Below are 55305 nucleotides of genomic sequence, written 5' to 3'. Positions count from 1 at the left end.
TCCGTTAACAATAACAAGGCTTCCGCGTCCCTTGCAGCCCCTATAGCATTGTCCGCGTATTCTATATCCTTTAGAACTTGCCTAGCATTATCCATCCCCATTGGGTCATATGCAGTAATTTTAGCCTTGTTATTCACTAACAATTGTGCAATATCTATAGCTGGGCTATTTCTTACATCATCAGTACCAGACTTAAAAGTTAGCCCCCATATTGCTATTTTTTTATTTTGGACTCCATTTAATACATATTCTACCTTTTTAGCAATGTTTGTTATATGATTATAGTTAGATTCCTTAACTGAATTTAAAATTTGTAGCTTGACATTGTGATCTTCAGCAAGCCTTATTAAAGCTGACAAATCTTTAGGAAAACATGATCCTCCAAATCCTGGACCAGCTTTGAGAAATTCCTTACCTATTCTATGGTCCATTCCCATACTGTTAGCTAAAAGGTCAATGTCTGCTCCTAATAGCTCACATAAACCTGCCATCTCATTGATAAAAGCAACCTTTGTTGCTAGAAAAGCATTAGAAGCATATTTAATCATTTCAGCAGTAACTGTATCAGTGACTATTAACGGAATATTCTTATCTATAAATGATCTATATATAACTTCTAGTTTTGCTCTAGCTAGCTTAGTTTTTACTCCTATTATTATCCTATCTGGGTATAAAAAATCTGATACTGCAGAGCCTTGCTTGAGAAACTCTGGATTAACCCCCAAATCAAAGTTATAGCCCTTATTAGATAAATAATTATATATATTTTCTGCAGTACCAGGAGGAACAGTTGACTTTATCACTATTAAGCAATCTTGATTAACTCTCTCAGAAACTTCACTTACTGCATTATATACATTCTTTAAATTTGCATTTCCTAGGGAGTCTGATGGAGTATCTACAGTTATAAATACTACTTCTGTATTGGGATTTATTTGAAAATACGAATCGAAAAATCTTATCCTTTGTGACTTTATATTATTCTCTAAATAATCTGCTAATCCAGGTTCATATAGAGGAATGTTCCCTGATTTCAAAAGTTCAATCTTCTCAGTATTTATGTCAATGCAATCAACTTTATGGCCCTGCTCAGATAACATTGTACCAGATACTAAGCCTACATACCCTACTCCTATAATAGTTATGTGCATTTTATTATCACCTTAAAAATATAGCTTAGCATCTAAAATAAATACCATTAACAATTATAAACTTTTGTTGTTACATTATTTTTCTTAATTGCCTTACCTTCCGAATAAGCTATAAATAAGGTTGATGGTATTAATATCAAAGTACCATATAAAGCACTTTCATCAGGTAATTCATTAAATATAACGTATGTTACTATTGCAGAAATTATTAGCTCTATGTATCTATACGGTGCAAGTGCAGTAGCATCAGTAAGAGCAAAAGCTTTTAACATGAAGAACAGAATTAGGTTTGAACTTATTCCTAAAATCAGCAGTAATACTAACTCCAACAAGGAAGGCATATGCCAATAAAATAACAAAGGTGGAGTAGAAAAAATAGTTGTCGTTAGAGCTGAATAAAATAACATACTTATTACTGACTCTTTTATTACAAGTTTCTTATTAAGTATATCTAATATAGCAAAGATCAATGCAGATACAATAAAAATAAGAATTTTAGGATTAAAATCTTCACTATGAGCTTTGGTAGTAATAGCAATACCAACAAAGCCAATAACAGTTACTATCCATCTTTGCCAAATTACATTTTCGTTTAGCAAAGGGATTGCAAGAAGTATAACAAATAATGGTATAGAAAAACTTATAATCGTTGCAGTTACTATGGGGAAAACAGTCAACCCGTAAGTCCATAAGGTCATTCCACAAAACAACAACCCACCCCTGGTTATTTGAGTAGATATTTGACTTGTTTTAAAAGTTTCTATTCCATAGTAAAACATAAAAGGTACAAGGGTAATAGTGGTAAACAGAAAGCGGAAAAAAATTATTTCAAAACTCTGAAGATGTAAACTTAGATATTTTGATATAGTATCATTAGCTACACTACTAAGTAAGCTAAGTATAAACCAGATAACCCCAAACAAATAAGCTCTCAATCTGTAATCCATAAAGCTTCTGATTTAATAGATACGATGTACTCATATAATTTTACTACAAAACTAATAATATAAAAGTTTTCTGATGTACGTCCCCAGAATGTGATCGTAAGGGTTAATTATAAATAATTCGGGAAATTTCGTCTCTTTAGACATATTAAGAGCTATGTAACGAACGTTTATATTTGTGAGTAATAGTAAGGCTCAAGGTAAGGAAAATGCTAGTGAGGTAAAGTAGAATAACGTTAATTTGATAATTTAAGCTCATTCCCTCTTGCTACATCTCTCTTTAATATCTCCTCTTTTGCAGCAGGTCTATAATTACTGCTTAAATTTAGGTGCACACTAATTTTTCGATTTATATATTATTCTAATGCTTGTATAATACCTTCATTGAATATTTGATTTTGAGGTAATTAGATGCCAAAAAGTAAAACTAAACGTGGAACGGAAGATTTGAAGGGTAATGCAGGCCCAAGCAAAAGATCTCGTCTCAGTTCTGATCCTAAAAAAAATAAAGAGATTATCTCTAGCAAAGTAATAAGTAAGCTGAAGGATGTTGTTAAAGGTGATAGAACTTCAGCTATTGAGGAATGGGTCAAGGCTCACCCTGTAACAGTAGAGGGTCTAACCGTTGAGCAATCGGACCTCTTATGTAATGCGTTTCGTGATGAATCTTGTTGGTCAGGTGCGACACTAGATGTTGCTAAATTGGTAGGAGAATTAGCTAAATCAGGTGTGTTGAATCCATTTGCTATATATAAAATAGCATGTATTGAGTGTGTAGAGAGTGAAATTAAGCAATTATTTGACAAGGCGTTAGAGTCTTTTAGATCTGACTTATCTCATAAAGGTGCATGTGAGGAAGATAAGAATTTAGCTTGCAGTGATAAGCTTGCAAGAGTTGAATTGTTAAGTTCCATGGGAAGACGTGATCCTGTTTTCAATTTCTGGATTGATCAAGAATCAGGTAACCTTAGAGAAAATATAGAAGCAGAAGATGGATTTAATAAGGCTGTAGATTTCAAGTGGAGTAAGGGAGTGGAACACTTCTATAATCGTCTGTGTTCTGAAGAAAAATTAGTGAAAGAAGAGAGAGAAAAATTGCTAGTTTCTGCTATTGCAAAATTATCTCCATTGCAATCTAGCTATAAACTTGCTTCTACCTTAAGTTCCCTTCTAGGTAAAGTCATAAGCGCAAAAGTAGATCATAAGTCACTACTTGGGCTACCGAATAAGAAAGATAGGGGTGTGATCTATCGTCCTCTTAGTTACTTAGTAGAGCACGGTTTTCTTTGCACAACTAAGTATGTTATCCAGTACTTGAGCGAGGGATGTTCAAGATCTGAAGTAGAGAAAATGCTTTCACCTAGAGGATATGCACATCTTCTCTCATCGCTTTCATTTGTTGTAGTTTCTAAAGATTATGACTTGGATAACAGGAATGAAGCAAGGTCAGCTATTAGCAGTCTTTGGGAATCTAGTGTATTTAACCAAAATAAAATAAATGTTGTTGATCCTTTTAAAGATAGGATTGCTTTTGTTGCAATGGAAAATGCAATTTCAAATTTGATTGTAGATCAGGAGAACAGCAAGGATACTCAAAGTGCTGGCGATGGTGAAAAAGTTGATTTGGTCTTGAGTATTTTAAAGTTTGCTAAAGATTGTTGTTCAGACAAAAGCTTTAAATCATTAAAAGAGAGGATAGCAAATAGTTTAGATAAAACAAGGAATTCTAAGATGATAGATGCAACTAGCTCCTGCAATTTAATAGAAGAGTTGTGTAAGTCAGCGAGAAATTTGAATTTATTCTCTGCTAGCACTGAAGGTCCTCAATCTACGTTAGTGGGTACTAATGTTAGTATTTCGCCTGCTGCAGTTGTTAACAAATAGGAGTATTTATGCATGGTAATAATGAAGATCGTGAATTAGTTAGGGCTTTATTAAGTGGAGGTTGTGATGAGTTTAGTAGACAATTTGTAGGTTTTTTAAACAACTGTCCATCTTTTTTGCATTCGGCTAATAAGCCTGGCTTTTTTCCTACATTCTTTTTTGGTATGTTTTCTACTGCACATGATGCAGGTATATTAGTTGAAGATGAAAGAGTCTATTTTCGTTTTGACAATTATGGAAATCTAAAAGTTGCTGTTCTCACTAATAAAGAAAATAGAAGAATAGTCAGGTGTTATACTGTTGCTGATAATGAGAACAGCCCTGGGTCAAGGTTTAGTGCAGAAGAGAAGCAGCAGGTAGAAGAGAATCTTCCACAAGAATTACAGGAAGATGAGGATCTGGATTGGGAAGAGTATAAAATATTTCGGTTTGGAGAAGAATGTAGGTTTATTCATGAAATAGATAGATTTCCTCAACGTGATGAACCTGGAGCTCCAATTTTTCATGAAATTAACCCAATCAGAGAACAAGGTGAATTGTTAGACCTGATGAGTGAGTTGGCAAATGATGATACAGGAGAAGTGCGTACTAATGTTAAAAGAATTTTGGAATATGTTATTGATATCCATGATGAACATGAAGATAGCTTAGTGTTTCGTGCAGAGTCTGATTACCACGGTTTTCTGTGTGGGTTTTTAGTAAATTTTAGATACCGAGCTGTGGCTGATTTCTACCCAGAGCTACTTATAGGAAAAGGTTATGCAGATGTTGTTTTGCTTGTTCGTGGTGTTGATCAGACAAATGATTCGGTTCCAATTATAATTGAGTTGAAGGTTGGTGATGAGGAAGGATTAGAGCAAGCTAAAGATTATGCTAAAAGTTGTTCTGTTTCGTCTTTGCCTATTCATACCTCATCACCAAGTGCTGTTTGTGTAGCGTTAAATTTTCAATTACGTGGAGGTGCTGGTCTCCGAACTTCTGTGCAGGCCTTTTCAGAAGGTGGTCTTTCCTTAATACCGGGTTTACTACATCCTCATGGAAATGGAGTTAGGGGAAATGTAAAACGTTTTTTACAACCCATAGCATCAGAGTTCACTCAATCGCCTCATTGTAACACTTTTTCCTGTACGTCATCGTTTGTTTTTGGAAATGTTTTATCTACAAGGAGGGACTTAGAAACAAATGATGGGCGGGAGGTAAGGGTTACCAAGTATCTATTTAACCACTCTCAGGGAGAGAAAATGAAACGTACAGGTGGTAGGGGAGATGCAGCAGATATTGTAAGCCATGCGTTAACTTTAGCTCTATTTTTATCAAATATTGGTTTTGTTGTGCTTCACATTTTTCGTCGTTTAAAGTGGCAGACTTTACCAGACAAGGCATTGAACCTGTCGTTACTGCCTCAAGCCACAGATGATGCTAAGGTGCGTCAAGTACTTTGTGAAGTAGATGTCCAGGGTCATCTGGAAGTGGCTTCTGCAAAGAAATTCGAATCACTACGTGCTTACTCACGTTCTCATAGTGAAGGTTATTTCGAGGGAAGGTTTTCAGAACAAATGGGTAATGTTAGGAATTTACATCAACTTGCAGATCAGTTGATGAGTGCTGAGCCTAATTTTGGTAATGATGGTAATGTTAATGGTGAGTACAGGGCTAGGTATGAAGTTTTATTTAATGAGATTTCTCGTCTGTTGTCTCCGTTATTAAATGAAACCCGTCTACTCGTGAACAATGAAGCTAAATTTCAGGCTTTGTTGCGTGGGATATTTCAAAGTTGCGATAATCCTGCCAAGGTAATTATTGAGTTCCAGCTACAGAGAGGAAGGAAAATAGACCTAGTATTATCAAAATCTGCGGAAAATGATGATACTCATCCAATTGGAATAGAGTTGAAGTATGCTAACACCGCAGAACAAGTTGAACGAAAAAGGGTGGAGGCAAATCGACAGTTAAGTGAATACGAATTTTGTGGAGGATGCAAGCGTATTACTGGGGGAGATGCGATGGTTTTGTTATACGCTATATTAAATGCTGTAGGACAAGAGCAGGATCTGATATTGATTGGTGGGCTTCGTAGAGCATCTGGGTTTTCTAGATGACTTGTAACTAATAAAAGTACCAAAGATAAGGTTGTTTATGGGTAAAATTATGCATTAAGCTAGAGTACGTTTGAGTAAGGTTGGAGAAAAAGCAAGGTCTTTGAGCAAGAAAATTTGATTTATGTTTTCTTAAGTTACAGTTAACCTGATGAAGTTTGTATAATTTATTGTTGGAGTTTTTTTGTTCTATCACCCTGAATACACCTTTTTCCCTTACTAAAACCACTATCTCGATTAAAAGGTGCAACTCCGGAAAGGCTGGATATTTCTTTATGTTGGAGAGTTCCAAGCTCGGGTAGATAACAAATAAAAGTAATAGCTGTTATTGCACCTACACCAGGTATACTATAGTATTTTCTAAAATGGATGATAAAGTTCCATTATGGTATTACCAACCAAAAGCTGTAAGTCTGTATATTTATACATGAGAGGTCTGAGGCGGCTTTTGATGGTATGCCAACAGTATTCTATAGGATTCAAATCTGGTGAATATGTTGGAAGATACAGCAAATGACAGCCAAAAGACTCTATTAATGATTTTGTTTTAGTGGTCTTATGAAATGTAGCATTATCCATAACTATAGTTGTGCCAAGTGGCAATTTAGGTAATAACATCTTCTCCAACCATGTATTGAATACCTCTTTGTCACACCCACCTTTGAAAGTCATTGGTGCAATAAATCTCTTTCCAATCCACCCGGCTACTATACTGATTCTCTCTCGAGTTCTCCCTGGAATATCTGCATAAATTTTCTTTCCTCTTGGAGCGCGTCCATATTCTCGGTATAACTTATTATCAACTCCTGCTTCATCTATATATAAGATGCTGGAATGGTCTATTTTTGAGATTTTATCAATAAATTGCTCCCTATCTTCTTGATTGCGCTCTTGATATAGTGTGACTTTTTTTTAAAGTAATTTTTAGCTGTTTTAGTCTATACCAAATTGAGTTTATTCCAAATCCAAGATTTTGTTTCATCTCTGCCAGAGTATGATCTGGATTCTTTGTAACATATTCTTCGAGTATTTTGGGGTCTATTTTTCGAATAAAGCTACCGTTTTAGATGGCTTGAGGCTTTCACCAGCAGCTTTCTTTTTTAACCAACGGTACAGAGTTGCTATTCCTATCTCCATAAGCTCTGCTACCTCAACCTTTGTCTTACCTTTTTCTATCATCAATACTGCCTTTTCCCTTAAATCCACACTATATGCCATTATAACTCAAATACTTTATTATACCTTTATCATTTACTTTAGGAAATACTATAGTTGGCTGACCAATCTCAATTTCACTAGGATTTACATTTAAACTAATAAAGCAGTTAACAGAATTACCTTTCTCATCTTCTGCACTCCACCTAATTTTCATATCGCATGTTGCATCTTTTGCAAAGCGGTAATTTCTTTGTTGCTTATCATTCTTTTCAATCGTTACAATTAGTTTACCATCGCTGTATATTTTTGCTCTTTTTACCTCATTTTTATTTCTTTCCATCCTTTCAATTTTGTTAGTGAAAAGATGGCTTGTTTCTAAACTCTTTTCAGGTTTAATAATATTTACACTAAGATTATCATAATGATTAACTTCTGCATTTTCGCCTGGCCAATAACATCCATCAAAAAAGCCTACTAGACCATCTTCTTTTAGAAATTCTTTTGCATCATTCATCCCTTCTTCAATTCGAATAAGATATCTACCTAACCTATTTTCAAAATTCTTTTTCTGATTTTCATTAGTAAACTTCTTATCTAATATATTCATTATTTCGTTTTGCTGACTCAATATCGCATAGTTAAAAAGAAAAATATCCCTTTTTCTTCGATAATAATTTGCTATTTTATCAAATGGATCTGCCGGCCGGCCGCTATTATAATTTACATAATCATTAGGGTCTTCACATTTATTATCCTTAAAATCGAATCTCAAATTTTTAAAATCTGATAATACTTCTTCTGCCTTACCTTTAAGAAACTGAGGTGTACTTTGGAGCTTTTCTCCATAACTCATTCCATCTTTAATCCTAGAATAAATATACTCACCCAATCTTTTTCTAAACTCTTCTTGTCTTTTGAGATCAGGAAGCTTATTATCTAATATATTGATTATCTCCTTTTGCTTGCTTAACACTGTATCCGTTCAGAGGTGTGGCAAGGATAAAAAACAATTGACATAATATATTAAAGTAGTAATAACACAAAATGTTGATAGTAAAGTAAGGCTAGATGCTTCAATTGTTGATCAGTATTGTAGAGTTATGTAAAAACTTAGAGCAGAAAGTAGCAAAGATTGAAGAAAAAAATAAAATCTTAGAAATAGAGAATGCTGAACTAAGAGAGAGACTCGGCTTAAACTCAAGGAATTCATCTTTACCAAGTTCAAAAGAGCTGTACAAAATAAAAAAAGACACACCAGAAGATAAGTCAGAGGGCGGCAGGAAGATAGGTGGTCAAGTTGGACATAAGGGGAATTGCCGAGCTAAAATGGAAGCAGATGAGGTGGTGAAGGTAGAGTTACCAAATAGATGCGAGTGTGGTGAAGAAATCGCAATATCGGAAAAACCATATGTCTATCAAAAAGTTGATTTACCAGAAATTAAGCCTTACGTAGTTGAGTATCAATTAGAACATGGTCGCTGTCGTAAATGCGGAAAAAGAAGGAGTAGCAAATTACCAGAAGGAGTTACACCGGATACCTTTGGTCCTAGAGTTAAGTCAGTAGTTGCATCACTAAGTGGGTTTTATAAGAATTCAAAGCGAGAAATAGCGAATATTATGAAAGACATCTTTAACATGAGTATAAGTGTTGGTAGTGTGTCCAATAGTGAAGCAAGGGTTTCGTCAAAATGTAAAGAAGCCTATGAACAAATAGAGGAAGAAATAAAAGCAAGCGAAATTTTGCATATTGATGAAACCAGTCACTACAACAAAGGCAAATTGGGATGGTGCTGGATGTTTGCCAACAATAAAGCAAGTCTTATGAAGTTAGCAGATACAAGAGGAATGAAATTTTTAAAGAATAGTGCATTTTGTGATTACAAAAACCTGGTAATTACTGACAGATATGCAGTTTACAACCACTTCAGTGATGAAAAACGACAAATTTGTTGGGCTCACTTATTGAGAAATTTCGAGAGGTTATCTCATAGTTGGAATAGTGAAGTAATGAGACTTGGCCATTGTTTAAAAGACGCAGCTAATGGATTGTTTGTATTAAAAAACGCTTTGTCAGAAAATGAAATTAGTATTTCAAAGTTCACTAAGCAAGCTAAAGAATTACGAAGATACATACAGTACTGCATGATAAAAATATCTTATATACTTGAAGCAAAAGGAGCTTCACGAACGGTAAAGGGTATTATAAAATCCGAGTCAATGATGTGGACATTTTTGGATGACCCAGAGAATATTCCATTAACGAATAACCATGTTGAGCGACAGATACGGCATTATGTTGTCTATCGTAAGAATTCATATTTTGCACAGTCAGAGCGAGGGAATAGATTTCTTGAGCGGATAATTTCGTTGTATCTGACTTGGAAACAAAAGGAATTAAACCCTTTTCAAAACCTGCTAGCTGTTGTTTCTTAAACCACACCTCTGAACGGATACTTAACACTACATAGTCAAAAAGGCCTCTCTCTTTTTTATACTTCTCTGCTATTTTGTTAAAACACTTACTATCATTATAATCCAATTTTTCGAAGCCTTGGAGCACGTTTTTACATCATCCTCACTAAATTGAAGATTTATTTGAGGAGACGCGTCAGTTCTACTTTGATCATCAAGTTGAGGATTTTTTTTAGTAGATTGGACTAATAAACTTTCTGTGCTGTTAGAGAAAGAATTATTATTTTTTTCAGGCGGTGAATTTTTCTCCTCACTATTTAACAAATTAGAAACCCAGTCAAATATTTCACACCTCTCATACTTAAATAAGCTTAATTATAACTTAATGCCAAATGTTGTAAAGCTAAAATTAACATGTAAATTCATTTTTTTAAGACAATTATAAGTATCTTCCTTCTATAAAAATTTTATAATCAGCATATGACAAATGTTTAAGATATTGATTTTGTTTGTATTTTTATTACTTTACCAGGCAATATTATTAATGAATTAGTCAGACAAATATCTTGGCCAAACTTTACTCCATCCACAAACTCTCCATTTGTTACTCCAGTTGCAATGAACACTGATTCACTTTTTGCCATGTCTTTCACGGTGTAGATTTTTTCTGGGTCAGTGATATTCAAATTTTTTGCTCTTTCTTTTAATTGATCCGTGTCAAATATTAATCTTCCTTCTATCTGCCCACCGATTGAGCTTAGCGCTGCTGCTGCAAGCACTCCTTCTGGAGCTCCACCTGTTCCAATATACATATCGTGATTGCCATTTATTAGCGAAACTATGGCTGCAACATCACCATCATCTATTAATTTCACTTTTGCTCCTAGCTTCCTAATTTTTGCTATTAATTCATCATGTCTTTCACGTTTAAGTACAGTTACTATAAGATCACTTGCTTTACATCCTTTTGCCTTGGCTAAATTGTCCAGATTCTTCTCAATCCTATTTTTTAGTGAGACTACACCCTCTGGGAGATTTTTTCCCACTGCTATCTTTTCCATATAAACATCAGGTGCATGTAAAAAATTACCTTTTTTTGTTGCAGCAAGAACAGACATTGCCCCTTGTTTATAGTGAGCGCAAATTGTAGTGCCCTCAAGTGGATCAACAGCGATGTCAATGTCAGGGCCACTTCCTGTGCCAACTTTTTCTCCGATATATAGCATCGGTGCTTCGTCCCTCTCCCCTTCCCCAATCACAATTGTACCATTTATTTCCATTGAGTTTAGCACCGTACGCATTGCATCAACTGCAACCTGATCGGCCTTTTTTTCATCACCAAGGCCTGCCAATTTATATGCAGCAAGTGCTGCAGCTTCGGTTACTTTCACTAACTTATAAGCTAAATCTTCCATCATTTACTCGAGAATCATAAATCAATATATATCATGCCATTTGAGACTGCAAGATTACTTGACTGATCATGAAAAAGTTGATATAACAAGCATATAGCAATAATGATAGGTTTTGAATATGGTCAGTAACTTAGCTTATGACAATGTAAAGGAATTTGTAACTAATAATCCTGATATAACTGCTCATGAATTTTGTGAGAAGCTAAAACAAAGTGGAGCAACAGATGCAAATATTTGTGATTTATTTATGGATATTCTCCGCCCAGGGAGGAATGATATTGTAAATGATCATGATACATTCCTCAAAACTATCGAGTTGCTTGCTAAGTCAAACATTAAAATTGATATTGGAGATACTACTTCTAAAACTGTATTAGATTACGCTGTGTCAGGTGGAAAACCTAACGTTATAAAGATATTTTTGGATAGCGGTAAATTTGATCAAGAAAGAAAATCGAATGCTTTGTTGACCGCCGTTAATGAAGGTAAAGTTCAAGAGTTTGAGATATTTTTAGATTACATAGATCATACGAAAATACTAGAGGTTCTTAACACAGCTCCTCACAATGAGAGCACTGAAGTTATGAAGATACTCTTGAATAACAAAAGATTTACTGAAGAAGAGAAAGTTCAGGCTTTGAGTGATGCCTCTATAGATGGTGATCCACCAAAAGTTAGGTTACTTTTAAAGTATATGACGGATATACCAGAAGCTGATGTTAGGAATCTTTTGGTAGTCATTAAAGAAAGTCAGTCATCACTTGAAAAAGAACTTAAAATAGATTCTAAGTTTAAAGGAGATCCCAACAATTCTGATCATCGTAAATACTACTCAAATGTTGCAATAATTAAATTGCTTGAATCATCAATAGATAAGAAACAAGAAAAGCAAAAAACGTCTAATGTAAAGGAAATTAGAATAAAACCTAGCAGAAGTAATGGAAACGTTGGTAATAGATCTGTAGCAACAGCGCCTCCAGTTAGTACTAATGGTAATAATAACAAAAATGAAGCACCTGTATCAACAAGGACTGGCCCAACTGTCACACCAAATAATGATAAGAAAGCTAACGGCTTTGTAGAGGCTCAATTTTCTCCACCACATGAAAAAGAAACTAAATACAAAAAAAGTAAGGAGAGTTTTTACACCTCATTAAGGAGTGATGTTGTTGGAGTTGTTATTACAGGATTGTTTGTTGCTGCTGCTGTGATAGTTCCATCTTTAGCTGGCGCATTAGTTTTCAGTGTCCTAGCTATTTTAGTTGTAATGGTAACTGGATTACATGTAAAAAATTTTACACTTCCAAGTTACAGAGAAATGAGAGAAAATAAGGTTGAACCTGTAAATTCAAGTTTGAGAAACCATGCAATCTAGCTCCTAGAATCACTTTTCAAACCAATTATAATTTCTTGATTGTTAAACCACTTTATCAAAATTAAGTGGGACTAGTGCGATTCGAACGCACGGCCTTCGGATTAGGAATCCAACGCTCTATCCTACTGAGCTATAGTCCCATGTCTTCTGCTATTTATGCAAAATTATAGCAAAAAGTCTCGCATTTTTCTAGGCACTCTGTACAATTAATTCACAATAATAAAAAATATTTCTGTATTTCTTGAATGTAATACTGTTATATTTAATAATACGATTCCAATTGAAAGATTAATGCTAGTTAACAATATTAGTTACTTTTATAGTAATCAAGATGGCTTTGCTTTAAGCAACATCAACATTCAAGTGAAGAAAGGAAGTGTTGCCTGTTTACTAGGTCATTCTGGCTGTGGCAAGTCAACAATTCTAAAATTAATCGCAGGAATAGAAAATCCAAAATCTGGAACCATTGTTATAAATGATGAATTAGTTGCAAGTAACAAAGTGTCAATTGCTATAGAGCGTAGAAATATCGGATTGATTTTTCAGCATTCTGCATTATTTCCTCATAAAACAGTAATAGAAAATATAACTTTTGCTATTTGCAGTACTTCTAAGAAAGAAAAATACCTTACTGCATTGGAAATCTTAAAGCTATTTAATATAGAAAAATATGAAAACATTTACCCTCATGCTTTATCAGGAGGACAGCAACAATTAGTTGCAATAGCAAGAGTAATGGCGCAAAATCCTGATGTTGTTTTGCTCGATGAACCATTTTCTAATTTAGATATACTGCTCAAATATCGAATAAGGCACCATATATTGTCACTTTTTAGAAGCAAAAATATTCCTGTACTCATGGTAACTCATGACCCGCAAGAAGCGTTGAAAGTTGCAGATTTTATTTACGTGATGAAAAATGGTAAAATTATTCAATCAGGAGTTCCTAGCTACATATACCACAGACCTAAAGATGATACGTTAGCAAAATTTTTTAGTGAGCTTCCTTTTACTCTACAGCTAAACTAAACTTAATGTTAGGCTAAAACTATTATAAGATAATTAAAAACTCTTGATTTATAATTCAATAAAAGTGATATAATTTATGTATCACTTGGCTTCAGTCAAGTTTTAATACCTAAAAGTTAATATTTTCAACGGAGGTACAAATGAGTTTAGGTCCATGGCAGCTGTTTCTAGTCTTAATAATAATCTTAGTTCTGTTTGGTGCAGGTAGGTTACCACAAGTTATGGGTGATTTAGGCAAAGGCATTAAAAACCTTAAACAAGAACTTAAGGATTCAGAGAAACTATCATCTAATGAACCAGATCGTTAGCTTCCTTATGTTTCGTGACACGCACTTTAGTGCGTGTCATTTGTTTAAAAAAGGCTAAAGAATTGAAGAGGTATAACTGAAATATATTAATAATTACGTTAGTTAGAATGTTATTAAAGGGCAATTATGCAAAAAAGTGCGAAACTGAGCAAAGATAAAAAATTGGCTTCTGATATTCTCAAAGAGGTTGCAGATACCAATAACAACGATAGTGATAAAGTAACATTGTTCGACATCAAAACAGCTTTACATGAGCGCGGTTTTGGTATTTTAATAATCATCTTCTCTTTACCGCTATCAGTACCTATACCTGTTCCACCTGGCTATACAACCATTCTTTCTATACCTTTAATCTTATTTTCACTGCAGCTTCTATTTGGGTTTGATTCTCCTTGGATGCCTAATTGGCTAGAAAGGAAATCTTTTCAACGGTCAACACTAGCTCTCGTGGTAGAGAAAACTTCACCTATATTAAAAAAAATAGAAAAGTTCATGAAACCAAGAATATCTTTTATTTTTCTTGGTCCGGGTGAAAAGATTCTAGCTTTTATGATGTTGCTTTGTGCAATAATAATAGCTCTTCCATTACCTTTTACTCACTTCCTTCCTGCAATTGGTATAACTCTTATTTCACTCGGCATTATGGGTAAAGATGGATTTTTATCTACGTTAGGAGTGTTAGTTTCATTCTGTGCGTTATTGGTTACCCTTATTGTAATAGTTAAAGGACCAAAACTTATAGCCGGAACACTTTCTCTTCTTAAAAGCTTTATAAAACTTTAATAAAAGAATGAAGTACAGCATGAAATGAATAATCGATATTGAAATATAGCAATAACTATGTTAGTTAGAAGTTATATTGTTATTAAAGGGTATCTGTGGAAAAAAGTGTGAAATTGACTGAAGATAAAAAATTGGCCTCTGATATTCTAAAAGAGGTTGCAGATACTAATAATAACGATAATGATAAAGTAACATTATTTGATATTAAAACAGCTTTACATGAGCGTGGTTTTGGTATTTTAATAATCATCTTCTCTTTACCGCTATCAGTACCTATACCTGTTCCACCTGGCTATACAACCATTCTTTCTATACCTTTAATCTTATTTTCACTGCAGCTTCTATTTGGGTTTGATTCTCCTTGGATGCCTAATTGGCTAGAAAGGAAATTTTTTCAACGGTCAACACTAGCTCTCGTGGTAGAGAAAACTTCACCTACATTAAAAAAAATAGAAAAGTTCATGAAACCAAGAATGTCTTTCATTTTTCGTGGTCCTGGTGAAAATATTTTAGCATTTATAATGCTGCTTTGTGCATTATCGATAGCAATCCCACTTCCTTTAACTAACTTCATTCCTGCAATTGGTACAACTCTCATTTCACTGGGTATCATGAGCAAAGATGGATTTCTCTCTATAATCGGAGTATTAGTATCATTGTGTGGGTTATTACTTACTCTTGTCGTAATAGTTAAAGGACCACAGCTTATATTTGGAGCATTTTCTTTTCTAAAAAGCTTTGTATATGGTTAAGCTTTACAACACTTTAACAAAAAAAAAAGAGCCCTTTACACCGATCGATAAAGATCATATAAAAATGTACGTCTGCGGACCAACAGTATATGATACTGCACATATAGGAAATGCACGTTCTGTTGTTGTTTATGATGTATTATTTCGACTGCTGAAATTTTGTTATGGCAAAGTTACTTATGTGCGTAATATAACCGACATCGATGACAAGATAATCAATGCAGCAAATAAGAAAAGTAGTAATATAGAAAGTATCAGCGCATATTATACCAAAGCTTTTCATGAAGATATGAGAAGCATAAATTGCGTAGAACCAACACATGAACCAAAAGCAACAGAAAATATAGACCAAATTATTGAGTTAATTGAATCTTTGCTGCATTCTGGTCATGCTTATGAATCAAATAAACATGTATATTTTAGTGTAGAATCTTACCCTGAGTACGGTGTTTTATCAGGAAAAAAAATTGATGAATTGGATCATGGTAATAGAGTTGAAGTGGGTGAAAATAAAAAACACCCAGGAGACTTCGTACTTTGGAAACCTGCAAACGAAACTGACTATAAACTTTCAAGTCACTGGAATAGTCCATGGGGAGAGGGAAGACCAGGGTGGCATATAGAATGTTCAGCAATGTCATATGCTTACCTTGGCAAAGATTTTGATATTCACGGTGGCGGTATAGACTTGCAATTTCCTCATCATGAGAATGAAATTGCACAGAGTAAATCTGCATTTGCTGAGTCAACGTTTGCAAAATATTGGGTACACAACGGGTTTCTTACGGTAAATGAAGAGAAAATGAGCAAATCCTTATTTAATATAGTCAAAGTAAGGGATTTGTTAGATAGTGGAATAAAGGGTGAAGTAATACGTTATGCGCTGCTTAAAACTCACTACAGAAAACCACTTGATTGGACAGAAAATGTTATCTCTGAGTCGCAAGAAACTTTAAACAAGTTTTATCGGTTATTACGTAGTACATGTATTGAGGAAAGTGATGCAGAAGTCTCTAAAGATTTTATAGAGGCTTTGAAAAACGATTTAAACATTCCTGAAGCTGTAGCCATATTGCATGAAATGGCTACAGAAATCAATAAGACAAGTAATGAATATGAGAAGCTCAAATTAACTAAGAAGTTTGTTAAAAGCGCAAGGTTCATTGGTATTCTTGAGTCAAGTTATCAAGAGTGGTTTGCAAGTGGTGTGAGTAATCAAGAAATAGAAAGGTTGATAGACTTAAGAAAAGTAGCAAAACAAAATAAAGATTATGATACTGCAGACAAAATAAGAGAGCAATTGAAACAAATGGGGGTTACAATTTCTGACAACGAAGATGGTACAACAACTTGGTATGGAAAATTATCTCCTATTGTTTATAGATAGCCTAGTATCATCGCTTATCTTACCCATACATCAAGGTTTTGTACTTTACACTATGTTATGCTTTAGGTCACATTACAATCCACTACTTATATTACTTTTTGGAGTATCGGGATCCAGTCTTGGTGGAATAGCTAACTGGTATTTAGGTAGAATAACAATTTTTATCAGAAGATCACATCACAAATTAGAGAATGAAGACAAAACACCAAAAATTGTAAGGCACCTACTGATTTGTGCAGTTGCATTGCTTTCGTGGGTACCAGCACTTGGAAGTGTGACTCAGATTTTATCCGGTTACTTCAAGTTAAACCTTTATATTCTTGTTCCCTTAATTATTTTATCTAACTTCCTCTGTTTGTTGTATCTAACGTTTACCATCTAACTAAACATCAATAAACAACTTTTCTTCTGGTCATATTGAGCTAAATTTCTTCTCCACACTACCTTTTAAAACGTTTTTATTAGTTTTTGTCATAATACGATCAAATACTCCTAATAACCTCTTAAATAGTATCCGTTCAGAGGTGTGGCAAGGATAAAAAACAATTGACATAATATATTAAAGTAGTAATAACACAAAATGTTGATAGTAAAGTAAGGCTAGATGCTTCAATTGTTGATCAGTATTGTAGAGTTATGTAAAAACTTAGAGCAGAAAGTAGCAAAGATTGAAGAAAAAAATAAAATCTTAGAAATAGAGAATGCTGAACTAAGAGAGAGACTCGGCTTAAACTCAAGGAATTCATCTTTACCAAGTTCAAAAGAGCTGTACAAAATAAAAAAAGACACACCAGAAGATAAGTCAGAGGGCGGCAGGAAGATAGGTGGTCAAGTTGGACATAAGGGGAATTGCCGAGCTAAAATGGAAGCAGATGAGGTGGTGAAGGTAGAGTTACCAAATAGATGCGAGTGTGGTGAAGAAATCGCAATATCGGAAAAACCATATGTCTATCAAAAAGTTGATTTACCAGAAATTAAGCCTTACGTAGTTGAGTATCAATTAGAACATGGTCGCTGTCGTAAATGCGGAAAAAGAAGGAGTAGCAAATTACCAGAAGGAGTTACACCGGATACCTTTGGTCCTAGAGTTAAGTCAGTAGTTGCATCACTAAGTGGGTTTTATAAGAATTCAAAGCGAGAAATAGCGAATATTATGAAAGACATCTTTAACATGAGTATAAGTGTTGGTAGTGTGTCCAATAGTGAAGCAAGGGTTTCGTCAAAATGTAAAGAAGCCTATGAACAAATAGAGGAAGAAATAAAAGCAAGCGAAATTTTGCATATTGATGAAACCAGTCACTATAGTATTTCCTAAAGTAAATGATAAAGGTATAATAAAGTATTTGAGTTATAATGGCATATAGTGTGGATTTAAGGGAAAAGGCAGTATTGATGATAGAAAAAGGTAAGACAAAGGTTGAGGTAGCAGAGCTTATGGAGATAGGAATAGCAACTCTGTACCGTTGGTTAAAAAAGAAAGCTGCTGGTGAAAGCCTCAAGCCATCTAAAACGGTAGCTTTATTCGAAAAATAGACCCCAAAATACTCGAAGAATATGTTACAAAGAATCCAGATCATACTCTGGCAGAGATGAAACAAAATCTTGGATTTGGAATAAACTCAATTTGGTATAGACTAAAACAGCTAAAAATTACTTTAAAAAAAAGTCACACTATATCAAGAGCGCAATCAAGAAGATAGGGAGCAATTTATTGATAAAATCTCAAAAATAGACCATTCCAGCATCTTATATATAGATGAAGCAGGAGTTGATAATAAGTTATACCGAGAATATGGACGCGCTCCAAGAGGAAAGAAAATTTATGCAGATATTCCAGGGAGAACTCGAGAGAGAATCAGTATAGTAGCCGGGTGGATTGGAAAGAGATTTATTGCACCAATGACTTTCAAAGGTGGGTGTGACAAAGAGGTATTCAATACATGGTTGGAGAAGATGTTATTACCTAAATTGCCACTTGGCACAACTATAGTTATGGATAATGCTACATTTCATAAGACCACTAAAACAAAATCATTAATAGAGTCTTTTGGCTGTCATTTGCTGTATCTTCCAACATATTCACCAGATTTGAATCCTATAGAATACTGTTGGCATACCATCAAAAGCCGCCTCAGACCTCTCATGTATAAATATACAGACTTACAGCTTTTGGTTGGTAATACCATAATGGAACTTTATCATCCATTTTAGAAAATACTATACAACAAAGGCAAATTGGGATGGTGCTGGATGTTTGCCAACAATAAAGCAAGTCTTATGAAGTTAGCAGATACAAGAGGAATGAAATTTTTAAAGAATAGTGCATTTTGTGATTACAAAAACCTGGTAATTACTGACAGATATGCAGTTTACAACCACTTCAGTGATGAAAAACGACAAATTTGTTGGGCTCACTTATTGAGAAATTTCGAGAGGTTATCTCATAGTTGGAATAGTGAAGTAATGAGACTTGGCCATTGTTTAAAAGACGCAGCTAATGGATTGTTTGTATTAAAAAACGCTTTGTCAGAAAATGAAATTAGTATTTCAAAGTTCACTAAGCAAGCTAAAGAATTACGAAGATACATACAGTACTGCATGATAAAAATATCTTATATACTTGAAGCAAAAGGAGCTTCACGAACGGTAAAGGGTATTATAAAATCCGAGTCAATGATGTGGACATTTTTGGATGACCCAGAGAATATTCCATTAACGAATAACCATGTTGAGCGACAGATACGGCATTATGTTGTCTATCGTAAGAATTCATATTTTGCACAGTCAGAGCGAGGGAATAGATTTCTTGAGCGGATAATTTCGTTGTATCTGACTTGGAAACAAAAGGAATTAAACCCTTTTCAAAACCTGCTAGCTGTTGTTTCTTAAACCACACCTCTGAACGGATACGAAAATAACTGGACAAATTTTCCCAATTATTCTGCCAAGATTTTATGACTAATGGATACTTTTCGCCCCATTTTTCCTCCAGTTCAAGCAAATAATTTTCGGCAATTTCTTTACTTGAAGCACGATATATTTTTTTCAAATCATTCATGAAAACTTTTACATCTTTGCTAGATACATATTTCAGTGAATTCCTTATCTGATGCACTATACATAGTTGTACTTCTGCTTTAGGAAATATACTATTTATAGCTGTAGAAAAGCTTTTTAGCCCATCAATGCAGGCAATTAGAATATCTTCTACTCCTCTTTCTTTGAGGTCATTTAGCACTCCCAACCAGAAATTAGCTCCCTCACTTTCAGCCAAATAAAAACCTAATACTTCTTTTCTGCCATTTTGATCTATGCCTAATATGTTATACATACACTTGCTTACACAATGTCCATCCTCCTTAACCTTAAAAAACATGCCATCCATGAACACTATTGGATATACTGATTGCAGTGGACGGCTGCGCCATTCATTGATTATTGGTAGCAGTTTATCAGTAATACTGGATATCTCTGCTGCTGATATTTTGTGGTCATATATTTCCTCAACGTGTGAAGCTATGTCTCTGTATCCCATGCCACTGGCGTATGTACTTAATACCTTTGCTTCAAGTTCTGGATGTAGGCTTGTTTGCCTTTTTCTAACTATTTGTGGTTCAAAACTTCCCTCCCTATCTCTTGGTGTTAGCAGCTCAAATGAGCCTCCACTCGTGCGTAAAGTTTTTGCGTTTCTCCCATTTCTTCGGTTATTTTCTTCACTTTTAGCTGACATGTGGTTTTCTATTTCACCTTCCAGACTTGCCTCTAGCAACCTTTTTATAAACGGTGTTAATGCTCCATCTTTTCCTGTCAATGGTTTTCCTTCTCGTATAGATGACAGGATATTTGTTTCTAATTCTTTATAATCTACCAACCCATTAGTTCTATTTGCTTGACTCATATCAAACCTCCATTTTTTATATCAATTTATTACTTTACTTCTCGGTTTGACACACTTTTTTGAACGTTCCCAATGCTACATTTCATAAGACCACTAAAACAAAATCATTAATAGAGTCTTTTGGCTGTCATTTGCTGTATCTTCCAACATATTCACCAGATTTGAATCCTATAGAATACTGTTGGCATACCATCAAAAGCCGCCTCAGACCTCTCATGTATAAATATACAGACTTACAGCTTTTGGTTGGTAATACCATAATGGAACTTTATCATCCATTTTAGAAAATACTATAGTTTAAAACTATTACAAGTTTATATGCTCTGTCCTTGAATATTTTGTTGTTCAGTGGCAACACTTTCCAAATTTGTAGAGATAGTAGCAAACATCCTTCTCGCTAAAGCCGTTGACAATGCAGCACCAATTCCAGCTCCAGTTGCAGCTATAAAACCAGGGCCTAATAATTCCATATTTGTTTCAGTGCTGCTGCTAGTTATATTGTTAATTAACATCATCGCGCCTGCTCCTAAAGCTGCTACTAACCCAATCCTTGACGGTTTACTTGTTGCATCAAGAGAATATTGTACTACTTCTCTAAGCTCTGAATTCCTGTTTTTTAACGCTACTGCTATTGATGCTGGTAACATGACCATTATTGGCATGGATAATAGTCCTCCAAGTGTTGTACCAATAATTTCACTCACTTTTGATTTTCCAAGATTAACTCCTAAGGCTGTTATACCTAATACTCCAATTGAGGTGATAATCCTTACATTTCTCTCTTCCATTTCTCTCACATGCGCCTCATATTGTATTGTAGCTTCTGCTAACGCTAACCCAATACTATTTGGTTGCTGTGGAATCTGATTTACTCGCCCTAACTCTTGTGAAGTTTTCCCTCCAATACTTTTGACGGCATCTTCTAAGTCTAATAACGATCTGTTATTTAACCTTACGTTATCTTGACTATCACACAGGATAATGCAGTCTAAAATTGTCATTCTCAGATTGTTCATTTCTATATCATCATTAATATGATCTTTTAATATACCTATAATCTCTAATGCTCGCTCCTTCATATCTCTTTCTTCTTCTGCACTAGCTGGTGCAAGTATGAGAAAAATTATTCCAAGCAACTCTTGTTGTAAGTTTTTTAAATCCATAATAATTATCATTAATATTGAGTTAAATAATATAGTACTATAGTTACTTAATCAAGTTAATTATTAAGATATTAAAGTATAAGATACCAAAGAGTAATATCCTTAGCCGTAAAATACAAAAATAACTGACGGGTTCTTTATAATTAGAAATATTAAGGAATTTACTAAATAAAAAAGGTAAAATAAGCCCTAATTGTTATCTACTTTTCAGAGTCAGCTATTTAGCTAACTCTGAAGAGTAGGAAAGAGCTATATGCTCTGTCCTTGAATATTTGTTTGTTCAATAGTAGTACTTTCCAAATTTTGTAAAGATTCAAATTCTTCTTGCATATCCAGTATGTCTTCTATTACTTGCTGATCTTCATCTCTTTCTTCTAATTGAAATGCTGCTGCTTCTTGAGGTGCTTCTAGCAGTTTTTTTAATATTTCTGTGCGCAGTTTCTCTGTTATTGATTTCCACTGTAGCATTACTAGCATTTCATTGTGCAGCACTGACATTTTCTGTAGTGTTTTCACTTTTTCTGACAGTCCTTTATTTTCTTTTTGCAATGCTTCTATTTTTCTTTGCTGATACTGATTATCTGAATTTGTCATTGGTAATCCATGCATAACCTACTCCAAGTTAAAATTTAGATATTATTAATTAAGTGATACAGTTTCTTTAGTCAATCAATATATTATAACATTAGGATTAACAACTAAAAGAATAGAATGAAATATCAGGCAATATCCTCTATAATTAAACTTTTAAGATGGAAAATGACAATTCGTGTAGGAATTAATGGTCTTGGTAGAATAGGCAGAAATGTATTGCGTGCTATTTTTGAAGTAGAAAACTATAGCGAGCAAATAGAAGTTGTGGCGGTAAATGGGTCGCTCAGTGCTGAGCAGCATGCACATTTGATTAAATATGACTCTGTTCATGGCAAATTTAACGGCGATATTGATTTTAACGAGTCTGAAAATTGGCTATCTATAAATAGCAGGAAATTTTCTTTATATAGAGAACGTAGCCCTGAAAATATTCCTTGGAATGTTGATGTAGTACTTGAATGCACTGGTGCATTCAACAAGCGTGCGGAAGCAGCAAAGCATAATGCAGAGAGAGTAATTGTCTCTGCTCCAGTTTCAGATGCTGACGTAACTGTAGTTTACGGCGTAAATAACGGTATGCTAAAAAAGGAGCATAAAGTGATCTCAGCAGGTTCTTGTACTACAAACTGTCTGGCTCCGATTGTACACATTTTACACTCCAATTTAGGTATAAAAAGCGGTTTTATGACCACTATACATGCCTATACGAATGATCAAAATATTCTTGATGGCAACCATAGAGACTTACGCAGGGCAAGAGCTTGTGGCCTTTCTATGGTGCCAACTACAACTGGAGCAGCAAAAACAATTGGTTCTGTTATTCCTGAGTTAAAGGGTAAGCTAGATGGTACTGCTATTAGAGTTCCGGTTAGCAACGTTTCTATGGTTGATTTTAAATTTTTAGCTGATAAGAGAGCAACAACTAAGGAAATAAACGAAATATTTAAGAATTCAGCAAATCATGTGCTTTCCGTATGTAACGAGCCTTTAGTTTCAATAGACTTTGTCCATAACCCTTATAGTGCAATTGTGGATTTAGCTGGTACATATGTCACAGGTGATATCTGTAGAGTTGCAGCGTGGTATGACAATGAATGGGCTTTTTCACTGAGAATGTTAGATATAGCTTTATTGTAAAGTATGAACAAAAACTCACAAAAATATGCTTCATTTTATGAGCACTTTGCGGAACTTAGAAAAAGGGTTATTTTTTGCTTTCTATTTTTTTGTGTTACCTTCGGGTTTTGTTACTACTTTAAAGAAAATATATACCGCTTTTTACTTGCACCTTTAATAGAAGTTACAAAAGATAGTGATGATTTTTCTCTAATCTATACAGACTTAACAGAAGCGTTTTTTGTATATCTCAGGGTTGCAATAATGAGTGCACTGTTGTTTTCTTTTCCTGTGTTTGCATGGCAATTCTATATGTTTCTAGCACCTGGCTTATATAAAAGAGAAAGGGCAGTGTTATTGCCATACTTAATTGCAACACCGGTTTTGTTTGTAACGGGAGCCGCTGTAGTTTACTACTATATATTTCCCTTAGCCTGGAAATTTTTTATTGCTTTTGAACATAGCGGTAAATCTTTCGGTATACCAATAGAGTTTATGCCATCAGTTAGTGAATATTTAGACCTTGTTCTTCAATTCGCGTTCGCTTTTGGTACTGCATTTCAAATTCCAGTCATACTAACCTTAATGGTGAGAGTAGGGCTAATCACTGCACAAAGTTTGTCAAATAAACGGAGAATTGCGATAGTGGTAATTTTCATTATTGCTGCAATCTTAACTCCACCTGATGTACTAAGCCAAGTAGGGCTTGCAATTCCAATGTTGCTATTATATGAGCTGTCTATTCTGATATGTAGATATATTGAGAAGAAAGCAAAGGATTAGCTGTTGAAAAAAATGAACACTTGAGTGCTTTTTCTTGTTTGAGTGTTTTTGGCACCACAGCATTTTATTAATTTATTGACTTGTTTGCTTAAATATATAATAATTAAAGTATATTATTATTTTTAATAGGAGAGTTTGATATGCCAAAGTATGAAGAGTTAAATGAAACACAACAAAGATTATATGATCAGTTACAGACTGCGATGAAAGAAGGTGAGAATATTATTGATCTTCTTTTAAGATCTTCAAAAATTGATCTTCCAAGATTGTCAAAAGAAGATTTTCTTACTATTTTTAGTGAAACTAATGAAAAAACTCAGGAGTCAATAATTGGAACTTATGAAGCAACTCGTGTAGACTATAGTATTTTCTAAAATGGATGATAAAGTTCCATTATGGTATTACCAACCAAAAGCTGTAAGTCTGTATATTTATACATGAGAGGTCTGAGGCGGCTTTTGATGGTATGCCAACAGTATTCTATAGGATTCAAATCTGGTGAATATGTTGGAAGATACAGCAAATGACAGCCAAAAGACTCTATTAATGATTTTGTTTTAGTGGTCTTATGAAATGTAGCATTATCCATAACTATAGTTGTGCCAAGTGGCAATTTAGGTAATAACATCTTCTCCAACCATGTATTGAATACCTCTTTGTCACACCCACCTTTGAAAGTCATTGGTGCAATAAATCTCTTTCCAATCCACCCGGCTACTATACTGATTCTCTCTCGAGTTCTCCCTGGAATATCTGCATAAATTTTCTTTCCTCTTGGAGCGCGTCCATATTCTCGGTATAACTTATTATCAACTCCTGCTTCATCTATATATAAGATGCTGGAATGGTCTATTTTTGAGATTTTATCAATAAATTGCTCCCTATCTTCTTGATTGCGCTCTTGATATAGTGTGACTTTTTTTTAAAGTAATTTTTAGCTGTTTTAGTCTATACCAAATTGAGTTTATTCCAAATCCAAGATTTTGTTTCATCTCTGCCAGAGTATGATCTGGATTCTTTGTAACATATTCTTCGAGTATTTTGGGGTCTATTTTTCGAATAAAGCTACCGTTTTTAGATGGCTTGAGGCTTTCACCAGCAGCTTTCTTTTTTAACCAACGGTACAGAGTTGCTATTCCTATCTCCATAAGCTCTGCTACCTCAACCTTTGTCTTACCTTTTTCTATCATCAATACTGCCTTTTCCCTTAAATCCACACTATATGCCATTATAACTCAAATACTTTATTATACCTTTATCATTTACTTTAGGAAATACTATAGTAAAGCAATTGTTGCTGGTGCTATTTGCAGTGTTATAGCTGGATTAGCAGTTGGTGGTGGACTTTTTGCTGCTGGTGTTGCATTACAAATGCTGACTTTAATTGGCATAGCTGTAGCTGCTGCTGTACTCACTGGACTTGTTGCTGGTGGTATTACATATACAATATCAAAGCCTAGTAATGAGCTAAAGGATGCTATTACACAGCAAGAAGTTTGTCCAGAATCAAAAGTAGCGGTGTAGTTAAGTAGAAGGAAGAAGAGACTTCTTCCTTTTTCTCCAAGTTTTTTACTTCGTTAGGTACCCTTAATCCTATTCAGGGTACCCTAGATAACTTGTCCTGATAATAGGTGTAACCATTGCTCGAACAGAAACAATGTTTTTAGCGTCGTTCTTTAAAGAATGACACTATTTCCATTTGATTAAAAGCCCCTTTTTCTTGTTTTAGTTATTCACAGAATTGTTAATAACTAAGTTGATAACCTAGTAGAGTACATAATTTTACATTTCTGAGTACTTTGGAGATTTATAATAAATATGATCTCCAAATACTAATATATAATTGAGAATAAAAAAACTGTGGATAACTCTGAAAAAGATCAAAAAAGACATCAAAAAGAGTATGATTAGATTGAAATATTTACAGAAAAACTTACTCAATTGATAAATATATTAACATTTTTTAAGAAAAGACAAATAGAGGGTCGTATTGGAGCTAAAGGTTGAAATTTTAAGTGCTTCTTAATACTGAAAGAGGTACTTTAATAGTTCCTTTTAAGTACTAATCCGGCGGTTCGATAGGTTGTTGTTTAAAAGATTGGGAAATAGTTTTATTAGTATTGAAAATTACATAATATATATTATGGAAAATATAAGAAACACAAGCTTTCAGCAAGAGAAAATGCAATTTTTGCTCTTCTCAAACAGCATAAAAAAGTGCCTGTTGAACCTCCAGATTAATATTTAAAAATACTCAAGTACTACTTTAAAAGTTTTACCTTGAAATATCTAAAGCATTACTTTAATAATGTTTAAAGAACTAAAATTTTAATTTAAATACCATTCCTTGTTCTCTTAATTGCCTATTATCAAAAAAGTGTTAAAATAGCAACTAATTATATTAGTTCTTGCATAACTATATCAGCTTGGTTGCTTCATTGTTTGTTTCTTTTCTTTCAAAAATGTCTAAATTAATCTAACTTTTCAGAGTTATCCACAGTTTTTTTGTTCTCAATTATATATTAGTATTTGGAGATCATATTTATTATAAATCTCCAAAGTACTCAGAAATGTAAAATTATGTACTCTACTAGGTTATCAACTTAGTTATTAACAATTCTGTGAATAACTTAAACAGGAAAAAGGGGCTTTTGTGCGAGTTTATGGTTATACATATCGTAAAACAAGGTATCTAAAATCCTGTTAATAGATACTTCAAAAAATTTGGAGAAAAGGAAGAAGCTTCTTCCTTTTTTTACTTAACTACACTGTTACACGCCTAGACTTGCATAAATTTCTTCTGATAGTAGATCAACATTATCTACATTCCCACTAGGCTTTGACATTTTATATGTAATACCAAAAACAACAAACCCTATTGCTATAGAAACAGCTGCGCCAATAAAAGCCGATATTAGTAATGAAAGACCAGCAGCAGCAAAAAGTCCACTACCAACTTCCATTCCAGCCGTAATACCAACAATAGCACCAAATTTCATTGCTTTATGCTTGTATTTATCTTCTGCCTTTTTTAAAAGCTGCTTTGATTCATCACGGGCATGTTTTCTTGCAGTCATTCCATAATGATCCTTTATAAAAAGATTAGCACCTGCATCTAGTAAAATTTGTGTTACCTCTTTGTCATGACTATTGTACAAAGGAGTTTTTCCAAAAGAATCTCGTGCATTAACATTAGCACCTTTGTCTAATAGATATCGTATTAACTTCTTCTTCTCCTCCTCTAAGCAATCAAAATCTCCAACTATTACATGCAATAATGTAACCTTATATCTATACTCTCTTTTCTCTAGGCTAAATAGATGATTTATATCAAATTCTTCCTCCTTCCACCTTTGATATATATCGCAAGCTTCCGTTGAAACGATAAAAAAGGGTGAAGTTACTGCTATTCACTTTTTGTATCGTTTTTAGCAAAAGCTTCCTCCCAAGTGCCTTGAGTTGCTGCACGGCTATACTCTGTTACTCTATTTTCAAAGAAATTTGTATGTTCCACGCCATTTAGTATTTCATCAAGCCACGGAATAGGGTTATCTTTAACATTATATATAGATTTAAGACCTAATTGCGTTAACCTTCTGTTTGCTATGTAACGTATATAATTGCGCACTTCCTCTGCAGATAGCCCTTCAACATCTCCTAAATCAAAAGCAAGACTTATAAATTCATCTTCAAGTTCAACAATAGTGCGACATGCAGAATATAATTCTTCTTTGAACTCGTCATTCCAAATTTCATTATTCTCTTTAATAAACGTATTGAACAAATTGATAATTGAATTGGTGTGCAAGGTTTCGTCACGTGCTGACCAAGCAATTATTTGCCCCATACCTTTCATTTTTCCAAACCGTTGAAAATTGAGCAAAATTGCAAATGATGCAAATAACTGCAATCCTTCAGTGAAGGCACCAAATACTGCTAAAGTTTTAGCAACATGTTTTTTATCGTGCTTTTTACTTTCCTCAAATTCTAACATGTATTCATACTTCTTTCTCATAGCATCATATTTTAAGAATGCTTGATATTCACTTTCTGGCATGCCAATCGTATCTAGAAGGTATGAATAGGCTGCAATGTGTATAGTCTCCATATTGGAAAAGCTTGCAAGCATCATACATATTTCTGTTGGCTTAAATATATTTGAATAATGCCTCATATAGCAGTTATTTACTTCAATATCTGCTTGAGTAAAAAACCTAAAAATCTGGGTCAATAAATTTTTCTCTACATTCGAAAGTTTAGTTTTCCAATCTTTCACATCATCAGCAAGCGGAACTTCCTCAGGTATCCAATGGATTCTTTGTTGCTGCAGCCACGCATCATACGCCCAAGGGTAATTAAAAGGTTTGTATATTGGATCTGCTTCTAACAATGACATAAGACACCTATTATTTTCTAAAGTAAATATTATATTAAGTGATATTGAGAATCAGTCAATTTAACTTTTTTGAAATTTGACGGCAGATAATTTATTAGTGTATTATAGCTTCAAGCAATTTATCAACAGAAATGCGAGTATTAATATCTTTTATTTTATTATTTACAGTGAGCTGCACTCACACTATTCACAATCACGGAGCTCCTGGCATTAGTGTTGAATTGTGGAGCAAGATAAAAGTAGGTGACGATAAAGAAAAAGTGGTTCACACTTTAGGATCACCAACATTAGTATCAAAGTTCGATGACAATGTTTGGTACTATATCTCATATAAAATTAAACAAGCCAACTTTTTAGGAAAAAGGAAGTATAGTAGTAAGTCCCTGCAAATTTCGTTTAATCAGAATGACGAAGTTACAGATATAAGAGAAATCAACGTTGCAGAAAGGTCTTTAGCTGTTGTTGATTGAAAATTTGCTGATATATTTTTCATCACAAGTAACTAATTTAGGTAACGTAAATTCACCTATTTAGATTCAACCACTATGGATTGAAATCCAAAGATTGAGAGAGAGCATATAATGCTAACTTTCGACTTACCAAATTTATCTTCTTTTTTAAAGTGATTTTCAATATAATTTTTATCATTTCGTCAGTTACATTTCCGCTAGTCCTGACAAATGCCCATAACCCAGTATCTTTTTTTCAGCTCTGGAAAGTTTTGGTGGATTTTTCTGGAACTTTTTCCTTTTATTAACTGCACTAACTTACTAATACTTAAGTATGGGGGTACAGAAACGTATACATGTTGACGCAACTCTACCTCTCTACTTGATTATTTGCACATACTTCTTGTACAACTTCTTTAGCTTTCTGTCCAATATCTCCAACTAATACTGGATATCGATATTTTGTTATCCACACTATGTGATATATATACAGAGTGACTGCTTTTTCTATAATATTCCACATTCTTTGAGATTTTTCACCTTTAAATTATATTCTTAAAAGGATGGTCCAGGGTTTTTCTCCCAAATTTGGGACAATAAAAATTTTCTAAGTTCATACAAAACAAGAAAAAGCAGATTCTCTACAAAAGAGAAAACTTATATTAAAATATTAATTTGTTTTAAAACTAAATTAATGTTAAGATATAAAGTATATAGCTTAATTTTTTTACAAAAAGCAATGAATATCAATGATTTTAACATAAAGAACTTAACAACAATTTCTATAGTACAAGAAATAAAGAATGGCGTTAGGCTTGTTCCAGACATAATCAAACCTGGAATACAGGGTATATTTTACGCTGCAGGAGGAGCATTATTTACATACGCTTATGGTTTTTTTGCACAACAAAAAAGTTATGAAGATGGTTATATGGAGGGCTACAAAAAAGGCTACAGTGAAGGATTAAACCAAGGTTATAACAAAGACTTTAATCAAATTGCCTTAATTGCTGGAGCTGCTTGTGTTGGAGCTGCTATTGGAGCTGCATCTATTATGTATTGTACTAAATGTAGACAACAAGATACTCATATTGCTAACGCTCAAATAAACCAGGTAATTTCTAATAACTTAGCTTTAGTTGAGTAAAACCAAGCTAAAAAGCAATCTCATAATCATTATGCTGAGAAAAAATTCAGTGTGTAACCAGAAAAAATAGAGATAATGTTTTCTGATATGTTGTAGTGGATTAGGTTCAGGTCCCAGTAGGAGCGAGTTTAAATACTACATAGATTTGTAGCTTTTTTTGCTACCTTTACTGTAAAAAAGGGGTAGTAACTTTAGCTATAGCAACTTTGTTAGCATCAGGAGTGTTTGCTGCAGCTCCTTATGTTAGTTTCTTAGCTCCAGTTGCAGCGTTAAGTGTTGGCCTTCCATTTATTATTAGTGGTGCTGTATTTTCTGCTCTAGTTTTTGCGCTTTCAGCTGCACTGCAAAGAGCTAACAATTACTTCTTCTTGTTTAGATGCTCAAAATGCCAAAGAAAAAGCTAAAATGCAAAAACAACTAGATAAAAAGGTATAATACATTATTAATTCTGATGAAGATGCTAAGAAAATGCATCAAGAGCATAAAAAAAGAAATCAAGAAGAAGTTTTAGATTCTGAAGCTCTTAGCAATTTATTTAAAGAAGAAGGTAATCAACCAAAATTGCATGCAGTAGCAAAAGAAACAGGTGATCAACCGAAACTAAAAGATAGAACAACTCAGATTGTAAAATTTAGTAGTATTGCAACGTACGCATCAGTTATAGTAGAAGCTTTAGCATCAAAGTTGTTTCCAACTCCCGTATGTACTTTAGATCCTGCTTCTGGATTATCTGAGCAGCAGGCACATCTAGGCCAAGCAGATGGTAATTCTACTGTAAATTTAACATCTGCTCACCATGTACCTACTCCACAGACTATGTTGAAAAGTAAAGTTGATGAGTCTCACGAAATGTTAAATTCTTCTTTTAAGAGTGCTAAAAATAATTTCGGTGCATCTCAATCATTTCTTCCAAAGTAGATAACGGTATAGATACATCAAAACGCCAAGGCACTTTTTTTGACTCTGTTGAATTAAAAAGGCTAACTACAGAACGGCCAACTCAGTCTAGTCTTGTAACGGCTTACTAAGGATTCTTTAAATATCGATCCTCAAAAAAATCGGCGTAGGTTTAGGCAGTGTAATGCCTAAGCTTACGCACGCATTGCACAGAGATTGTAAGTTGCGTTGTTCTTTTGGAATTTGCAATTGATCTAGCATCATTTCTGCTGATTTTGGAATAATTGGCTGCAATAAAATACCAATTATTCTGATGTATTCGAGTAGTTTGTAAATTACTAAATCCATGCGCTTTCTATCGGTTTTACTTAACGTCCAGGGTGCACTTTTATCTATGTAAGCATTGGCCTTGGAAGAGATATTGATAATCAGTAGTATAATCTGGTTAAATTCATACTTTGATAGATGATCCATCACTTGATCAATTATGGCTTTACAATTTGGTAAACTCTCATCATCTTTAAGCAAGTTGCGATCAACTGCTGGTACAATTCCAGAGCATTGCTTGTGCAGAAATGAAATTGTTCTTTGCACTAAATTGCCTATATTGTTTGCCAGCTCTGAGTTTATGCGGCTGATCATGTTCTTCTTACTGAAATTACCATCTTGACCGAAACTTGCTTCCCGAAGGAGAAAATAGCGTAGTTGATCAACACCAAACTCTTCTGCCAGACCAATTGGATCTATAACGTTACCAAGGGATTTGGATATTTTTTCTCCCTCGTTTAGCCACCAACCATGAACTGCAATTTGCTTTGGCAGTGATAAATCTGCTGCAAGAAGAATAGCTGGCCAATATACAGCGTGAAAACGCAATATGTCTTTACCGATCACATGAACGTTAAAAGAGTTTGCCCAAAATTTCTTATATTCCTCATCTTCTATATTAGGAAAGCCTATTGACGTGAGATAGTTAGTGAGCGCATCTATCCAAACGTAAATTACGTGCTTGTAATTCCCTGGTACTTTTATTCCCCAATTAAAACTAGTACGAGAAATCGAAAGGTCAGTAAGTCCTGATTTTACAAACGATACCACCTCGTTTTTTCTGCTCTCAGGAAAGATGAAATTCGGCTGATTTGCGTATAACTCTAGTAATTTATTTTGCCAACTTGACAAACGAAAAAAGTAGCTCTCTTCTTTTATCCACTGAACTTCAGCACCTGTTGGTGCCCTGCCATCTATCAACTCTGATTCCTGATAAAACGCTTCGTCACGAACTGAATACCAACCTGAGTAAGAATCCAGATATATTTGTCCTCTCTCTTCAAGCCTATTCCATAGAGCTATAACTGCCTTTTCATGACGTTCTTCTGTGGTGCGAATAAAATCATCATAATCAAAGTTCATTAGCTCAGCTAATTTTTTGAATGTAACACTTATTTCATCTGTAAATTCTTTTGGCTCTATTCCCTTTGTTTTAGCTGCTTTTTCAATTTTTTGTCCATGTTCATCTGTACCAGTAGTAAATTTAACGTTCTTTCCAGCTAATTTCATAAATCTAGCTGTAACATCACAGATAAGGGAAGTATATGCATGGCCGATATGTGGCTTGTCGTTTACATAATATATTGGCGTAGTGATGTAAAAGCTCTCAAATTGCTCCATCTTGTAGTGCTTAAAGCTTTATCGTATCTGCACTAGTAATAAAAATCAATATATATCCTATCGTACAAGCAATCTGAAAAGCCATTATACCGCTGCGTTTTGCAGCGGTATCCTGTAAGTGATTTACGCTTTAGTTAGAGTAAGGTCCATAACCTCCAACACATTGCTCCGGGTAAGAATTATTAAATACACCTTGAGGAGGAGCAGTTGGAGCAGTATTAAAATCGTAAGGAGGTGGTGCATCATGAGAAGAACCTCCAGAGCTATGCCCAGATCCTGGTTTATGATAATAATCTACCGCTTCTTCAGCCTTCTTAATATTTTCTGACTCTTTCTCATGTTTCATATGAAAAGCCAAGCCACCAGCAAGACACACAAGAGAATTAATGCCAAGAATGACTAAACCCCAAACTGGTAAGACTGGGTTAATAGCGCAACCTATTAAAGCTGCTAAAGAAATTGCACCAACTGCAAATTCTATATTTCTGAACATTTTAAGTTTATTATCCAGGTAATCTACCTTTTCTGACTTTCTAGCCGTTTTTTCGTATCCGTTCAGAGGTGTGGTTTAAGAAACAACAGCTAGCAGGTTTTGAAAAGGGTTTAATTCCTTTTGTTTCCAAGTCAGATACAACGAAATTATCCGCTCAAGAAATCTATTCCCTCGCTCTGACTGTGCAAAATATGAATTCTTACGATAGACAACATAATGCCGTATCTGTCGCTCAACATGGTTATTCGTTAATGGAATATTCTCTGGGTCATCCAAAAATGTCCACATCATTGACTCGGATTTTATAATACCCTTTACCGTTCGTGAAGCTCCTTTTGCTTCAAGTATATAAGATATTTTTATCATGCAGTACTGTATGTATCTTCGTAATTCTTTAGCTTGCTTAGTGAACTTTGAAATACTAATTTCATTTTCTGACAAAGCGTTTTTTAATACAAACAATCCATTAGCTGCGTCTTTTAAACAATGGCCAAGTCTCATTACTTCACTATTCCAACTATGAGATAACCTCTCGAAATTTCTCAATAAGTGAGCCCAACAAATTTGTCGTTTTTCATCACTGAAGTGGTTGTAAACTGCATATCTGTCAGTAATTACCAGGTTTTTGTAATCACAAAATGCACTATTCTTTAAAAATTTCATTCCTCTTGTATCTGCTAACTTCATAAGACTTGCTTTATTGTTGGCAAACATCCAGCACCATCCCAATTTGCCTTTGTTGTAGTGACTGGTTTCATCAATATGCAAAATTTCGCTTGCTTTTATTTCTTCCTCTATTTGTTCATAGGCTTCTTTACATTTTGACGAAACCCTTGCTTCACTATTGGACACACTACCAACACTTATACTCATGTTAAAGATGTCTTTCATAATATTCGCTATTTCTCGCTTTGAATTCTTATAAAACCCACTTAGTGATGCAACTACTGACTTAACTCTAGGACCAAAGGTATCCGGTGTAACTCCTTCTGGTAATTTGCTACTCCTTCTTTTTCCGCATTTACGACAGCGACCATGTTCTAATTGATACTCAACTACGTAAGGCTTAATTTCTGGTAAATCAACTTTTTGATAGACATATGGTTTTTCCGATATTGCGATTTCTTCACCACACTCGCATCTATTTGGTAACTCTACCTTCACCACCTCATCTGCTTCCATTTTAGCTCGGCAATTCCCCTTATGTCCAACTTGACCACCTATCTTCCTGCCGCCCTCTGACTTATCTTCTGGTGTGTCTTTTTTTATTTTGTACAGCTCTTTTGAACTTGGTAAAGATGAATTCCTTGAGTTTAAGCCGAGTCTCTCTCTTAGTTCAGCATTCTCTATTTCTAAGATTTTATTTTTTTCTTCAATCTTTGCTACTTTCTGCTCTAAGTTTTTACATAACTCTACAATACTGATCAACAATTGAAGCATCTAGCCTTACTTTACTATCAACATTTTGTGTTATTACTACTTTAATATATTATGTCAATTGTTTTTTATCCTTGCCACACCTCTGAACGGATACCAAATATGGTAATATTCCATTGCATTCAGCTGCTTACGCTGGAGAATTGGATATAGCAAAATACCTGATTGTTAAAGGTAATAACATCAATGCTACAGGCGAATGTGGCTGGGCTCCATTGCACGTTGCTGCTCAAAATGGAGAGTTGGATATGGTAAAATATCTCATCAAAAAGTATGCTAATATTGACGCTAGGGACGAATTTGGTAATACTCCACTGCATGTAGCTGTTTGCACCAAAGAATTAGATATAATGGCATGCCTAATCAATAGAGACGCTTATATTGATGCTAGGAATGCACAATACAAAACCCCATTATTTTTTGCTGCTGAGAGTGGAGAATTAAATGTAGTAAAGGGCCTCGTTGAAAAAGGTGCTAATGTTAATGTTAGGGATGAGTATGACGAAACAGCGTTACACCGCGTTGTCTATAGGGCTACCTTTAGTGGAGATTTAAGAATAGTAGAGTATATAATCAATAAGGGTGCTAATGTTAATGCTAAGAACAGAGATGGTAGAACTCCATTACACTACTCTGCTTTATCTGGGAGCTACAATATTGCAGGATGCCTTATTCGAGAAGGTTCTGATGTTAATGCTAAGGATAAAGATGGCAACACTGCACTACACTTGGCTGTTATTAGGCAAAAGGTTGATATAACGAGGACGCTACTAAAACACAATGCAAACGTTAACGCTAGAAATAATTTAGGGAATACAGTACTGGACTGTGCAGTTGATAACTGCCAAGAACTTGTGGAGTTGCTTTTAACCCATGATGAAAGTGTTGAAGTAGCTTAAGAGAAAATTATTTATCTGTTTATTTTAACGTCCCAAAAATGTTTAACAAAAGTGTGTCAAACTGAATTTTTAGTTTAACTCAATTTTCAATAGATTTCTTGCATAAACAGGTGTCATCCCAGCTGGAACCCAATATCTGGATTCCAGTGTCACGCGCTGGAATGACATCAACTTTTGAATTCGAGTTATGCAAGAAATCCAACATATTAGGAACGACAATATCAGGTTGAGATGTAGTGCATATGTAAAGGTAACCTCTACTTTTCCTCAGCTTTCTTTCTAGGCTCTGTAAACAAAATTTTAAAGAAGCCATATAGTGTAGCTAGAGACATTTTTAGTCAACTGAGTAATTTTGTTCCTCTAGCCTGAGGTCAAAATAAATTTGAATGGGTTTCCCAGTACGTCAACAAGTGCATGAACTTTAGTCGCAAATCCCCGTCCTCAATTAATTTGACCTGCTAACATTTTGTACACAGAGCCTAGCTCTTTTGCTATTTGCTTGACTTGTTTCTTTACATAGCTTCTAATTTAAATTCTGCTGTCTATTCTCTTTCATTCATAACCTTTTGCAAAACGTTTTTGCTTTCTTCTCTGCTGGTCACTATTGCTTATATAAAGCAAGTACAGTACTGAATGATGTTGCAAGCACTCAGTTCGGCAATATTATCGATTTAAGACGAAGTTAAGATTTCGATTTTTTATTCAAACTCTTCTGAAAGTTTTTATACATATTGAAGACATCTTGATAATTTAGGTGAGTGTAAACTTGAGTAGTTTCAAGGCTTGAGTGGCCAAGCAGCTGTTGTATTGATCTTATGTCAATATCTTCCTGAAGCAAATGAGTAGCAAAACTATGGCGAAATGCATGTGGAGATAAAATTTCTGGTAAGTTTAAAAATCTTCTTATTTTTTGCAAACGATTAGCAACATAAGTTCTTCCCAATTTTTTTCCTCTTACCCCCACAAAAAGATGTCCCGCTTCGTCAAAGTGGGGACAAGCTTTTATATATTTTTGTATACACTTTTTTACTACTGGAAGAATAAATACCTGCCTTTGTTTATCTCCCTTACCTGTTACTATTAAACTTTCATTGCTAATATCACTAACCTTAAGATTCAGTGCTTCAGTGATTCTTAAGCCCGTACCATATAGCAGAACGACAATTGCAATTTCTCTTTTTACCACCCAAGGCTCGCCTAGATCAGGCAATTTCATTTCTTTCAATAGAGTTTCTATGTTAGATATTGAAAGTGCTTTAGGTAGAGTTCTTCTCTGAATTGGCCTTGATAAAGAAAATACCGCTTCATTATTTATTTTATAATTGTTTTTTATATATTTGAAAAAATTTCTGATTACTGACAATGCGCGAGTGTTAGATCTCGCATTTACACCTCTTGCATAACGAGAGGTAAACCAACTTCTCAGTTCAGGTATGCTTAATTTTTCTAAAGAGCCAACATTTACTTCTTCACCAATGTGAGTATTTAGGAAACTTATAAGATCTTTGAGGTCCCTCATGTATGACTCCAAAGTGTTTGGTGAGTAAGACCTGTTGTACTTTAGCCAATCATACCATTTTTCAATGATTGAACCGAGGTCCACAGTTACTTTTTAAAGAAAGCATCGATGCACGCATCCCTAAAGGCTTCATTTATATCAGGATGAGAGTGACAAATTCTGTATATATCCTCTGCTGCTGCACCATATGCCATTGCAACCGCTGCTTCATTGATTAGCGTATCAGCGTATGCTCCTATGATATGTACACCGAGTATTGTATCTGCTTTGCTACAAGTCAGAACTTTCACGAATCCCTCAGCATCGTCAGTGACTTTTGCTCTACCGTTTGCAGCAAATTGACATTTACCAACTTTATACTTTCGGCCAGCACTTTTTAGTTCTTCTTCAGTTTTACCGATTGAAGAAACTACAGGGTGGGTGTAAACGACTGACGGTATGATTTCATAATCAACGTGAGGCAATTGCCTTGCTAGTATCTCTGCAACTGCCACCCCTTCTTCCTCAGCTTTGTGAGCAAGCATTGCTCCACCAATCACATCACCAATAGCAAATATTCCTTTCACATTAGTTTCATATCTGTTGTTAACTTGAACGAAACCGCGATTATCTTTTTCCATTTTTTCATCAATACCAAGACCATCAGTACATGGTTTGCGTCCTGCTGCCACCAATACCTTATCCGCCTCTATAGTGTTTGTTTGATTATCTTTTACAGAACAAACTTTCACACTCAAAGAGTTACTACTTTGTTTTATCTCTTCAACTTTGGTGCTGAGTAAAAATTTTATTCCCTGCTTTTGTAGACTAGAAAGTAAAGACTTACTTAGTTCGCTATCCATTGCTGCAGCGATTCTATCAAAAAACTCTACTACAGTAACTTCAGAGCCTAGCCTATTCCACACAGAAGACATTTCAAGTCCTATTGCCCCAGCTCCAATTACAACAAGTTTTTTTGGTACTTCAGTTAAAGACAATGCACCAGTTGATGAAATGATATTTTTCTCATCAATATCAATTCCTGGTAGAGAACTAACATCAGAACCAGTTGCAATTACTATATTTTTTGCCTTCAGTACCTTACCTTCAACTGAAACTTCAAGGTTGCCTTGATCAAAAGAAGTAATTTTTCCAAGTCCATTGATCTTAGTAATTTTGTAAAGGTTAAACAGATATTCTATGCCTTTTCCAAGTTCTTGAACTCTAGCGTCTTTATAGCCTAGCATTTCTTTCAAATCGAGACTTACATCCTTAACTTTTATGCCAAGTTTTGATAGATTATTTTTCGCGCTAGCATACTGATAAGAGGAATGGAGTAATGCTTTTGATGGTATACACCCAACTCGCAAACACGTGCCACCAAAAATGCTATTTTTGTCTATACAAGCAACTTTGAGTCCAAGTTTTGCAGCAGCAATAGCGCATTTGTAACCACCTGGACCACCACCTATAATAATCAAATCATAATCAGTCATAAAAAACAAACCTATTTTCTAAAGAATAAACACCATTTCCTTCAGTCGTTATATACATCTTACCATGGGTAAATACTGGAGCATGAAACACATTACCAGGTATTTTAATTACCCTTCCTGTACTTTCAGATCCAGGAAAAACAAATATTGAACCTTTATTACTTGTTACCCAAAGCGTATGGGCATACATAATTGGAACAAACAATTGCACATTCTCTATAAAATCAGATGTCCAAACTGTTTTTCCACTTTGTATGTCGATGCCAATTACCTTATTATCTTTAGTCACCATGAAAATTCTTCCGCCTTCTTTTTGTTTCTCTGCAGGAATAAGAGGGCTATAATATGACTCAATGTTTGATATACTTTTTACTTGTAGTGGCCTTGACCATAAAATATTTCCTGAGTTTACGTCAATGCTATAAATATAAGAGTTGCTCGTAGCTATTAAGATATTATCGTGTACTCTAGGCGTAGTAGTTACATCTGTAAGCTGTGTATCTAAAAGATTTGTAGCTAATTTTTGGCTCCATAGTTTTTTACCTTCTTCATTAAAAGCTATTAACTCACCATTTGAAAATGGTGCCATTATTTTATCATTAGAGACTGCTGGTGAGATGGAATATAAACCTCGAACCTCATTTATACCATTTTGATAAGCCCAAATAGGGCTGCCATCTTTTATATCAAATGCATGTAGATAGTTATCAATAGTCAATACTACCAACTTATTGTTTATTACTATTGCTTTCCCTCTTGCCGGAGCTCTTAATTCTTTTTCCCATTGAATCTCCCCTGTTTTCGCATCTATTGTGTGTAGAATGTTATCCACTATAAAGAAAACATTTTCTTTGTAGCTCGATAAACTCATATTACCAATTTTTTTCCTACTTGAGAGGTATAATTTCCAATTTATAACTCTTGGGTTATCGATATCAAAGGAATATAAGGTACCGTGCTTGTCTGGTAAAATAACGCTATTTTCTGTAAGTATTGGAGCTACATATCCTTGAGATAATTTTTTATCTACTAAACTTATTCGTTCGCTTGCCATTGTATAGTTACTATACAATAACATTATCATGACAATTATTATTTTCATTATTTAGTGAAAACAAGATTCATTAATATACATACTAGAAACGTAAATCACAACGAAAATGTTCTTAATTGTGGATCAAAAGCATTAACGTAATGTCATGCCATTATGTAAAGATTCTCTTACTGTAATAATTTTTATCAAGTATTGATTAAAACACATTTCGATAGCTCAGACTAACGCTGTCAGTAATATTACCATAATATGAAATGGAAATGGACGCAGCATTTTCACGATGAAAGATATTGTTGTAATGTCATTCATTTAAACTATGCATATCAATTTGAAAAATGTACATTGTCTTATGCTATAGTACCTAAAAGTAAATGCTCAACATACAAAATAACGCTTCACTTTGCAGGCAATGGATATTCTTGGCAGTACTTGCTCTTGCTTGTTCTGGACTGCTGTCAATAATTGTTATTTTTCTACGATTGCCTTTTATTTCTTTTCTCATTCCTTCTGCACAATATATCTTTGATAATGCACTGGTGATACACGTAAATTTGTCAATTTTGGTATGGATGTGCTCTATAATATCTCTGCTCTTCATCATAAACTTAAAAAACACCAATCATTGGTTTAACTTCTCATGGATTCTCTCAATCCTTTCCATGCTGCTAATGTTTATATCTGCATTTGTTCCAAATACTGAAGTTATCAAAAGTAACTATATACCTGTATTACAAAACAAATTATTTTTACTTGGACTCAGTCTTTTCATTACCAGCATATTGATAAATACAGCTCTAGCCTACATATCAAATAAACAAGACTCATATCTTTCAATCGGACAAATTGGCCTGGTCATTATACTTGTGTCATCATTTCTTTGTGTTGTTTTAGCACATAAAAATATGCCTCCAGGTCTATATCACTCAGACAAGAATTTATTTTATGAATATCTCTTTTGGGGAGGCGGACATTTACTGCAGTTTGCCTTTTCTCAAGCAATGTTTTTAGTTTATTTGATCATACTGAATGCTCGCTATATTAGTCTAAATAAAATTACCATTTTACCACTATTTATAAACACAGTTTTGACCGTAGGTGCGCCGTTTATATACTTTATTTATTCGGCGGATAGTGCTGAATTGATACAGTTTTTTACCTGGCATATGAGAATTGCTGGAGCAGTTCTGCCGTGCTTTTTAACAATATTAGTGTATTGCAACACAAAAACTCTGCTCAATGATAAGGGCAATTATCTTCTCCACTCGTTTGTATTGTTCATTTATGGAGGTGTGCTTGGAGTGCTAACTATTGAAGGAAATGTCACTATCCCTGCGCATTATCACGGTTCTGTGGTTGGTATTACTATAGCTTTTATGAATTTTGTCTACTGGCTGTTACCAAAATTGGGCTGTAAAGAAATAAAAAGCTCCATAGTAAGATTACAGATTTATGCATATAGCTTGGGACATTTTTTCCACATTACTGGACTTGTTTGGCTTGGTGGATATGGTGCCTTAAGAAAAGTTGCAGATCTGCCAAGTATTTCATCAATGTTGGCACGTGCTTGTTTTATTACGGGTGAGCTATATCAGTTATTGGTGGAATGTTATTCATAATAATTGTGATGTTACATCTTCTTAAAGGCAAGGCTCGTACCAACTAACCCACAGAAACAAAACTAAAAATTTTAGTGTAAAATTACTATATTTACTTTGTACTATGGCTCAAACAACCTGCTTCAAATTTGGAAAGGCAGTGAAATGAAAAAAACTATATCAAGCTAGACTGAATTCTTATTTGCTACTCCTTGTGGTTCTTGTGTTCCATTTATTTGAGAGCTAGGTTTCATTATTAAACCACCAGCTAAGAATGCAGATACTGTTGCTATAACAACGATTAACCATATGTCCAATTTAGTTGTATGTTCAAGTGTAATATACACTACTAACCCAACAGCAAGACCAGTGCTAGCAGTAGCGATGTATGTTGCTTTTTCTTTCAGTTGTTTATTTGCTTCATTTTTGGTTTCTAATATTTTCTTTTCTTGCTGTAACTGCTGGATTTGAGTATTTATTTTTTGTTTCAGTTCATTCGATACTTCACTTTTTAGTTCATTTTTTAGTTCATTTTTTATTTTAGATATTGCCTTTTCTGGGCTTTTTTTAACTTCTAGTTCCAACACGTCCTCAAGCAATTCTGCTAGTTTTATTTTTTCGTTGGAGGGCAGATAGTATGGATCATATAGAGCATTAACAAGATCTTGTAAATCAGAAAATTTGAAATCAGGCATAATAAACCTCAATACTAAAAATTTATCGTGTAATACATAAAAAACTAAAATCAAGAAATTTTGTATTATAAACTAAAATGTCAGACATTAAAATTGCTGTATTTGCTCAATTGTGCTAACTTAAAGCTTAAAACTGAAAAATATTTATGTTGGAAGAAAAATACAGCTTTAGAGAAGTTGAAGACAAATACAATGTATTATGGGAAGGAAGTAAAGTTTATAAATGGAGTAGTGAAAAGGGTAACACTTTCACTATAGATACTCCCCCACCAACGATATCAGGAAAGTTGCATATTGGCCATATATTCAGCTATTGCCACACAGACTTTATTGCAAGGTTTCAGCGTATGCTGGGAAAAGATGTATTTTATCCAATTGGGTTTGATGATAATGGCCTTCCGACTGAAAGGTTAGTTGAGCAAACCTATAAAACCCGCGCAAAAGAAGTTGGCAGAGAAAAATTTATAGAGATGTGCCATGAGGTTATTGAAAAATCAAAGCAAGAATTCAAGGAATTGTTTAAATCAGTTGGCATTAGCTATGACTGGGATTTGGAATACCACACGATCAGCAAAGAAGCTGTGGCACTTTCTCAAATGTCATTCATTGATCTATATAATAAAGAGTATGCATACAGAAAAATGCAACCTATTCTTTGGGACCCAGTCGATAAAACTGCAATTGCACAAGCAGAAATAGAGGATAAAGTCTTTGAGTCATTTTTGAACACGATAGTTTTTTCCACTGAAGAAAATGAGCAGATTAAGATTGCAACTACACGGCCTGAGTTGATCCCAGCATGTGTTGCAGTTTTTTGCCATCCAGAAGATGCACGCTACACTCAGCTGATTGGAAAAATAGCCGTGGTGGCAATAACAGGAGCAAAAGTTCCAATAATAGCTGATGATAAAGTTAAAATAGATAAAGGTACTGGGCTTGTTATGTGCTGTACGTTTGGTGATGAGCTCGACATATATTGGCAGCAAAAGCATGGTCTACCGATGAAAATTATTATCGATCAGGATGGTAGGATAAGTCTAGATTCAGTGTATGGTAATAATAGATCCCAGTGTCAAGGCACTGGGATGACAAAGGGGAGTGACATTCCAGTGCTTGACACTGGAATCCAGCCATTAGAGGAGACACACCCCCCAGCGCGTGACGCTGGAATCTACGATGAAATAAATGGCCTAAAGGCTAAAGAAGCAAGAAAGAGAATTATTGAAATCCTAACTGAAAAGGGCCTTTTGATAGAAAGTACTAACATTTCTCATTCCGTAAAGTGTGCAGAAAGATCTGGTGCATCACTTGAAATATTACCAACTTATCAATGGTTTATCAAGACTTTAGAGCAAAAAGCTCAAGTGTTAGATAAAGTAAAAAAGTGTAGTTGGCATCCAAAGTCTATGCGTAAACGCATGGAGGTATGGATAGAAGGGCTAAATTGGGATTGGTGCATTTCAAGACAGCGTTATTTTGGTGTGCCATTTCCGGTGTGGTATTCAAAACGTAAAGGGGAAGAGGGTAAAATCATTCTAGCTGAAGTAAAGGATTTGCCTATCGATCCACTCAAAGATTTGCCGAAAGGGTATAGTAAGGAAGAGGTTAACCCAGACCAAGATGTAATGGATACGTGGGCCACAAGTGCGATCACTACTCAACTAAGTGCACTGGCAGTAAACAGTGAGCTCGGTTTACCAAGCCATCGGTATGATAAGATATTTCCTGCAGATCTGCGCAGCCAAAGCCATGAGATAATAAGAACTTGGGCTTTTTATACGATTTTGAAGGCACATTATCATGCAGATTCACTGCCGTGGAAAAATATCATGATTAGTGGTTGGTGTTTGGCTGATGATAAAAAAAAGATGAGTAAATCAAAAGGTAATATCATCACTCCTCATGTAATGCTTGAAACCTATGGAGCTGACGTAGTACGCTATTGGGCAGCAAACTCAAGACTTGGAGTTGACACAGTCTACTCTGAAAATATCTTCAAAATTGGCAAACGACTTGTTACGAAACTTTGGAATGCTAGCAAATTTGTTTCCATGTTTATGGAAAAACATCAAGCATTGAGCATAAATTCCATCAGTGAGACGATGGATAAGTGGATATTGTCCAAATTATATAAAGTGATAGAAAAAACGACGAACAACCTATTACAGTTTGAATACTGCGAAGCTTTGAGCTCAATAGAAGAATTTTTTTGGAAAGATTTTTGTGATAATTACTTAGAGTTAGTTAAAAAACGTGCATATGGAGATGCATTGGACAGCGAGGCAAACATGAGTGCGAAACAGAGTTTGGCATATGTACTCAATATTATTTTGCGGTTATTTGCACCATTTTTGCCATACATTACAGAGGAAATATATCATCAGTTGTATAGTTATAACTCCGTTCACAATAAAAGTAATTGGCCTAACAAGGAAGAACTTATCTATGATAAGTATTCTGAGGAAATGGGAGATAATTTCGTGCAGATATTAAACCTTGTGAGAAAAATAAAAGCAGATAATAACGTATCAGTTAAGCATTTTATACAAAAGTTGATGATAAAAGCGAGTGTAAAAGAGGATGAGTTAAATTATTCTGCTCAGCATGATTTGCAGTCAGTTTGCAATGCTGAAGTGATAGAATGGGTTGAGAGTACAGAAGCAGAGCTTATAACTGAGAATGGAAAATTTACTGTAAGTTTATTGATTGATGTAACTTAGCATTCGTATTACTATACTAATTATTTAGTTGTGAGGTAATAATGATTGGTAATTCATATGATAATAAAATTGAAGAACAAAAAGATGATTATCATGACTTCATTCAAAGGTTTTTGTTTTTGCTCGGTAAGATAAAAGAAAAGAATAAATCAATTCACACTGCTGTAGCTAGTTTTCACATATTATCTTTTTTAATAAAATACAATGCCAATTTTAATGAAGATGAAGTGTATAAAGCCGTTATCCAAGATTTCAATAATGTAAAGGAGGCGAGACTAGAGCTTCAAGATAAGGCTAAAAAAGTATTGAATGGGTATATTGAAAGTGGTGTTGAAACAATGTCAATATATGGTAGTTGTGCAGAAGTTAAATTGGGAGCTAATAAAAACAAATTCAAAGTCAGTGAGTTTTTGAATAGTAATTTCTGTCAAGATAATGGAATTTCAGGGTTTTCAACTCTGCATAGCAATGGAAAAAATGGAATGCACGGTTTTGTTTCTGAAGAAGGAATAAGGCACTATGTTGTAACTGATGGTGCATACGAAATGACTCTGAATTGGTGTGATGAGGACGGAAAAAAGTGCACTATTATAATTAATATTGATGCTAATGGTATAGAACTTATCGAGCGTAATCGTGTTACTGATGATCAATTGAAAGCAAATAAAGATGTAAAAATAGGTAACTTATTCTTGTATCAAATAAAATTTAGAAATAAGGAGAAAGGCAATCATAAATCATCTGAGATTGTGATAGAAAATGGTAATAGAAATATTAACATTCAAACAACTCAAGAAATTGAGCGTGGCAGCAAAGAAGCTCAAATAGGCAGTACTAAAATGCAAGACAAAAGTGCACAAGTTGTAGATGACAGCTTAAACGAAAGAATTAATAAATTGGAAAAAGAAAATACAAGATTAACTGGAAATAATCAAACTATATTAGAACAATTACAGCAAAAAATGAGAGAGGTGGAGGAATTAAATGGAAAGGTAAGGGAAAAAGATGAAGTTTTGGCTGAAGTAACACAAAAACTCAAGCAGCTAAGTGATTCGGTAGAGAGTGAATTTGAAAGGAGAAAAGTAGAGAAGGAAAAGTTAGAGGAGAAGTTAAGGAAAGCGCAAAAAGAGATACAAAAGTTAAGTAAAGAAAAAGCTGAATTAGTGCAAGAAAAGCAAGGCTTGGAAGAATATGCTAAAGTTCTAGTTGTCAAAATACAAAAACTAGTTGATCAAATAGGGCGATCAGATCTTAAAAGTGAAATCCAGAGATTAGAAAGTCAATCACATGAATTAGAATCTAAAAAAGTAACAGAATTGATGACATGTTTAGAAAAGAAAGAGAAAAAAATAGCAGAGTTAGAAGCACAGTTGCAAAAAGAAAGTTATGAAACTTATGATTTAATACTTAAATCATCGGATTTAGAAGAAGAAAAAAGACGATTACAAGAAAAGTTAAATGAAAAAACTCAAGAAGTGATTAAACTAACTGTAGATTTAGAAGAACTAAGTAAGCAATCGGAAGAGAAAGAAACTAAATATTTCAGTAGGATTAAAGAGTTAGAAAAAAATATTAATAAAGAAAGAAAAAACAGTGGAGAGTTGGAAAATTATAGCATCAATCTGGAGGAAGAAAGTCAAATTCAACATGAAAAGTACAAAGAGTTACTATTTGAGAAGAATGCTCTAAAAGAAGAAATTTCAGATTTGAATGATCAATCTTCATTAGCTCATCAGAATCGTGTGAGCTTAGCACAAGATTTGGCAAAAAACATAATATATTTGTTCAAAGAGAATGTAAGAGAAGGAGATAACGTGATTATATCGCAGGAAAGTGTATTAGAGATTTTGAATAGATTTGAGGAATTAATCAAGAATTTTGGAGTCAGTGATCAAGAAATAAAAGGAGTAATTGAAGAAATATCTGTACAAACTAATGATAGCCTTGCTCCTTCAGATATAAGTAATGGAGATTTATCAGCACTACCAAATAAAGAGCTGGATGAAACTTCATGTTCAGAAGATTTTGGATATTCTAGTAGATATTCTACTCGGGAACGTTCAAAAAAGTGTGTCAAACCGAGAAGTAAAGTAATAAATTGATATAAAAAATGGAGGTTTGATATGAGTCAAGCAAATAGAACTAATGGGTTGGTAGATTATAAAGAATTAGAAACAAATATCCTGTCATCTATACGAGAAGGAAAACCATTGACAGGAAAAGATGGAGCATTAACACCGTTTATAAAAAGGTTGCTAGAGGCAAGTCTGGAAGGTGAAATAGAAAACCACATGTCAGCTAAAAGTGAAGAAAATAACCGAAGAAATGGGAGAAACGCAAAAACTTTACGCACGAGTGGAGGCTCATTTGAGCTGCTAACACCAAGAGATAGGGAGGGAAGTTTTGAACCACAAATAGTTAGAAAAAGGCAAACAAGCCTACATCCAGAACTTGAAGCAAAGGTATTAAGTACATACGCCAGTGGCATGGGATACAGAGACATAGCTTCACACGTTGAGGAAATATATGACCACAAAATATCAGCAGCAGAGATATCCAGTATTACTGATAAACTGCTACCAATAATCAATGAATGGCGCAGCCGTCCACTGCAATCAGTATATCCAATAGTGTTCATGGATGGCATGTTTTTTAAGGTTAAGGAGGATGGACATTGTGTAAGCAAGTGTATGTATAACATATTAGGCATAGATCAAAATGGCAGAAAAGAAGTATTAGGTTTTTATTTGGCTGAAAGTGAGGGAGCTAATTTCTGGTTGGGAGTGCTAAATGACCTCAAAGAAAGAGGAGTAGAAGATATTCTAATTGCCTGCATTGATGGGCTAAAAAGCTTTTCTACAGCTATAAATAGTATATTTCCTAAAGCAGAAGTACAACTATGTATAGTGCATCAGATAAGGAATTCACTGAAATATGTATCTAGCAAAGATGTAAAAGTTTTCATGAATGATTTGAAAAAAATATATCGTGCTTCAAGTAAAGAAATTGCCGAAAATTATTTGCTTGAACTGGAGGAAAAATGGGGCGAAAAGTATCCATTAGTCATAAAATCTTGGCAGAATAATTGGGAAAATTTGTCCAGTTATTTTAAGTATTCAGGTCCTGTTAGGAGGCTAATTTATACCACTAATCCTATTGAGGGACTGCACAGACAGATTAGAAAATTTACTAAAACCAAAGGCTCATTTACTAATACAAATGCCTTGTATAAACAGGTATATTGTGCTATAAAAAAAGTAGAGCAAAAATGGGCTATGGCTTTACCTAATTGGGCTTTAACTATATCTCAACTTGATATCTTTTTTCCTGATAGATTAAAAATTGAGTTGAATTAAAAATACGGTTTGACACACTTTTTTGAACGTTCCCGTAGCATTATCCATAACTATAGTTGTGCCAAGTGGCAATTTAGGTAATAACATCTTCTCCAACCATGTATTGAATACCTCTTTGTCACACCCACCTTTGAAAGTCATTGGTGCAATAAATCTCTTTCCAATCCACCCGGCTACTATACTGATTCTCTCTCGAGTTCTCCCTGGAATATCTGCATAAATTTTCTTTCCTCTTGGAGCGCGTCCATATTCTCGGTATAACTTATTATCAACTCCTGCTTCATCTATATATAAGATGCTGGAATGGTCTATTTTTGAGATTTTATCAATAAATTGCTCCCTATCTTCTTGATTGCGCTCTTGATATAGTGTGACTTTTTTTTAAAGTAATTTTTAGCTGTTTTAGTCTATACCAAATTGAGTTTATTCCAAATCCAAGATTTTGTTTCATCTCTGCCAGAGTATGATCTGGATTCTTTGTAACATATTCTTCGAGTATTTTGGGGTCTATTTTTCGAATAAAGCTACCGTTTTAGATGGCTTGAGGCTTTCACCAGCAGCTTTCTTTTTTAACCAACGGTACAGAGTTGCTATTCCTATCTCCATAAGCTCTGCTACCTCAACCTTTGTCTTACCTTTTTCTATCATCAATACTGCCTTTTCCCTTAAATCCACACTATATGCCATTATAACTCAAATACTTTATTATACCTTTATCATTTACTTTAGGAAATACTATAGTTCTTTAATTCTCGCTTTAGCTGTATTATCTGCTTTGGCTCTTATGATTTTGTATAAAATAATTATTGACACTAGTAAAGTGGAGAAGAAATTTGCTCACAAAGAGCTTGAGTTGACTCAAGAAAAGCACAATTTATACGAGGAAGGAAGAAAATTTGGTCAAAAAATAGAAGATGAGAGGAAATCTTTTCTTAAAGAAAAAAAATCTTTGGAGGAGAAATTAGAAGTAAAAATGAACCGTATAATTGGAATAACAGACGAATTAGAAAAAATAACGAAAGAAAGAGATGAGCTTGCTGCACAAGAAAAAGAATTACATTATAAAATCTTGCATTTGTGTAAACAGTTACAGGAAAAAGAAGCTAATCTAACTGAAAGGGAAAAACAAATAATGGAATTGAAAAGAAAAATAGACAATGATAAATATGAAGAATTGCATAAGGAAATAGAAAAATTATCCAAAGAAAAAGAGGAATTATCTAAGGAAATAGATAAATTACGTAAAGAGAAACATATGCTATATACACAAAAAGAAGAATTATATAAAAGGCAAGAAGAACTTTGTGTAGAATTAGGTGAATTACAATGTAAATTTAAAGAAATTAATCAAAAAAATAAAAACTTATCTCAAGAGTTAAAAAGGAAATTTGAAGAGCTAGATAAAGCAGATGGTTTAATTAAAAATCAGTCTTTTGAGTTAGACAGAATAAGACAAGATTGTAATAACGAAGTGAAAAATTTAAGAAATTCACTTTTAGAGCGAGACAGTCAAATAAAACAACTTCAATATGTGATAGATAAGACAGAAGAATCGATAAGAGAAAATGAAACAATTAAAGATTATAGCAAAAAAATAATATTAGGGGAGACTCAGAAAATAAAATTTATATTAGGGCAGCTTGTGCAATTCAAGCCAATGAAAGGTTCCAAAACATCGGAGGAAACGTCTGATTCTTTACAGGAAGATCTTGGATATGCCAGTCGTTCACCCACTCCGACCAGATTATCGTGTTCAGTGTCTGTACAAAGCATTGCAAGTGGACCAATCCCTGAATATGGATTGTAAAATGCAACAATTACTCTTATTATAAAAAAAATTATACAAGATAATGAACCCAATAATATGCGCACTGGATACACAAGATTTGAATAAAGCTATATCTTTAGCTAATGCTCTGCGTGATAAGGTTGGCATGGTAAAGCTTGGGTTAGAATTTTTTGCTGCACATGGCCCTTCTGGAGTGAGAGAAGTTGCAAAATGCAATATACCAATTTTTTTAGATCTGAAATTGCATGATATTCCAAACACTGTCGCTAGAACGATTGAAGCAATCAAGATTCTAGATGTTGAAATGCTAACATTGCATATCAGCGGTGGAATAAAAATGCTTCAAGAAGCGCTAAGTATAGTGCAAGGCACTAAAATAAAGCTAATTGGAGTAACAGTATTAACTAGCATGAGCAATGAAGATCTGAGTGAACTCGGAGTGGCAAGGGAAGCAAAATCACAGGTAATTTTGCTGGCAAAGCTTGCAAAAAAGATTGGTCTACATGGAATAGTTTGCTCTGCACTAGAGGCTCAAGAGGTGCACCAAGAATGTGGTAAAGACTTTAAAATTATTACTCCAGGAATCCGTATGAATCGAGGTCATGATGATCAAAAAAGGACAGCAACACCAAAAGAAGCAATAAATTCAGGAGCTGATTATATCGTAATTGGCAGACCCATTACAGAGAGTAGCAATCCCGCAAGTAGTGCAGAGTTAATATTGAAATCCCTTACTGATTGAAGCAGGGCAGATAAGGTAGCATAGAGTAAAAGCAACAAACGGTATGTATCCGTTCAGCAGGGTGGCAAAACAAGGTAGACGAGAAAAGATAACTAAATGGGTGTCATCCCAGTGCTTGACCATTTTTCTTTTTTTTTCTGGATTCCAGCGTCACGCGCTGGAATGACAGGGCTGTGAGTGTCATCGAAGTAGCCGATACAGGCCTTTTTCTTCTGTCATCCCAGTGCCCTGACACTGGGATCCAGTTAAATTTACAGGTATAAAAGTAATCAACGTTTCTGGTGATGATAGAAAAATGGATCCCAGCACAGGATACCATTTATTGTTTTGGCAAATTTGTACGGCTACGTACTTTATTTGCACATTCTCCTGAATAGATACTCAGTGAAAAAAAGTGCTTGACACAAAAAAATGGATGCTGTATAGTACTGACAATTAAGTATAATACTTAGCGTGGTGTAATACTACACTGCTTTTTTTACTTCAACAAGTAATCATTATCATTTTTCTCCCGTTACCAAGCAGCTTACGTTCATTTGTATCTACCATGAAGCCAATGCTAGAATCCAGAAAAAAGACCGGTGAATGGCAGGTACGAGCATTATACGTATACAGTTGTATGAACGTTGTTTACCATGAGGGCGCCTCCCAGCACTGGGATCCATATTGTAAACAAGCGTTTGAGTTATACTAAGCTGCCATTCACCGGTCTTTTTTCTGAATGCAGTTTGCATGACAACGCTGAGATTACTGATAAAGATTACCTTCAAATTACAATAACTATTCTAATTTTATTTTTAAAGGAGGCTATTATGTCACTTACTGATATCGCTCACCGTGTTAATGAACTTGCTTCATCATGGGAGCAATTTAAACTAATAAATGATCGTAAACTAAAAGAAATCGAAAGCAAAGGACCTGAGCAACTATGCAAGATAAATAGTAATATTGATAATTGCAAAGAGCGCTTAGATTTTATTGAAACCTCAGCTCAACGCCCAGAGATTAGCACAGATTTTAATACAGGTGATAAATATTTTTCTGATTATATTCGCAAAGGAATGGAAAACAGATTATCACACAAAACCCTAAGTGGAGATGATAATGATATTGGAGGGTATTTAGTTACTCCTCATATTGTAAAACGCATAAACAAGCGTATAACTGATTCATCTCCAATGCGGCAAATATGTTCTAGTCAAAGAATCTCTACTGAAACATTGGATTATATTATAGAAGATTGTGACCGTGCTGGTGCAGGTTGGAGTGGTGAAGTGGTAGACGACGAAGATGGTGGCTATAAATCCAAGTATGATTTTGCACAAGACACAAGTACACCTAAAATTCAAAAGATTTCCATAACAACTTATGAGCTCTATGCTCAGCCGCAAATATCACAAAAATTGCTCGATGATGCATTTGTCAATGTTGAAAATTGGCTTGTAGAAAAGGTTGCCGAAACTTTCAGTAAGAAGGAGAATGAAGCCTTTATTAAAGGTGATGGCACTTTTCAGCCTAAAGGAATTTTAACTTACGAAAATGGAAATGGTCATAATAAGATAGAGCAAATTAAAGCTGATAAGCTAGACAGCGACGCCATAATGATATTGTACTACTCTCTAAATGAACATTACTCTAAAAATGCATCATTTTTGATGAACAGGAGTACGTTAAAGGACGTGAGGCTACTAAAATCTGAAACAGGTCAGTATCTTTGGCAGCCGAGTTTATCGCTTGAAACACCAGATACTTTAATGGGAATACCAGTATATCAATCTGCTGATATGCCACCTACAATGATTGCAGTAGCAGATTTCAAACAAGCTTATAAGATCGTAGATAACAGAGGAATGAGAATACTTAGAGACCCTTATACAAACAAACCTTATGTTAGATTTTTTGTCACTAAGCGTGTTGGCGGGGAAGTTGTCAACACCAGTGCTATTAAATTGTTGAAAATTGCAAGCAAGTACTAAAATTTTTATGAAATAGTTGACATATTATACTTTTTATATAATAATTAAATTATTATTAATTTAAGGAGTAAAATATGTGGAAAAGCATAAAAAAGTTTTTTAAGTGGATTGCTGATCATACAGGAATTTCATGGATTGCAAGAAAAATTTCATCAGGGTGGAAATGGTTGTTTGGTGGTAAATCAAGTAATGCTAAACAAAATTTATTATCAGAGCAAGAAAAGTTTTCAAGCAATACATTAACAAAAACTTTGGATAATACAGTTAATCATGAGAAGCCAGTAGCAGATTATCAAATCCATGACAGTCGAGCTGATATTACTCAATCTAAGGAACGTGATAATATTGCCGGTATTTATGAAAGAAAACCTGGAATGCTGGAACTATAGTATTTTCTAAAATGGATGATAAAGTTCCATTATGGTATTACCAACCAAAAGCTGTAAGTCTGTATATTTATACATGAGAGGTCTGAGGCGGCTTTTGATGGTATGCCAACAGTATTCTATAGGATTCAAATCTGGTGAATATGTTGGAAGATACAGCAAATGACAGCCAAAAGACTCTATTAATGATTTTGTTTTAGTGGTCTTATGAAATGTAGCATTATCCATAACTATAGTTGTGCCAAGTGGCAATTTAGGTAATAACATCTTCTCCAACCATGTATTGAATACCTCTTTGTCACACCCACCTTTGAAAGTCATTGGTGCAATAAATCTCTTTCCAATCCACCCGGCTACTATACTGATTCTCTCTCGAGTTCTCCCTGGAATATCTGCATAAATTTTCTTTCCTCTTGGAGCGCGTCCATATTCTCGGTATAACTTATTATCAACTCCTGCTTCATCTATATATAAGATGCTGGAATGGTCTATTTTTGAGATTTTATCAATAAATTGCTCCCTATCTTCTTGATTGCGCTCTTGATATAGTGTGACTTTTTTTTAAAGTAATTTTTAGCTGTTTTAGTCTATACCAAATTGAGTTTATTCCAAATCCAAGATTTTGTTTCATCTCTGCCAGAGTATGATCTGGATTCTTTGTAACATATTCTTCGAGTATTTTGGGGTCTATTTTTCGAATAAAGCTACCGTTTTTAGATGGCTTGAGGCTTTCACCAGCAGCTTTCTTTTTTAACCAACGGTACAGAGTTGCTATTCCTATCTCCATAAGCTCTGCTACCTCAACCTTTGTCTTACCTTTTTCTATCATCAATACTGCCTTTTCCCTTAAATCCACACTATATGCCATTATAACTCAAATACTTTATTATACCTTTATCATTTACTTTAGGAAATACTATATTTGTAACGTTAACAAATACAGGCAAAGTTTTTGGTGGTGGTATAGGTCTTAGTGGTAATCCTGATCTTAATTTTACTGATATTATTAATAGTTTAAAAGTATATACTCAATACGTCCAGTCCGAAGAAGGAAAAGTATTCAAAATTACTTGTGATAAACCTAAAGTTGAGGAAGGTGGTGTGTTCTTGAATATAGAGTCAGTAGCATCTGAGAATAATAAAATTCCGTCTCACGAATTCTCAAGAATGAAGGAGATCTTAGGTCTGAATGAAAAGCGAGCAACCGTTGCCATAACTCAGATATCTAAAGATCCGATTATAGTTCCTAAATCATAAATTGCTAGTTCTACAACAACACCAGCTGCTAATAATGGTCTATTTGCTAGTACATAATAATTGCTATAAACCCTTCAAAAGGAGCATCTTCTTTGGTGCTCTTTTTTTCTTTATAAGTTTTCTCCATAGGAGAAAATTGACTAATTACAATTTGTATCTTCCTCGTATCAATTTTCAATAGATTCATCGATGTATAGCTATAGTTTTATCAGTGTAAGGCTAAATATGCTAAGCTTATAAGGATGACAAAGCTTCAAAAAAAGCCTAACATAGTGGAAAAAGCTTTATGAAAATCAGAGTTGGAGTAATAGGCTGCTTAGGCAGAATGGGTAAGAAAATACTCAATGAATTAATTACGAATACCAAAGTGGAAGTAGCAGGTGCTGTTGCTCGCTTGGGCAGTGAGTATATAGGCTTAGATATTGGGCCTATTGCAGGCCATGGCTCCGATTTAGGAATCAAAGTTACAAGTTCTATTAGTGAGGTATTTGAATCGTCCGATGTTGTAATAGATTTTACAACTAAAGAATGTATGCTAGACTGCCTTAAGGCAGCTGTAAAATTTAAAAAGCCGCTAGTTAGTGGCACAACTGGAATAGAAGGTCTAAATTTAAAAGACTATGCTGCTAAAGTTCCAATATTATGGTCAGCAAATATGAGTATAGGAGTTAATGTGTTGCTGAAATTGGTAAAAGAAGCTGCCAAGCTTTTAGGTAATGAGTATGACGTTGAAATTTGGGAAATGCATCACAATTTAAAAAAGGATTCACCATCTGGAACAGCTATAGAGTTTGGTAAAGCAGTTGCTAACGCTGCAAAAGTGGATTTTGAGCTCAATCAATATTCACATAATAATTCAAATATAAGAGGGAAAGGAGGAATAGGCTTTGCAGTATCTCGTGGAGGTGGAGTAATAGGAGATCACAGTGTCATGTTTGTCAATTCCGATGAACGAGTAGAATTAAATCACAAAGCAATTGATCGTACAACGTTTGCTAGAGGGGCGGTTCAGGCAGCAATATGGTTGTGCGAGAATAAAACTCCAGGACTTTATTCAATGCAGGATTTAGTATGAACGATAAATACGCTTTCGTTAAAAATTTAAAT

At 34.4% G+C, this 55305-nt stretch carries 58 protein-coding genes, 1 tRNA gene and 5 pseudogenes (1 of these 64 running past the window's edge); 34 read left to right on the top strand and 30 right to left on the bottom strand.

The genetic code is table 11. The features are described 5' to 3' along the window. A partial coding sequence (locus tag OM962_RS06255; protein WP_264331171.1) for a UDP-glucose dehydrogenase family protein occupies window positions 1-1151 on the bottom strand: 1151 nt, incomplete at its 3' end. Window positions 1152-1198: 47 nt separating this feature from the next. Continuing rightward, window positions 1199-2098, bottom strand: coding sequence for a DMT family transporter (locus tag OM962_RS06250; protein WP_264331170.1), 900 nt, complete (start codon window positions 2096-2098; stop codon window positions 1199-1201). Between the two features lie 408 nt (window positions 2099-2506). On the opposite strand from OM962_RS06250, the gene OM962_RS06245 reads away from it, so the two are divergent. Together OM962_RS06245 and OM962_RS06240 are read left to right on the top strand one after the other, a co-directional pair. Further along, window positions 2507-3979 (top strand): hypothetical protein, encoded by a 1473-nt coding sequence (locus OM962_RS06245; protein ID WP_264331169.1) that lies wholly within the window; start codon window positions 2507-2509, stop codon window positions 3977-3979. An 8-nt stretch (window positions 3980-3987) separates the two neighbouring features. Further along, a complete protein-coding gene (locus tag OM962_RS06240; RefSeq protein WP_264331168.1) occupies window positions 3988-6078 on the top strand; it encodes a PD-(D/E)XK nuclease domain-containing protein in 2091 nt (696 codons plus the stop codon). 164 nt (window positions 6079-6242) lie between these two features. Here OM962_RS06240 and OM962_RS06235 read toward each other — a convergent pair whose 3' ends face one another. Genes OM962_RS06235 through OM962_RS06215 form a run of 5 tightly spaced genes read right to left on the bottom strand, consistent with a single transcriptional unit; the run spans window position 6243 to window position 8206 of the window. Next, window positions 6243-6422 carry a transposase gene (locus OM962_RS06235; RefSeq protein ID WP_264331183.1) on the bottom strand — a complete coding sequence of 60 codons (180 nt, stop codon included), beginning with the start codon at window positions 6420-6422 and terminating at the stop codon, window positions 6243-6245. Window positions 6423-6435: 13 nt separating this feature from the next. Continuing rightward, window positions 6436-6918, bottom strand: a complete 483-nt coding sequence (locus OM962_RS06230) for an IS630 family transposase (protein WP_264330460.1) — start codon at window positions 6916-6918, stop codon at window positions 6436-6438. A gap of 28 nt (window positions 6919-6946) precedes the next feature. Continuing rightward, window positions 6947-7066, bottom strand: coding sequence for a hypothetical protein (locus OM962_RS06225; RefSeq protein ID WP_264330464.1), 120 nt, complete (start codon window positions 7064-7066; stop codon window positions 6947-6949). Window positions 7067-7113: 47 nt separating this feature from the next. Then, complete coding sequence (locus tag OM962_RS06220) at window positions 7114-7293, bottom strand: transposase (protein ID WP_264330453.1); 180 nt, start codon at window positions 7291-7293, stop codon at window positions 7114-7116. Then, a complete protein-coding gene (locus tag OM962_RS06215; RefSeq protein ID WP_264331167.1) occupies window positions 7283-8206 on the bottom strand; it encodes a hypothetical protein in 924 nt (307 codons plus the stop codon). Before OM962_RS06215 ends, OM962_RS06220 begins: the two co-directional genes overlap by 11 nt. A gap of 107 nt (window positions 8207-8313) precedes the next feature. Between OM962_RS06215 and tnpC (OM962_RS06210) the strand changes: the two genes are divergently transcribed. Next, window positions 8314-9666, top strand: coding sequence for an IS66 family transposase (gene tnpC / locus OM962_RS06210; RefSeq protein WP_264330459.1), 1353 nt, complete (start codon window positions 8314-8316; stop codon window positions 9664-9666). Window positions 9667-9735: 69 nt separating this feature from the next. Here the strand turns inward: tnpC (OM962_RS06210) and OM962_RS06205 are convergent, their stop codons facing one another. Further along, window positions 9736-9969, bottom strand: coding sequence for a hypothetical protein (locus tag OM962_RS06205; protein WP_264331166.1), 234 nt, complete (start codon window positions 9967-9969; stop codon window positions 9736-9738). Window positions 9970-10136: 167 nt separating this feature from the next. Beyond that, the gene (gene glpX, locus OM962_RS06200; protein WP_264331165.1) at window positions 10137-11060 is read right to left on the bottom strand and encodes a class II fructose-bisphosphatase; all 924 of its coding nucleotides are present in this window, start codon (window positions 11058-11060) and stop codon (window positions 10137-10139) included. Between the two features lie 118 nt (window positions 11061-11178). Between glpX and OM962_RS06195 the strand changes: the two genes are divergently transcribed. Next, a complete protein-coding gene (locus OM962_RS06195) occupies window positions 11179-12435 on the top strand; it encodes an ankyrin repeat domain-containing protein (RefSeq protein WP_264331164.1) in 1257 nt (418 codons plus the stop codon). Window positions 12436-12501: 66 nt separating this feature from the next. Here OM962_RS06195 and OM962_RS06190 read toward each other — a convergent pair. Beyond that, window positions 12502-12575: transfer RNA gene (locus OM962_RS06190), tRNA-Arg, on the bottom strand. Between the two features lie 151 nt (window positions 12576-12726). Here OM962_RS06190 and OM962_RS06185 point away from each other — a divergent pair. The 11 genes and pseudogenes from OM962_RS06185 to OM962_RS06140 all read left to right on the top strand — a co-directional run. Further along, window positions 12727-13464, top strand: coding sequence for an ABC transporter ATP-binding protein (locus OM962_RS06185; protein ID WP_264331163.1), 738 nt, complete (start codon window positions 12727-12729; stop codon window positions 13462-13464). 140 nt (window positions 13465-13604) lie between these two features. After that, window positions 13605-13772 (top strand): twin-arginine translocase TatA, encoded by a 168-nt coding sequence (tatA, locus tag OM962_RS06180; RefSeq protein WP_006013840.1) that lies wholly within the window; start codon window positions 13605-13607, stop codon window positions 13770-13772. 126 nt (window positions 13773-13898) lie between these two features. Further along, a complete protein-coding gene (locus OM962_RS06175) occupies window positions 13899-14555 on the top strand; it encodes an exopolysaccharide biosynthesis protein (RefSeq protein WP_264331162.1) in 657 nt (218 codons plus the stop codon). A gap of 95 nt (window positions 14556-14650) precedes the next feature. Beyond that, window positions 14651-15307, top strand: coding sequence for an exopolysaccharide biosynthesis protein (locus tag OM962_RS06170; protein ID WP_264331161.1), 657 nt, complete (start codon window positions 14651-14653; stop codon window positions 15305-15307). Then, window positions 15300-16694, top strand: a complete 1395-nt coding sequence (gene cysS / locus OM962_RS06165; protein ID WP_264331160.1) for a cysteine--tRNA ligase — start codon at window positions 15300-15302, stop codon at window positions 16692-16694. The genes OM962_RS06170 and cysS overlap by 8 nt, the downstream gene beginning before the upstream one ends. Next, a complete protein-coding gene (locus tag OM962_RS07690) occupies window positions 16663-17076 on the top strand; it encodes a YqaA family protein (RefSeq protein WP_319606761.1) in 414 nt (137 codons plus the stop codon). The genes cysS and OM962_RS07690 overlap by 32 nt, the downstream gene beginning before the upstream one ends. 222 nt (window positions 17077-17298) lie before the next feature. After that, window positions 17299-18000: pseudogene (locus tag OM962_RS06160) on the top strand (IS66 family transposase); the annotation flags it as partial. A gap of 47 nt (window positions 18001-18047) precedes the next feature. Then, complete coding sequence (locus OM962_RS06155) at window positions 18048-18227, top strand: transposase (RefSeq protein ID WP_264330453.1); 180 nt, start codon at window positions 18048-18050, stop codon at window positions 18225-18227. Beyond that, window positions 18215-18394 (top strand): IS630 transposase-related protein, encoded by a 180-nt coding sequence (locus OM962_RS06150; protein WP_319606739.1) that lies wholly within the window; start codon window positions 18215-18217, stop codon window positions 18392-18394. Before OM962_RS06155 ends, OM962_RS06150 begins: the two co-directional genes overlap by 13 nt. 10 nt (window positions 18395-18404) lie before the next feature. Next, window positions 18405-18905 carry an IS630 family transposase gene (locus tag OM962_RS06145; RefSeq protein ID WP_319606738.1) on the top strand — a complete coding sequence of 167 codons (501 nt, stop codon included), beginning with the start codon at window positions 18405-18407 and terminating at the stop codon, window positions 18903-18905. 9 nt (window positions 18906-18914) lie between these two features. Next, window positions 18915-19583, top strand: a pseudogene (locus OM962_RS06140) (IS66 family transposase); the annotation flags it as partial. 21 nt (window positions 19584-19604) lie between these two features. On the opposite strand, the pseudogene OM962_RS06135 reads toward OM962_RS06140, so the two are convergent. Beyond that, window positions 19605-20592: pseudogene (locus OM962_RS06135) on the bottom strand (IS256 family transposase); the annotation flags it as partial. Between the two features lie 59 nt (window positions 20593-20651). Between OM962_RS06135 and OM962_RS06130 the strand changes: the two are divergent. Continuing rightward, window positions 20652-20876 carry a transposase gene (locus OM962_RS06130; protein ID WP_405196978.1) on the top strand — a complete coding sequence of 75 codons (225 nt, stop codon included), beginning with the start codon at window positions 20652-20654 and terminating at the stop codon, window positions 20874-20876. A 30-nt stretch (window positions 20877-20906) separates the two neighbouring features. On the opposite strand, the gene OM962_RS06125 is transcribed toward OM962_RS06130, so the two are convergent. Further along, the gene (locus tag OM962_RS06125; protein WP_264331159.1) at window positions 20907-21755 is read right to left on the bottom strand and encodes a hypothetical protein; all 849 of its coding nucleotides are present in this window, start codon (window positions 21753-21755) and stop codon (window positions 20907-20909) included. A 249-nt stretch (window positions 21756-22004) separates the two neighbouring features. After that, window positions 22005-22364, bottom strand: a complete 360-nt coding sequence (locus OM962_RS06120; protein WP_264331158.1) for a hypothetical protein — start codon at window positions 22362-22364, stop codon at window positions 22005-22007. Between the two features lie 150 nt (window positions 22365-22514). Between OM962_RS06120 and gap the strand changes: the two genes are divergently transcribed. The 3 genes from gap to OM962_RS06105 all read left to right on the top strand — a co-directional run bounded on the left by gap (window position 22515) and on the right by OM962_RS06105 (window position 24622). Then, the gene (gene gap, locus OM962_RS06115) at window positions 22515-23486 is read left to right on the top strand and encodes a type I glyceraldehyde-3-phosphate dehydrogenase (protein WP_264331157.1); all 972 of its coding nucleotides are present in this window, start codon (window positions 22515-22517) and stop codon (window positions 23484-23486) included. A 3-nt stretch (window positions 23487-23489) separates the two neighbouring features. Then, window positions 23490-24248, top strand: a complete 759-nt coding sequence (gene tatC, locus OM962_RS06110; protein ID WP_264331156.1) for a twin-arginine translocase subunit TatC — start codon at window positions 23490-23492, stop codon at window positions 24246-24248. Between the two features lie 140 nt (window positions 24249-24388). Then, a complete protein-coding gene (locus OM962_RS06105; protein WP_264331155.1) occupies window positions 24389-24622 on the top strand; it encodes a hypothetical protein in 234 nt (77 codons plus the stop codon). Here the strand turns inward: OM962_RS06105 and OM962_RS06100 are convergent. Together OM962_RS06100 and OM962_RS06095 are read right to left on the bottom strand one after the other, a co-directional pair. Beyond that, window positions 24619-25101: an IS630 family transposase gene (locus OM962_RS06100; RefSeq protein WP_264330460.1), complete on the bottom strand. Its 483-nt coding sequence runs from the start codon at window positions 25099-25101 to the stop codon at window positions 24619-24621. The two genes, OM962_RS06105 and OM962_RS06100, sit on opposite strands and share 4 nt — an antisense overlap. Window positions 25102-25129: 28 nt before the next feature. Then, the gene (locus OM962_RS06095; RefSeq protein WP_213864026.1) at window positions 25130-25477 is read right to left on the bottom strand and encodes an IS630 transposase-related protein; all 348 of its coding nucleotides are present in this window, start codon (window positions 25475-25477) and stop codon (window positions 25130-25132) included. Window positions 25478-25619: 142 nt separating this feature from the next. Here OM962_RS06095 and OM962_RS06090 point away from each other — a divergent pair, with 142 nt between their 5' ends. Further along, window positions 25620-25772 carry a hypothetical protein gene (locus OM962_RS06090; protein ID WP_264331154.1) on the top strand — a complete coding sequence of 51 codons (153 nt, stop codon included), beginning with the start codon at window positions 25620-25622 and terminating at the stop codon, window positions 25770-25772. A gap of 1247 nt (window positions 25773-27019) precedes the next feature. Here OM962_RS06090 and OM962_RS06085 read toward each other — a convergent pair. Beyond that, window positions 27020-27523 carry an ankyrin repeat domain-containing protein gene (locus tag OM962_RS06085; RefSeq protein WP_264331153.1) on the bottom strand — a complete coding sequence of 168 codons (504 nt, stop codon included), beginning with the start codon at window positions 27521-27523 and terminating at the stop codon, window positions 27020-27022. 131 nt (window positions 27524-27654) lie between these two features. Next, window positions 27655-28644 carry a ribonucleotide-diphosphate reductase subunit beta gene (locus tag OM962_RS06080; RefSeq protein ID WP_006013958.1) on the bottom strand — a complete coding sequence of 330 codons (990 nt, stop codon included), beginning with the start codon at window positions 28642-28644 and terminating at the stop codon, window positions 27655-27657. Between the two features lie 131 nt (window positions 28645-28775). Between OM962_RS06080 and OM962_RS06075 the strand changes: the two genes are divergently transcribed. Next, window positions 28776-29114, top strand: coding sequence for an outer membrane protein assembly factor BamE (locus tag OM962_RS06075; protein WP_006013961.1), 339 nt, complete (start codon window positions 28776-28778; stop codon window positions 29112-29114). 56 nt (window positions 29115-29170) lie between these two features. Here the strand turns inward: OM962_RS06075 and tnpA are convergent. Then, window positions 29171-29614, bottom strand: a pseudogene (gene tnpA / locus OM962_RS06070) (IS200/IS605 family transposase). 218 nt (window positions 29615-29832) lie between these two features. On the opposite strand from tnpA, the gene OM962_RS06065 reads away from it, so the two are divergent. Both OM962_RS06065 and OM962_RS06060 read left to right on the top strand, forming a co-directional pair. After that, window positions 29833-30240 carry a hypothetical protein gene (locus OM962_RS06065; RefSeq protein WP_264331152.1) on the top strand — a complete coding sequence of 136 codons (408 nt, stop codon included), beginning with the start codon at window positions 29833-29835 and terminating at the stop codon, window positions 30238-30240. A gap of 468 nt (window positions 30241-30708) precedes the next feature. Beyond that, a complete protein-coding gene (locus OM962_RS06060; RefSeq protein ID WP_264331151.1) occupies window positions 30709-31158 on the top strand; it encodes a hypothetical protein in 450 nt (149 codons plus the stop codon). Window positions 31159-31275: 117 nt separating this feature from the next. Here the strand turns inward: OM962_RS06060 and metG are convergent, their stop codons facing one another. The 3 genes from metG to tnpC (OM962_RS06045) all read right to left on the bottom strand — a co-directional run bounded on the left by metG (window position 31276) and on the right by tnpC (OM962_RS06045) (window position 34726). Next, the gene (gene metG, locus OM962_RS06055) at window positions 31276-32805 is read right to left on the bottom strand and encodes a methionine--tRNA ligase (RefSeq protein ID WP_264331150.1); all 1530 of its coding nucleotides are present in this window, start codon (window positions 32803-32805) and stop codon (window positions 31276-31278) included. A gap of 130 nt (window positions 32806-32935) precedes the next feature. Next, window positions 32936-33298 (bottom strand): hypothetical protein, encoded by a 363-nt coding sequence (locus OM962_RS06050; RefSeq protein WP_264331149.1) that lies wholly within the window; start codon window positions 33296-33298, stop codon window positions 32936-32938. A 75-nt stretch (window positions 33299-33373) separates the two neighbouring features. Further along, window positions 33374-34726, bottom strand: a complete 1353-nt coding sequence (gene tnpC / locus OM962_RS06045; RefSeq protein WP_264330459.1) for an IS66 family transposase — start codon at window positions 34724-34726, stop codon at window positions 33374-33376. Between the two features lie 152 nt (window positions 34727-34878). Between tnpC (OM962_RS06045) and OM962_RS06040 the strand changes: the two genes are divergently transcribed. Next, window positions 34879-35634, top strand: coding sequence for an ankyrin repeat domain-containing protein (locus tag OM962_RS06040; protein ID WP_264331148.1), 756 nt, complete (start codon window positions 34879-34881; stop codon window positions 35632-35634). Between the two features lie 682 nt (window positions 35635-36316). On the opposite strand, the gene OM962_RS06035 is transcribed toward OM962_RS06040, so the two are convergent. Genes OM962_RS06035 through OM962_RS06025 form a run of 3 tightly spaced genes read right to left on the bottom strand, consistent with a single transcriptional unit; the run spans window position 36317 to window position 39730 of the window. Next, window positions 36317-37237, bottom strand: coding sequence for a tyrosine-type recombinase/integrase (locus tag OM962_RS06035; RefSeq protein ID WP_264331147.1), 921 nt, complete (start codon window positions 37235-37237; stop codon window positions 36317-36319). A 2-nt stretch (window positions 37238-37239) separates the two neighbouring features. Then, window positions 37240-38628, bottom strand: a complete 1389-nt coding sequence (gene lpdA / locus OM962_RS06030; RefSeq protein WP_264331146.1) for a dihydrolipoyl dehydrogenase — start codon at window positions 38626-38628, stop codon at window positions 37240-37242. After that, window positions 38621-39730 carry an outer membrane protein assembly factor BamB family protein gene (locus OM962_RS06025; RefSeq protein ID WP_264331145.1) on the bottom strand — a complete coding sequence of 370 codons (1110 nt, stop codon included), beginning with the start codon at window positions 39728-39730 and terminating at the stop codon, window positions 38621-38623. The genes lpdA and OM962_RS06025 overlap by 8 nt, the downstream gene beginning before the upstream one ends. A 323-nt stretch (window positions 39731-40053) precedes the next feature. Between OM962_RS06025 and OM962_RS06015 the strand changes: the two are divergent. Next, window positions 40054-41345, top strand: a pseudogene (locus tag OM962_RS06015) (cbb3-type cytochrome c oxidase subunit I). Window positions 41346-41462: 117 nt separating this feature from the next. Here OM962_RS06015 and OM962_RS06010 read toward each other — a convergent pair. Beyond that, the gene (locus tag OM962_RS06010; RefSeq protein WP_264331144.1) at window positions 41463-41972 is read right to left on the bottom strand and encodes a hypothetical protein; all 510 of its coding nucleotides are present in this window, start codon (window positions 41970-41972) and stop codon (window positions 41463-41465) included. Window positions 41973-42118: 146 nt separating this feature from the next. Here OM962_RS06010 and OM962_RS06005 point away from each other — a divergent pair, with 146 nt between their 5' ends. The 3 genes from OM962_RS06005 to OM962_RS05995 are packed head-to-tail and all read left to right on the top strand — an operon-like array spanning window position 42119 to window position 48048. Next, complete coding sequence (locus tag OM962_RS06005) at window positions 42119-44692, top strand: valine--tRNA ligase (RefSeq protein WP_264331143.1); 2574 nt, start codon at window positions 42119-42121, stop codon at window positions 44690-44692. A 41-nt stretch (window positions 44693-44733) separates the two neighbouring features. Further along, complete coding sequence (locus tag OM962_RS06000) at window positions 44734-46794, top strand: coiled-coil domain-containing protein (protein WP_264331142.1); 2061 nt, start codon at window positions 44734-44736, stop codon at window positions 46792-46794. 21 nt (window positions 46795-46815) lie between these two features. Continuing rightward, window positions 46816-48048: an IS256 family transposase gene (locus OM962_RS05995; RefSeq protein WP_264330447.1), complete on the top strand. Its 1233-nt coding sequence runs from the start codon at window positions 46816-46818 to the stop codon at window positions 48046-48048. On the opposite strand, the gene OM962_RS05990 is transcribed toward OM962_RS05995, so the two are convergent. Genes OM962_RS05990 through OM962_RS05980 form a run of 3 tightly spaced genes read right to left on the bottom strand, consistent with a single transcriptional unit; the run spans window position 48028 to window position 48735 of the window. Beyond that, entirely contained in the window at window positions 48028-48336 is a 309-nt protein-coding gene (locus OM962_RS05990) for a transposase (protein WP_264330996.1), read from the bottom strand. The two genes, OM962_RS05995 and OM962_RS05990, sit on opposite strands and share 21 nt — an antisense overlap. 52 nt (window positions 48337-48388) lie before the next feature. Beyond that, window positions 48389-48508: a hypothetical protein gene (locus tag OM962_RS05985; RefSeq protein ID WP_264330464.1), complete on the bottom strand. Its 120-nt coding sequence runs from the start codon at window positions 48506-48508 to the stop codon at window positions 48389-48391. Window positions 48509-48555: 47 nt separating this feature from the next. Next, window positions 48556-48735 (bottom strand): transposase, encoded by a 180-nt coding sequence (locus OM962_RS05980; protein WP_264330453.1) that lies wholly within the window; start codon window positions 48733-48735, stop codon window positions 48556-48558. 166 nt (window positions 48736-48901) lie between these two features. On the opposite strand from OM962_RS05980, the gene OM962_RS05975 reads away from it, so the two are divergent. The 4 genes from OM962_RS05975 to OM962_RS05960 all read left to right on the top strand — a co-directional run bounded on the left by OM962_RS05975 (window position 48902) and on the right by OM962_RS05960 (window position 52944). Continuing rightward, window positions 48902-49855, top strand: a complete 954-nt coding sequence (locus OM962_RS05975; RefSeq protein WP_264331141.1) for a hypothetical protein — start codon at window positions 48902-48904, stop codon at window positions 49853-49855. 43 nt (window positions 49856-49898) lie between these two features. After that, window positions 49899-50579: an orotidine-5'-phosphate decarboxylase gene (pyrF, locus tag OM962_RS05970; protein ID WP_264331140.1), complete on the top strand. Its 681-nt coding sequence runs from the start codon at window positions 49899-49901 to the stop codon at window positions 50577-50579. Window positions 50580-51391: 812 nt separating this feature from the next. Continuing rightward, window positions 51392-52555 (top strand): phage major capsid protein, encoded by a 1164-nt coding sequence (locus OM962_RS05965; RefSeq protein ID WP_319606767.1) that lies wholly within the window; start codon window positions 51392-51394, stop codon window positions 52553-52555. Between the two features lie 74 nt (window positions 52556-52629). Next, window positions 52630-52944, top strand: a complete 315-nt coding sequence (locus tag OM962_RS05960) for a hypothetical protein (protein ID WP_264331138.1) — start codon at window positions 52630-52632, stop codon at window positions 52942-52944. Between the two features lie 6 nt (window positions 52945-52950). On the opposite strand, the gene OM962_RS05955 is transcribed toward OM962_RS05960, so the two are convergent. Continuing rightward, the gene (locus OM962_RS05955; protein ID WP_264330460.1) at window positions 52951-53433 is read right to left on the bottom strand and encodes an IS630 family transposase; all 483 of its coding nucleotides are present in this window, start codon (window positions 53431-53433) and stop codon (window positions 52951-52953) included. A 28-nt stretch (window positions 53434-53461) separates the two neighbouring features. After that, the gene (locus OM962_RS05950; protein WP_213864026.1) at window positions 53462-53809 is read right to left on the bottom strand and encodes an IS630 transposase-related protein; all 348 of its coding nucleotides are present in this window, start codon (window positions 53807-53809) and stop codon (window positions 53462-53464) included. 675 nt (window positions 53810-54484) lie between these two features. Between OM962_RS05950 and dapB the strand changes: the two genes are divergently transcribed. Both dapB and pstB read left to right on the top strand, forming a co-directional pair. After that, window positions 54485-55273 (top strand): 4-hydroxy-tetrahydrodipicolinate reductase, encoded by a 789-nt coding sequence (gene dapB / locus OM962_RS05945; protein ID WP_264331137.1) that lies wholly within the window; start codon window positions 54485-54487, stop codon window positions 55271-55273. Then, window positions 55270-55305, top strand: the 5' portion of a protein-coding gene (pstB, locus tag OM962_RS05940; protein WP_264331136.1) for a phosphate ABC transporter ATP-binding protein PstB. Its footprint extends 723 nt past the window's final position; the window shows 36 of its 759 coding nt (coding positions 1-36); its start codon is at window positions 55270-55272; its stop codon lies beyond the right edge, outside the window. Before dapB ends, pstB begins: the two co-directional genes overlap by 4 nt.

Source organism: Wolbachia endosymbiont (group B) of Erebia ligea (assembly GCF_947179575.1).
In the GTDB taxonomy this organism is placed as follows: Bacteria; Pseudomonadota; Alphaproteobacteria; order Rickettsiales; family Anaplasmataceae; genus Wolbachia; species Wolbachia pipientis_C.
Note: the sequence above shows the minus strand (reverse complement) of the source record. Positions and strands in the feature narration are given on the sequence as shown.

Bases quoted from the DNA above. Each gene is read 5' to 3' on its own strand.
- metG (WP_264331150.1), bottom strand. From the start codon at position 32,805: ATGGAGCAATTTGAGAGCTTTTACATCACTACGCCAATATATTATGTA.
- OM962_RS06250 (WP_264331170.1), bottom strand. From the start codon at position 2,098: ATGGATTACAGATTGAGAGCTTATTTGTTTGGGGTTATCTGGTTTATA.
- OM962_RS06090 (WP_264331154.1), top strand. From the start codon at position 25,620: ATGCTGACTTTAATTGGCATAGCTGTAGCTGCTGCTGTACTCACTGGA.
- OM962_RS06065 (WP_264331152.1), top strand. From the start codon at position 29,833: ATGAATATCAATGATTTTAACATAAAGAACTTAACAACAATTTCTATA.
- pyrF (WP_264331140.1), top strand. From the start codon at position 49,899: ATGAACCCAATAATATGCGCACTGGATACACAAGATTTGAATAAAGCT.
- OM962_RS05960 (WP_264331138.1), top strand. From the start codon at position 52,630: ATGTGGAAAAGCATAAAAAAGTTTTTTAAGTGGATTGCTGATCATACA.
- OM962_RS06000 (WP_264331142.1), top strand. From the start codon at position 44,734: ATGATTGGTAATTCATATGATAATAAAATTGAAGAACAAAAAGATGAT.
- OM962_RS06220 (WP_264330453.1), bottom strand. From the start codon at position 7,293: ATGGCATATAGTGTGGATTTAAGGGAAAAGGCAGTATTGATGATAGAA.
- OM962_RS07690 (WP_319606761.1), top strand. From the start codon at position 16,663: ATGGAAAATTATCTCCTATTGTTTATAGATAGCCTAGTATCATCGCTT.
- OM962_RS06175 (WP_264331162.1), top strand. From the start codon at position 13,899: ATGCAAAAAAGTGCGAAACTGAGCAAAGATAAAAAATTGGCTTCTGAT.
- OM962_RS06195 (WP_264331164.1), top strand. From the start codon at position 11,179: ATGGTCAGTAACTTAGCTTATGACAATGTAAAGGAATTTGTAACTAAT.
- OM962_RS06095 (WP_213864026.1), bottom strand. From the start codon at position 25,477: ATGGCATATAGTGTGGATTTAAGGGAAAAGGCAGTATTGATGATAGAA.
- OM962_RS06155 (WP_264330453.1), top strand. From the start codon at position 18,048: ATGGCATATAGTGTGGATTTAAGGGAAAAGGCAGTATTGATGATAGAA.
- OM962_RS06245 (WP_264331169.1), top strand. From the start codon at position 2,507: ATGCCAAAAAGTAAAACTAAACGTGGAACGGAAGATTTGAAGGGTAAT.
- OM962_RS06025 (WP_264331145.1), bottom strand. From the start codon at position 39,730: ATGAAAATAATAATTGTCATGATAATGTTATTGTATAGTAACTATACA.
- OM962_RS06075 (WP_006013961.1), top strand. From the start codon at position 28,776: ATGCGAGTATTAATATCTTTTATTTTATTATTTACAGTGAGCTGCACT.
- OM962_RS06050 (WP_264331149.1), bottom strand. From the start codon at position 33,298: ATGTTCAGAAATATAGAATTTGCAGTTGGTGCAATTTCTTTAGCAGCT.
- OM962_RS05965 (WP_319606767.1), top strand. From the start codon at position 51,392: ATGTCACTTACTGATATCGCTCACCGTGTTAATGAACTTGCTTCATCA.
- OM962_RS06125 (WP_264331159.1), bottom strand. From the start codon at position 21,755: ATGGATTTAAAAAACTTACAACAAGAGTTGCTTGGAATAATTTTTCTC.
- OM962_RS06185 (WP_264331163.1), top strand. From the start codon at position 12,727: ATGCTAGTTAACAATATTAGTTACTTTTATAGTAATCAAGATGGCTTT.
- tatC (WP_264331156.1), top strand. From the start codon at position 23,490: ATGAACAAAAACTCACAAAAATATGCTTCATTTTATGAGCACTTTGCG.
- OM962_RS06080 (WP_006013958.1), bottom strand. From the start codon at position 28,644: ATGTCATTGTTAGAAGCAGATCCAATATACAAACCTTTTAATTACCCT.
- OM962_RS05995 (WP_264330447.1), top strand. From the start codon at position 46,816: ATGAGTCAAGCAAATAGAACTAATGGGTTGGTAGATTATAAAGAATTA.
- OM962_RS06010 (WP_264331144.1), bottom strand. From the start codon at position 41,972: ATGCCTGATTTCAAATTTTCTGATTTACAAGATCTTGTTAATGCTCTA.
- lpdA (WP_264331146.1), bottom strand. From the start codon at position 38,628: ATGACTGATTATGATTTGATTATTATAGGTGGTGGTCCAGGTGGTTAC.
- OM962_RS06240 (WP_264331168.1), top strand. From the start codon at position 3,988: ATGCATGGTAATAATGAAGATCGTGAATTAGTTAGGGCTTTATTAAGT.
- OM962_RS06060 (WP_264331151.1), top strand. From the start codon at position 30,709: ATGCATCAAGAGCATAAAAAAAGAAATCAAGAAGAAGTTTTAGATTCT.
- dapB (WP_264331137.1), top strand. From the start codon at position 54,485: ATGAAAATCAGAGTTGGAGTAATAGGCTGCTTAGGCAGAATGGGTAAG.
- OM962_RS06005 (WP_264331143.1), top strand. From the start codon at position 42,119: ATGTTGGAAGAAAAATACAGCTTTAGAGAAGTTGAAGACAAATACAAT.
- tatA (WP_006013840.1), top strand. From the start codon at position 13,605: ATGAGTTTAGGTCCATGGCAGCTGTTTCTAGTCTTAATAATAATCTTA.
- OM962_RS06120 (WP_264331158.1), bottom strand. From the start codon at position 22,364: ATGCATGGATTACCAATGACAAATTCAGATAATCAGTATCAGCAAAGA.
- OM962_RS05980 (WP_264330453.1), bottom strand. From the start codon at position 48,735: ATGGCATATAGTGTGGATTTAAGGGAAAAGGCAGTATTGATGATAGAA.
- cysS (WP_264331160.1), top strand. From the start codon at position 15,300: ATGGTTAAGCTTTACAACACTTTAACAAAAAAAAAAGAGCCCTTTACA.
- OM962_RS05950 (WP_213864026.1), bottom strand. From the start codon at position 53,809: ATGGCATATAGTGTGGATTTAAGGGAAAAGGCAGTATTGATGATAGAA.
- glpX (WP_264331165.1), bottom strand. From the start codon at position 11,060: ATGGAAGATTTAGCTTATAAGTTAGTGAAAGTAACCGAAGCTGCAGCA.
- gap (WP_264331157.1), top strand. From the start codon at position 22,515: ATGACAATTCGTGTAGGAATTAATGGTCTTGGTAGAATAGGCAGAAAT.
- OM962_RS06105 (WP_264331155.1), top strand. From the start codon at position 24,389: ATGCCAAAGTATGAAGAGTTAAATGAAACACAACAAAGATTATATGAT.